The organism is Pseudescherichia vulneris, from assembly GCF_902164725.1.
In the GTDB taxonomy this organism is placed as follows: domain Bacteria; phylum Pseudomonadota; class Gammaproteobacteria; order Enterobacterales; family Enterobacteriaceae; genus Pseudescherichia; species Pseudescherichia vulneris.
In genome coordinates, this window is record NZ_LR607338.1 from 3,289,361 (window position 1) to 3,330,612 (window position 41,252).

The window sequence follows — 41,252 nt, forward strand, 5'->3', positions numbered from 1 at the left end:
TTAAACAAGGAACAATTATCGCCATGTTATTACCCTGGCTAATACTAATTCCCTTTATCGGCGGCTTCCTCTGCTGGCTGACTGAACGCTTTGGCGTGAAGTTGCCGCGTTGGATCGCGCTGGTAACAATGGGGCTGACGCTGGCGCTCTCTCTGCAGCTTTGGATGCAGGGCGGCTATTCGCTTACCCAGGCTACCGGCCTGCCGCAGTGGCAGTCGGAGTACACGCGGCAGTGGATCCCGCGCTTTGGTATCACTATCCACCTGGCGCTGGACGGCCTGTCGCTGCTGATGGTCGTCCTGACCGGCTTCCTCGGCGTGCTGGCGGTGCTCTGCTCATGGCGTGAAATCGAAAAGTACCAGGGTTTCTTCCACCTCAACCTGATGTGGATCCTGGGCGGCGTGATCGGCGTGTTCCTTGCCATCGATATGTTCCTGTTCTTCTTCTTCTGGGAGATGATGCTGGTACCGATGTACTTCCTGATCGCGCTCTGGGGCCACAAGGCCTCCGATGGTAAAACGCGTATCACGGCGGCCACCAAGTTCTTCATCTACACCCAGGCGAGCGGGCTGGTGATGCTGATTGCGATCCTCGGGCTGGTGTTTGTCCACTACAACGCTACCGGCGTCTGGACCTTCAACTACGAGCAGCTGCTGAAAACCCCGATGTCCCACGGCGTGGAATATCTGCTGATGCTGGGCTTCTTCATCGCCTTTGCGGTGAAAATGCCGGTGGTGCCGCTGCACGGCTGGCTGCCGGACGCCCACTCCCAGGCACCGACCGCCGGTTCCGTTGACCTCGCGGGGATCCTGCTGAAAACCGCCGCCTACGGTCTGCTGCGTTTTGCGCTGCCGCTGTTCCCGAACGCCTCTGCGGAGTTCGCGCCGATTGCCATGTGGCTGGGCGTGATCGGTATCTTCTACGGCGCGTGGATGGCGTTTGCCCAGACCGATATCAAACGTCTGATTGCCTACACCTCCGTGTCCCACATGGGCTTCGTGCTGATCGCCATCTATACCGGCAACCAGCTGGCCTACCAGGGCGCGGTGATCCAGATGATTGCCCACGGTCTCTCTGCGGCCGGGATGTTCATCATCTGCGGCCAGCTCTACGAGCGCCTGCACACCCGTGATATGCGCATGATGGGCGGCCTGTGGAGCAAGATTAAGTGGCTGCCTGCGCTGTCGATGTTCTTTGCCGTGGCCACCCTCGGGATGCCAGGTACCGGTAACTTCGTGGGTGAGTTCATGATCCTGTTCGGCAGCTACGGCGTCGTCCCGCTCATCACCGTGATCTCGACCTTTGGTCTGGTGTTCGCCTCGGTCTACTCGCTGGCGATGCTGCATCGCGCCTACTTCGGTAAGGCAAAGAGTGAAATTGCCGCTAAAGAACTGCCAGGGATGTCGCTGCGTGAGCTGTTCATCATCCTGCTGCTGGTGGTACTCCTGGTACTGCTTGGCTTCTATCCGCAGCCGATTCTGGATACCTCGCACTCCGCGATGAGCAATATCCAGCAGTGGTTTGTTAATTCCGTTACTACTACAAGGCCGTAAAGCGCATATGACTCTTACTCCACAACACCTGATCGCGCTGCTACCGCTGCTGATCGTCGGATTGACGGTGGTGGTTGTGATGCTCTCCATTGCGTGGCGACGCAACCACTTCCTCAACGCCACTCTCGCCGTTGTTGGCCTGAACGCCGCGCTGGTCTCGCTCTGGCTGGTGGGCCAGGCGGGAGCAATGGACGTGACGCCGTTAATGCGCGTTGACGGCTTCTCCATGTTCTATACCGGCCTGGTACTGCTGGCGAGCCTTGCGACCTGTACCTTTGCCTATCCGTGGCTGGAAGGGTACAAAGACAACCAGGAAGAGTTCTACCTGCTGGTGCTGATTGCCGCCTTGGGTGGCATTCTGCTGGCTAACGCTAACCATCTGGCCGCGCTGTTCCTCGGCATCGAGCTGATCTCGCTGCCGCTGTTCGGTCTGATTGGCTACGCGTTCCGTCAGAAGCGCTCGCTGGAAGCCAGCATCAAGTACACCATCCTCTCTGCCGCAGCCTCGTCGTTCCTGCTGTTTGGTATGGCGCTGGTGTATGCCAACTCCGGCAACCTGTCGTTCCTGGCTATCGGTAAGAGCCTCGGCGACGGCATGCTGCACGAGCCGCTGCTGCTGATCGGTCTCGGCCTGATGATCGTCGGTCTTGGCTTCAAGCTGTCTCTGGTGCCGTTCCATCTCTGGACGCCGGACGTTTACCAGGGCGCGCCTGCGCCGGTCTCTACCTTCCTGGCGACCGCCAGCAAGATTGCGATCTTTGGCGTGGTGATGCGTCTGTTCCTCTACGCGCCGGTAGGCGATAGCGAAGCGGTACGCGTGGTGCTGGGCATTATTGCCTTCGCCTCGATCATCTTCGGTAACCTGATGGCGCTGAGCCAGACCAACATCAAACGTCTGCTCGGCTACTCCTCTATCTCTCACCTTGGCTATCTGCTGGTGGCGCTGATTGCCCTGCAGAACGGCGAGATGTCGATGGAGACAGTAGGCGTCTATCTGGCGGGCTACCTGTTTAGCAGCCTCGGCGCGTTCGGCGTGGTGAGCCTGATGTCCAGCCCATACCGTGGCCCGGATGCCGACTCGCTCTACTCCTACCGAGGCCTGTTCTGGCACCGTCCGATCCTTTCGGCGGTAATGACGGTGATGATGCTGTCGCTGGCGGGGATCCCGATGACCCTCGGCTTTATCGGTAAGTTCTACGTGCTGGCGGTGGGTGTGAATGCTCACCTGTGGTGGCTGACGGCAGCAGTCGTGGTCGGCTCGGCTATTGGCCTCTATTACTACCTGCGCGTAGCGGTGAGCCTCTATCTCAGCGCGCCGCAGCAGCTTAACCGCGATGCGCCGTCCGACTGGGCTTACAGCGCGGGCGGGATCGTAGTTCTGATCTCTGCTCTGCTGGTGCTGCTGCTGGGTGTCTACCCGCAGCCGCTGATTAGCCTGGTACAGATGGCCCAGCCGCTGATGTAACGCTTTAGAGCAAAATAAAAACCGCCGAAGATTCGGCGGTTTTTTTTTTGGCTATGAAACACAGTTTTGTAGGTCTGATCAGCGCAGCGCCATCATGCGTTAATCTGTTACACCGCCTGCTTGTGGCTAATCAGCGGGCCGTTGGCCTTACTTGAGGCACGATCCAGCACCTCTTTCAGCACCGCTGACAGCTCGGTCACTTCAAACTTGGCGACGTAACCGTCGGCCTGCACCTTGCGAACGTGATCCTCGTTGGCGCTGCCGGAGAGCGAGGAGTGGATCACCACGGGAATATGCTTCAGGCGCGGGTCGGTTTTGATTTTACGCGTCAGGGTAAAGCCATCCATCTCCGGCATCTCCAGATCCGTCAGCACCATAGCGATCTTATCGCTCACCGGTACGCCTTCGCTCTCTGCCTGCTGGGCCAGCAGCTGGATCTTCTCCCACGCATCTTTGCCGGTTACGTGCATCTGGTTGGGGATCTGCATGGTCTCCAGCCCCTTCTCCAGCATCGCTCGCGCGACCCTTGAGTCCTCGGCAACAATAGCCACTGCACCCGGTTTAATATTGAATTTCTGTACGGCGTCATTGTTGGCGTGGAGATCGTGATCGGACGGCACAATGTCATAGAGGATCTGCTCAACGTCCAGCACCAGCGCCAGGTTGTTGGTGTCTTTATCATCGTCAAGGCAGGCGATGCTGGTAATGTAGCGGCCGTTGATCGCCTTTTCCGCCGTGTGCACCTGCTTCCAGTCCAGACGGGTAATGTTCTCCACCGACTCGACGGCAAAGGCCTGCACGCTGCGGGCATACTCGGTGATCAGCAGGATATTCAGACCGGTGCTGGGCTTGCAGCCCGCCACGGCAGGAAGATCGATAACCGGGATCACCTGGTCGCGAATATTGACCATTCCCAGCAGGGGCGATTTCATCCCGGCAGGGCGGGTAAACGCAGGCATGGGCACAATTTCACGCAGCTTAAATACGTTGATGCCATAGAGTTCTGATTTCTGTTCGTGTTGTGACGTACCAAGGCGAAACAGTAACAGCTCGAAGCGGTTGGACAGGGTGAGATTAGCCCTGTCATCAATATCTTTCTGGAAACTATCCATGATGCCCTCAGAGTGAAGTACCTGCGTTTACACAGTTATCGGCACGCGGAGGAAAAAGTGGAGGCGCGATTTACATCAAATCTCTACAACGGCAAAATCCTCTGCCAGCAGGGTGTCAGGAAAGATAGCCTGGCACTCCGCCAGCAGGCGCTGGCCGCCCTCATCATCGTAGCGTGAGCTGATGTGCGTCATCACCAGCCTGCCAACGCCCGCCTCCTGGGCCAGCCGTGCTGCCTGGCGCGTCGAGCTGTGACCCCGGCTATTGGCTTTCTCCTCCATCTCCGCCTCCAGCGTTGTCTCATGCACCATCAGGTCTGCGCCACGGGCCAGCGCCAGCGCGCCGGGGCAGGGGGCGGTATCGCCAAACAGGGCTAGCTTTTTGCCGGGCACGGCGGGGGCGAGAAAATCGTTACCGTCAATGCGCCTGCCATCCTCCAGAGTGACGATCTCTCCGGCTTTCAGACGCTGAAAGAGCGGGCCGGGTTTAACGCCCTGCGCCATCAGCGCGGCAGCGTCGAGCGCGCCGGGCTTGTCGTGCTCCTCAATGCGGTAGCCGTAGCACTCCACCGGGTGGTTAAGCGCAAAGGCGGTGACGCGACGCAGGCCGTCATCCATCACCGGGCCTTCTGCAATTTCCACCACCGTCAACGGATAGTCGGTCCAGGAGCCGCTCAGGCGCAGGGCGGTATCAATAAACTCCCGCAGCCCTTTGGGACCGTAGATTGTCAGCGGGTGGACGTTGCCAGCCATCGAACGGCTGCAAAGCAGGCCTGGTAGGCCAAAGAGATGATCCCCGTGCAGATGGGTAATAAAAATGCGATCCAGCTTGCCGGGATGCCAGGCGGTGCGCTGCATCTGCTGCTGGGTGCCTTCTCCACAGTCAATCAACCACAGCGCGGGCCGTGTCGGGTGGCGTAGATTCAGCAGCGCCGCGCTGACGTTACGCGTGCGCGTGGGGACGCCTGCTGAGGTGCCTAAAAATATCAGTTCCATATGCGCTCTGGGTCGATAAAAGCCTTATTATAGCGAGCAACGCATAAAAAGGAGCGTACCATGATCCGTTGGCAAGACCTGCACCACGCTGAATTAACCGTCTCTGAACTCTACGCTCTGCTGAAGCTGCGCTGCGAAGTTTTTGTGGTTGAGCAGAACTGCGTCTATCTCGACGTTGACGGTGACGACCTGATCGGTGAGAACCGACACCTGCTTGGCTGGCGTGATAACCAGCTGGTGGCGTATGCGAGGATTCTGAAAAGCGAGGATGATTTTGCGCCGGTAGTCATTGGCCGCGTCATTGTTAGCGCCGCGGTACGGGGTGAAAAACTGGGCTATCAGCTGATGGAAAGGGCCGTTGCCAGCTGTAGCAAAAACTGGCCGCAAAGCCCGATATATCTGGGCGCGCAGGCACATCTCCAGGGCTTCTATCGTCACTTTGGCTTTGTCCCGGTGACCGAGGTTTATGACGAGGATGGCATTCCACATGTCGGTATGGCGCGTGAAATCATACCTCACGTTGACCAGGCGTAACCGCAAGTCATTGTCTATAGTTAGCTGACAGGTGCAAAACATGGAGAAACCTAATGTCTAACCAATTTACGAGTACCCGTATCGATGACGACCTGAACCTGCTAAGCGACACGCTGGAAGAAGTGCTACGCTCCTCCGGCGATCCGGCCGACCAGAAATACGTCGAGCTGAAAGCACGCGCCGAGCAGGCTCTGCATGATGTAAAAGACCGCGTTAGCCAGGCATCTGACACGTATTACGTGCGTGCTAAGCAGGTGGCATACCGTGCGGACGATTACGTGCGTGAAAAACCGTGGCAGGGCGTAGGCATCGGTGCCGCCGCTGGCCTGGTGTTAGGGCTGCTGCTGCGTCGCTAATGCTGTAACGCGCTGCCCTACGCGGGCGCTGTCTTAAGGACAGCGCCCGCTGTTTTTTCTCTCTTCTGCACGCCTTATCGATTTACATCAAAAATCCCGCCTCTCCATCTCCGTATACTTGTCCCTATTCTTGATACCGGACAAACTCATGTCAGCAAGCTCATTCAACCGGCGCTGGGCGGAAGTTATCCTCGAAACGCTGGCGCGCCATGGCATCAGACACATTTGCATCGCGCCAGGCTCCCGCTCGACGCCGCTTACCCTGGCGGCTGCGCAAAATAATGCGTTTATTCACCACACCCATTTCGACGAGCGCGGGCTGGGGCATCTGGCGCTCGGGTTGGCGAAGGCAAGCCAGCAGCCGGTAGCCGTGATTGTCACCTCCGGAACGGCGGTAGCGAACCTCTACCCAGCGCTGATTGAGGCCGGGCTGACCGGTGAGAAGCTGATCCTGCTCACCGCCGATCGTCCCCCGGAGCTTATCGACTGCGGCGCAAACCAGGCGATCCGCCAGCCGGGCATGTTTGCCTCGCATCCGGCACAGACTATCGCCCTGCCACGCCCTGCCCAGGAGATCCCGGCCCGCTGGCTGGTCTCTACGCTGGATAACGCCCTTGGAACGCTGCACGGCGGGGCAATACACATCAACTGTCCCTTTGCCGAGCCGCTCTACGGCGAGCTGAATGATACTGGCCTTGAGTGGCAGCGCGCGCTGGGCAGCTGGTGGCAGAGCGATCGCCCCTGGCTGCGAGAGGATATTCGTCGTGAGAGCGAGAAGCAGCGCGACTGGTTCTTCTGGCGACAGAAGCGCGGGGTTGTGGTGGCCGGGCGGATGAGTGCCACCGAGGGCAAACGGGTGGCAGAGTGGGCCCAGATGCTGGGCTGGCCGCTGATTAGCGACGTCCTCTCTCAGACCGGTCAGCCGCTGCCCTGCGCCGATCTGTGGCTGGGCAACGCCAGCGCGGTGAGCGAGCTGGCTCAGGCCCAGATTGTCATCCAGTTGGGTAGTAGCCTGACCGGAAAACGACTCTTGCAGTGGCAGGCAACCTGCACACCGGATGAGTATTGGCTGGTGGATAACATTGCAGGCCGCCTCGATCCTGCGCACCATCGCGGACGGCGGCTGCTATCCGGCGTAGGCGAGTGGCTGGCGCTGCATCCGGCCGAGAAGCGTCATCCGTGGTATACGGCGATCCCCCATCTGGCCGATCGGGCGTGGCAGGCCGCTGCGGCCCGGCGTGAAACCTTTGGCGAAGCGCAGCTGGCGCACCGTCTGGCGGAGTTTCTGCCGGAGCAGGGGCAGCTCTTTCTGGGCAATAGCCTGGTCGTGCGCCTGGTGGATGCCCTTGGGCAGCTGCCTGCGGGCTATCCGGTCTACAGCAATCGCGGAGCCAGCGGCATTGACGGCCTGCTCTCTACCGCCGCTGGCGTGCAGCGCGCCACCGCAAGGCCGACTCTGGCGCTGGTGGGCGATCTCTCTGCGCTCTACGATCTCAACGCACTGGCGCTGCTGCGCCGGGTCTCCGCGCCCTTTGTGCTGATTGTGGTGAACAACAATGGCGGTCAGATCTTCTCCCTGCTGCCGACTCCGCAGGAAGAGCGGGAGCAATTTTACCTTATGCCGCAGAATGTCAACTTTGACCATGCGGCAGCGATGTTCGACCTGGCCTACCATCGCCCTGAAAGCTGGGCCGAGCTGGAGGTAGCGCTGGCCGGAGCATGGCGCGCGCCGCAGGCGACCCTTATCGAGCTGGTGGTCGATCCCCAGAAGGGGGCGCAAACCTTACAGCAGCTCCTCGCCCAGGTCAGCCAGCTATGATCCTGCACGCGGTGGCGAAAGCGGGCGAAGCCGAGCTGCCCTGGCTGGTATTTCTGCACGGTTTCTCAGGCCGTGGCGAGGAGTGGACGGCGGTGGGGGAGCGTCTCTCCCGCCACTCCCAGCTCTATATCGATCTCCCCGGTCATGGTGGTTCTTCGGCTGTCTACGCCCGCGATTTTAATGAGGTATGTTCACAGCTGCACGCTACGCTTATTAGTTACAACATACTTAAATACTGGCTGGTGGGGTACTCCCTCGGCGGCCGCATCGCTATGTACTATAAAGGGATTAGTTGTAGAAGGCAGTCATCCAGGGCTCACCTCTGCCACAGCCCGCGAGGCACGCTGGCTCTCTGATACCCGCTGGGCACAGCGCTTTCGCCATGAACCACTGACCGACGTTTTTAACGACTGGTATCGACAGCCGGTATTTGCCAGCCTGAGCGCTGACCAGCGGCGCGAGCTGGTGGCAATAAGATGCGACAACAGCGGCGAGGCGCTGGCCGCCATGCTCGAAGCCACCTCTCTGGCGGTACAGCCCGATCTGCGTCCGGCGCTGCGCCGGGGCGACTTTCCCTTTTACTACCTGTGTGGCGAATACGACCCCAAATTCCGTGCCCTCGGTGCAGAGCTTGCGGCGTCTTGCCTGTTGATTAACGACGCCGGGCACAACGCCCACCGGGAGAATCCCGGCGGGACGGCGGCCTGCCTGGCGCACATTTTGCGTTACTGATTAAGGAACTCTGATGATCTATCCCGATGAATCCATGCTTTACGCGCCGGTTGAGTGGCAGGACTGCTCCAAAGGCTACAGCGACATTCGCTACCATAAATCCACGGACGGCATCGCCAAAATCACCATTAACCGTCCGCAGGTGCGTAATGCGTTTCGCCCTCTGACGGTGAAAGAGATGCTCCAGGCGCTGGCGGACGCCCGCTACGACGATGCGGTCGGGGTGATTATCCTCACTGGAGAAGGTGAAAAAGCCTTCTGCGCGGGGGGAGACCAGAAGGTGCGCGGTGACTACGGCGGCTATCAGGATGACTCCGGCGTACACCACCTTAACGTGCTCGACTTCCAGCGTCAGATCCGCACCTGCCCGAAACCGGTGGTGGCGATGGTGGCGGGCTACGCCATTGGCGGCGGCCACGTCCTGCATATGATGTGCGATCTGACCGTAGCGGCGGAAAATGCGGTATTCGGCCAGACCGGTCCCAAGGTTGGCTCTTTTGACGGCGGCTGGGGGGCGGCCTATATGGCCCGCATCGTTGGGCAGAAAAAAGCGCGTGAAATCTGGTTCCTTTGCCGTCAGTACGACGCCCAGCAGGCATTGGATATGGGGCTGGTCAACACCGTGGTGCCGGTGGCCGAGCTTGAAAAAGAGACTGTACGCTGGTGTCGGGAGATGCTGCAAAATAGCCCGATGGCCTTGCGCTGTCTGAAGGCGGCGCTCAACGCCGACTGTGACGGCCAGGCGGGTCTGCAGGAGCTGGCGGGCAACGCCACGATGCTCTTCTACATGACCGAAGAGGGGCAGGAGGGGCGCAACGCCTTCAACGAGAAGCGTCAGCCGGACTTTAGCAAATTTAAACGGAACCCGTAATGCGTCAGGCACAGGTTTACCGCTGGCAGATCCCGATGGACGCGGGGGTAGTGCTGCGCGAGCGTCGGCTTAAAACCCGTGAGGGACTCTATCTCTGCCTGCGTGACGGCAGCCGGGAAGGGTGGGGCGAGATTGCTCCGCTGCCGGGCTTCAGCCATGAAACTCGCGATGAGGCGCAGGCCGAGCTAATGGCCTGGGCTGACCGCTGGCTACAGGGTGCAGAGACGCTCCCGGAGATGCCGTCGGTGGCCTTTGGCGTGAGCTGTGCCCTGGCGGAGCTGGCCGGAACCTTACCTGAGGCAGCGGACTATCGCGCCGCGCCGCTCTGCACTGGCGATCCTGACGACCTGATACTTCAGCTTGCTGCCATGCCCGGCGAGAAAGTCGCAAAGGTCAAAGTGGGCCTCTATGAGGCGGTACGTGACGGCATGGTGGTTAATCTCCTGCTGGAAGCGGTGCCCGATCTCCAGCTGCGGCTGGACGCCAATCGCGCCTGGATCCCGCAAAAGGCGCAGCAGTTTGCGAAGTATGTCCATCCGGACTATCGATCACGCATTGCCTTTCTTGAGGAGCCGTGCCGAACCCGTGCCGACTCGTTAGCCTTTGCCCAGGAGACGGGGATCGCCATCGCCTGGGATGAGAGCCTGCGCGACGCTGATTTTGACTTTACCGCCGAGGTGGGCGTAAAAGCAGTAGTGATCAAGCCTACGCTCACCGGCGCGCTGGAGAGGGTACGCGAGCAGGTGCAGGCAGCCCATGCGCTGGGCATGACGGCGGTGATCAGCTCCTCTATCGAGTCAAGCCTCGGTCTGACCCAGCTGGCGCGGATTGCCGCCTGGCTGACGCCGCAGACTATACCGGGCCTCGACACGCTAGGACTGATGCAGGTTCAGCAGGTTCGCCGCTGGCCGGGCAGTACCTTGCCGTGCCTTGATATTGCCGCCTTGGAGCCGTTGCGATGACCTTTGCCGATTGGCCGTGGCGTCACTGGCGCGAGCAGCGGGGTGACGCCGCCGCCGTGCGTTTGAATCATGAAACCCTCAGCTGGCGCATGCTCTGTACGCGTATCGATACCCTGGCGGCAGGCTTTGCCCGGCAACACGTCCAGCCGGGGAATGGGGTGCTGCTGCGCGCCGGTAACTCACCGCAAACGCTGCTGGCCTGGCTGGCGCTGCTCCAGTGCGGCGCACGGGTATTGCACATTAATCCCCAGCTGCCTGAGGCGCTGCTGGCGGTGCTGCTGCCGTCGCTTTCGTTACAACATACTTTGAGCGTTGATAACAACTGGCGCGGCATCGGGCTTCCGACGCTGGCAATGCGTGACGCAGAGGGCGAGGATGCAGCCTGCTGGCAGCCGCAGCGGCTGGTTTCCATGACGCTCACCTCCGGTTCAACCGGCCTGCCCAAGGCGGCGGTACACACCGCTGCCGCGCACCTGGCCAGCGCACATGGCGTGCTGTCTCTGCTGCCTTACGGCTCGGAAAATGATTGGCTGCTCTCCCTGCCGCTGTTTCACGTCTCCGGACAGGGCATTTTATGGCGCTGGCTGCTGGCTGGCGGGCGGCTGACGGTTCGCGATAAGCAGCCGCTGGCCCAGGCGCTGGCAGGCTGTACTCACGCCTCGCTGGTACCGACCCAGCTCTGGCGGCTGCTGGAGGAGAACGCCAGCGTGAACCTGAAAGCGGTTTTGCTGGGCGGCGCGGCTATTCCGGTGGCGCTTACCCAGCGGGCCAGCGCGCGAGGGATCCGTACCTGGTGCGGCTACGGGTTGACAGAGTTCGCCTCCACGGTGTGTGCAAAAACCGCCGACGGTGAGCCGGATGTCGGTCAGCCGCTGCCGGGGCGTGAAGTACGGATCGTCAACGGCGAAGTGTGGCTGCGCGGCGAGAGCATGGCCGCAGGCTACTGGCGGCACGGGGAGCTTATCCCGCTGGTCAATGATGAAGGTTGGTTTGCTACTCGCGATCGCGGCGTGCTGAGCAACGGACGGCTGAGCATACTCGGACGCATGGATAATCTCTTCTTTAGCGGCGGAGAGGGGATCCAGCCGGAGGCGGTGGAGCGGGTAATTGAGGCCCATCCCTGCGTGCAGCAGGCTTTTGTAGTCCCGCTGGCCGACCCCGAATTTGGCCAACGCCCGGTTGCCGTGGTGACGTGCGACAGCGGGTTTGCTATCGACTCGCTGGGGGCGTGGGTCAACGGCAAGCTTGCCCGCTTCCAGCAGCCGGTGCACTGGCTAGCCCTGCCTGAGAGCCTAAACGCAGGGGGGATCAAAATCTCCCGCCGATCGCTGATCGACTGGGTTCAGCAGACGCTGCGCGGCGGATAGCGCTTCCCCTGCGCCGCTAAACCGTGTAAAACACTTTTCGCCCATCTGCTGGCATGAAAGGCTTGTACACTGTGCCGGTTTTGGGCGTTTTACATTTTTTAGTATGGAAAAGGGCAATGGATAAAAGAATTTTGTGGGGAGTGGCCAGCCTGATGCTGGTATCGGCATCGGCCAGCGCGCTGAGCCTTAGCGGTCAGGCAGGGGAACACTACACTAACCTGGCGGCCGGATTTGGCACCGAAACCAGCGGCCTGGCGCTGAGCGGCAACTGGACGCACAGCGATGACGACGGCGACGCTGCCGGTCTGGGGCTGGGTCTTAACCTTCCGCTCGGGCCGCTGCTGGCGACCGTTGGCGGTAAAGGCATTTATACCAATCCGAACGACGGTGACGAAGGCTATGCCGCAGCGGTTGGCGGCGGCCTGCAGTGGCCGATCGGCGACAGCTTCCGCCTGTTTGGTGAGTACTACTACTCTCCGGACTCGCTCTCCAGCGGTATCGACAGCTATCAGGAAGCTAACGCTGGCGCACGCTTGACCATCATGCGTCCGCTGAGCATTGAAGCTGGCTATCGTTATCTGAACCTGGCGGGTAAAGACGGCAACCGCGACAACGCGCTTGCTGATGGCCCCTACGTTGGGGTGAACGCCAGCTTCTAATCCTCCGGCGCGGTACTCTGCCGCGCCTTTTCTCCTGCTGGATCCTGCCGCTATTTGCTTCCCCATGCGTTATAGTACTCCGACAACAGTTAAGGAAGAGTACGGAGATCACGATGATAAACGTGGAAATGCTGTCTACCGGGGATGAAGTCCTGCATGGTCAGATTGTGGATACTAACGCCGCCTGGCTTGCCGATCTGTTTTTCACCGAAGGGTTGCCGCTGACGCGCCGCAATACCGTGGGCGACAGCCTTAACGATCTGGTTGCCATTCTGCGCGAACGCAGCGAGCACGCCGATATCTTAATCGTTAACGGTGGCCTGGGGCCGACCAGCGACGATCTCAGTGCGCTGGCAGCCGCTACCGCAGCGGGCGAAGAACTGGTACTGCATGAAGCGTGGCTCAGCCACATGGAGCGCTTCTTCACCGAGCGCGGGCGCGTGATGGCACCCAGCAACCGCAAGCAGGCGGAGATCCCAGCCAGCGCGGAGCTGATCGATAACCCGGTGGGCACCGCCTGCGGCTTTGCCGTCAAGCTTAACCGCTGCCTGATGTTCTTTACGCCGGGCGTACCCTCTGAATTTAAGGTAATGGTGCAGCAGGAGATCCTGCCGCGTCTGCGGGAGCGCTTTAGCCTGCCGTTGCCGCCAGTCTGCCTGCGCCTGACCACCTTTGGCCGCTCCGAGAGCGATCTGGCCCAGAGCCTGGATCACCTTCAGCTACCGGAAGGGGTGGTGATGGGCTACCGCTCATCCATGCCGATCATCGAGCTGAAGCTGACCGGCCCGGCAGAGCAGCGTGAAGCCATGGAGGCGCTGTGGCCAGAGGTGCAGCGCGTTGCGGGCGAGAGCCTGATCTTTGAAGGCACCCAAGGGCTACCGGCGCTGCTGGCAGAGAAGATGCGTGAGCAGCAGCTGAGCCTGACCGTTAGCGAGCAGTTCACCAGCGGCCTGCTGGCGCTGCAACTCTCCCGTGCGTCTGCTCCGCTGCTGGCGAGCGAGGTACTACCGTTCCAGGCCGACACGCTGGAGCAGACCGCGCGCTGGGCCACTGAGCAGCGCAACCGCCACCTGGCCGGGCTGGCCCTGAGCGTCGGCGGGCTGGACGAGGAGCACATTAACTTTGCCCTCGCTACGCCGCAGGGTACTCACGCGCTGCGAGTGAAATTCAGCACCGGACGCCACGGCGTGGCCATCCGTCAGGAAGTGTGTGCCATGATGGCCCTGAACATACTGCGCCGCTGGCTAAGCGGTAAAGATGTCGCCAGCGATCACGGCTGGGTGAGCGTGGTCGATTCCCTGTTTGTAGCGTGATCCGCTTCTGCCTGTAGCATTCCAGGATGTTCACCGCCTTTGTCGGTGGACATCTTAACACTCCCGTACGTCCCCCTCCTTTATGTTCGTTTTCTTATCATTTAATCCTTTCTAATCTGTTTTTTGATTCATTTCGCTCGATATTGCGATATTATGCGCTTTTTTGCGCTTTTTTGCGCATTTTTGTCATATTTCTGTAACAATCTGTGCGTGGATTCACAGTAACAATTGCCGATATTTCTTAACATCGTCGGCCTCGCTGAAGTGGTGAGGCACGTTAACCCTACACATTTAATACTTGGCCACGGAGGCTACATGCTCAGTATCTTTAAACCAGCGCCACATCAGGCGCGCCTGGGAAAGGCAGAGATTGATCCGCTCTACCGTCGTTTGCGCTGGCAAATCTTTATCGGCATCTTCTTTGGCTACGCGGCGTACTATCTGGTGCGTAAAAACTTCGCCCTCGCGATGCCCTATCTGGTAGAGCAGGGTTTCTCCCGCGGCGATCTCGGATTCGCGCTGTCGGGCATTTCCATTGCCTACGGTTTCTCCAAGTTCATTATGGGCTCGGTATCGGATCGCTCTAATCCACGCGTTTTCCTGCCTGCCGGGCTGATCCTGGCGGCGGCGGTGATGCTGTTCATGGGCTTCGTGCCGTGGGCGACATCGAGCATTGCCGTCATGTTCGTACTGCTCTTCTTATGCGGCTGGTTCCAGGGGATGGGGTGGCCACCGTGTGGTCGCACCATGGTGCACTGGTGGTCGCAGAAAGAGCGCGGCGGCATTGTCTCGGTGTGGAACTGCGCGCATAACGTGGGCGGCGGTATTCCGCCTCTGCTGTTCCTGCTAGGAATGGCCTGGTTCAACGACTGGAAAGCCGCACTCTATATGCCAGCGTTCGGTGCGATTGTGGTGGCAATTATTGCCTTTGCGCTGATGCGTGATACGCCGCAGTCTCAGGGGCTGCCGCCCATTGAAGAGTACAAGAATGACTATCCGGATGATTACAGCGAGCAGCACGAAGAGGAGCTGACCGCTAAACAGATCTTCATGAAGTATGTCCTGCCCAACAGGCTGCTGTGGTACATCGCGATAGCCAACGTCTTTGTCTATCTGCTGCGCTACGGCATCCTCGACTGGTCGCCGACCTACCTGCGTGAGGTGAAACACTTTGCGCTGGATAAATCCTCGTGGGCCTACTTCCTGTATGAATATGCGGGGATCCCGGGCACCCTGCTGTGCGGCTGGATGTCGGATAAGGTGTTCAAAGGCAACCGTGGTGCGACGGGCGTGTTCTTTATGACGCTGGTGACCATTGCTACCGTGGTGTACTGGCTTAACCCGCCGGGCAACCCGGGCGTGGATATGGCCTGCATGATTGTTATCGGCTTCCTCATCTATGGTCCGGTCATGCTGATTGGTCTGCATGCCCTGGAGCTGGCCCCGAAAAAAGCGGCTGGCACCGCAGCGGGCTTTACCGGCCTGTTTGGTTATCTGGGCGGTTCGGTGGCGGCGAGCGCCATCGTGGGCTATACCGTTGACTTCTTCGGCTGGGACGGCGGCTTTATGGTGATGATCGGCGGAAGCGTGCTGGCCGTACTGCTACTGATTGTGGTGATGTTCGGTGAGAGGCGGCACCATACGGAAGTGCTGGCGCGTCGTTAATAAGCAATAAACAGAAAAGGGCCGCAAGGCCCTTTTTTTATGCCCCGGAAACAGGTAAGGTTCACGTAGCATTTACTTCTTATAAATCATGTAAAATCAATACATTATGTTGATGATCCGCGCGACGATCCTGGATGACCCAGTGCGACTCTCTGTTTACCTTTTTTCACTATTTAACGCTAAATATTGCTGTTAACGTCGAATAATAATTTATTTACATGCATCGCGGCGTGTAAAAATAAGCGCCGGGCTGTATGTTGAAAGTATTCACTATCGCCATATAATCGTCCTTATTATCAGTGCGACTTATGAAATAAGGATCGAACGGCACCCTACGGACAGTTTTAAGAGATATGAGTAAAGATACGATGGGATATCGGCTATACGGTTACGTAATAGGCAAAGAAATTCACTTCGAGATTGAAAACCGAAGGCTTTATCGCCTGCCGCAGGGAAGCGCCGATAAATCATTTATCTTTGGCTCGGTATTATTTAACCATACGATGCTGCATCTGTTTGTCTATCTATTACAGCATGGCCGTCATGCGACGGTGCCGCGCGAGGAGCTGCTGCGCGTGGTATGGGAGGAGAACGATCTGGTGCCATCGAGCCAGCGCCTGTGGCAGGTATTAAAAAACCTTAATCGTCGGCTCAGCCTGCTGGGATTACCTGATGACTTCATTGCCAACGTCAGGGGAAGCGGCTATATCATTAACTATGTTGATATTACGCCAATCTATTACAGAGTCAGTGAACTCCAGCGCTGCTCTGAGAAAATAACGGAGAGTTAGCTATTCCGGCGTGAGTGATGTCAACCCGGAAATTTATCCCTGAACATGTGTGTGTTCAGGGATTTTTTATATTTGCCGATCGGCCACTACAGATCGAGTTCAATATCGCCCATGGCGCGACAGCAGCAGGGGAGGATCTCCCCGGCCTGGATAAAGGCCAGCGGCTCGGTGAGCCACTCAACCTGACCAGCAATTAGCCGGGTTCGGCAGGAGCCGCAGTAGCCCTCCCGGCACTGGTACTCTACGTCAACCTTGTGGAACTCTAACGCCGCCAGCAGCGACGGATGTTCATCCTGGCACAGCAGCTGTGCGCCAGTGATGCGCAGCGTCACCGCACCCATTAGAGCTGGAAGTCGCTGAGATCGTCGGTGTTTACTTCCGAATCGATCTGTCCGACCAGATAAGAGCTCACCTCAACCTCCTGCGGCGCTACCTGCACGTTGTCAGAGACCAGCCAGGTATTGATCCATGGGATTGGGTTGGAGCGGGTTTGGAACGGCAGATCCAGACCCACCGCCTGCATACGGATATTGGTGATGTACTCTACGTACTGGCAGAGAATATCTTTGTTCAGGCCGATCATCGAGCCGCCCTGGAAGAGATATTCCGCCCACTCTTTCTCCTGCTGTGCCGCCTGTACGAAGAGATCGTAAGAGGCCTGCTTGCACTCTTCGGCAATCTCCGCCATCTCCGGATCGTCCACGCCGCTACGCAGCAGGTTCAGCATATGCTGGGTGCCGGTCAGGTGCAGGGCCTCATCGCGGGCGATCAGGCGAATGATCTTGGCGTTGCCTTCCATCAGCTCGCGCTCGGCGAAGGCAAAAGAGCAGGCGAAGCTGACGTAGAAGCGGATCGCTTCCAGCGCGTTAACGCTCATCAGGCAGAGATAGAGTTTCTTCTTCAGCTCGCGCAGGTTCACGGTCACGGTTTGACCGTTGACGGTATGCGTACCTTCGCCCAGCAGGTGCCAGTAACTGGTTAGCTGGATCAAATCGTCATAGAAGTGGGAGATACCTTCCGCTCGCTTGAGGATCTGCTCGTTGGTGACGATATCATCAAACACAATCGCCGGATCGTTGACGATGTTACGGATGATATGGGTGTAGGAGCGGGAGTGGATGGTCTCGGAGAATGCCCAGGTTTCGACCCACGTCTCCAGCTCAGGGATAGAGATCAGCGGCAGTAGCGCCACGTTCGGGCTGCGGCCCTGAATGGAGTCTAGCAGCGTCTGATACTTCAGATTGCTGAGGAAGATGTGCTTTTCATGCTCCGGCAGCGCCTGGAAGTCGATGCGGTCACGCGAGACGTCAACCTCTTCCGGACGCCAGAAGAAGGAGAGCTGTTTCTCAATCAGCTTTTCAAAGATGTCATATTTTTGCTGATCGTAGCGGGCGACGTTAACCGACTGGCCGAAAAACATCGGCTCTTTTAGCTGATCGTTCTTCGTCTGTGAAAAGGTGGTGTATGCCATGCGAGTGTTTCCTGTCCTGCTAGTATGCGCCCGGCGGCGCAGAGCTTGCCGGGCCTACAATATCCCGTAGGCCGAGTGAGCGAAGCGTCACCCGGCTAAACGATATTAAATCTTACATGCGCCGCTTTCGCAGCCGTCGTCCTGAATAGAAGGCACCATGTCGTCCTGCGCATCTTCCGCACCGTCACGGGTGTTCTGATAGTACAGGGTCTTGACGCCAAACTTATAGGCAGTGAGCAGATCCTTCAGCAGCTGCTGCATCGGCACTTTGCCAGATGGGAAGCGGGACGGATCGTAGTTGGTGTTCGCAGAGATCGACTGGTCGATAAACTTCTGCATGATGCCCACCAGCTGGAGGTAACCGTCGTTGTTCGGCATCTCCCACAGCAGCTCATAGTTGTTTTTCAGGTGCTCATAGTCCGGCACCACCTGGCGCAGGATCCCGTCTTTCGACGCTTTGATGCTCACGTGGCCGCGCGGCGGCTCAATGCCGTTGGTGGCGTTAGAGATCTGCGATGAGGTCTCAGACGGCATCAGCGCGGAGAGCGTAGAGTTACGCAGGCCGTGGGTCTTGATGGACTGACGCAGCGCTTCCCAGTTGTAGTGCAGCGCTTCGTCGGTAATGGCGTCGAGATCCTTTTTATAGGTATCGATCGGCAGGATACCCTGGGCATAGGTGGTCTCGTTGAACCACGGGCACGCGCCTTGCTCTTGCGCCAGCTCGTTAGAGGCTTTCAGCAGGTAGTACTGAATGGCCTCAAAGGTCTGGTGGGTGAGGTTGTTGGCGCTGCCGTCGGAGTAGCGCTTGCCGTTTTTCGCCAGCCAGTAGGCGTAGTTGATCACGCCAATACCCAGCGTACGACGGCCCATTGCCCCGCGTTTTGCGGCCGGGATCGGGTAGTCCTGATAGTCCAGCAGCGCATCCAGAGCACGTACCGCCAGCACGGCCAGCTCTTCCAGCTCGTCGAGGCTATTGATAGCGCCAAGGTTGAACGCCGACAGCGTACAGAGCGCGATTTCGCCGTTCTCATCGTTGACGTCCATCAGCGGTTTGGTCGGCAGGGCGATCTCCAGGCACAGGTTGGACTGGCGCACTGGCGCAACCGCCGGATCGAACGGGCTGTGGGTGTTGCAGTGGTCAACGTTCTGAATGTAGATACGACCGGTGGAGGCACGCTCCTGCATCATCAGCGAGAAGAGCTCAACGGCCTTCACGCGCTGCTTACGGATGCTCTCGTCCTGCTCATACTGCACGTACAGGCGCTCAAATTCGTCCTGATCGGCAAAGAAGGCGTCGTACAGGCCCGGCACGTCGGACGGGCTGAAGAGGGTAATATCCTGGCCTTTCAGCAGACGGGTGTACATCAGCTTGTTGATCTGTACGCCGTAGTCCATGTGACGAACGCGGTTGCCTTCGACGCCACGGTTGTTTTTCAGTACCAGCAGGCTCTCCACTTCCAGATGCCACATTGGGTAGAAGAGGGTCGCCGCACCGCCGCGCACGCCGCCCTGGGAGCAGGACTTCACCGCGGTCTGGAAGTGCTTGTAGAACGGAATACAGCCGGTGTGGAACGCTTCACCGCCACGGATCGGGCTGCCGAGGGCGCGGATGCGACCGGCGTTGATGCCGATACCGGCGCGCTGGGAGACATACTTCACAATCGCGCTGGAGGTGGCGTTGATGGAGTCCAGGCTGTCGCCGCATTCGATCAGCACGCAGGAGCTGAACTGGCGGGTTGGGGTACGCACGCCGGACATGATCGGCGTCGGCAGCGAGATCTTAAAGGTCGAGACCGCGTCATAGAAACGCTTCACGTAGTCCAGACGGGTATCGCGCGGATAGTTAGAGAACAGGCACGCGGCAACCAGAATATAGAGGAACTGGGCGCTCTCGTAGATTTCGCCGGTCACGCGGTTCTGAACCAGATACTTGCCTTCCAGCTGTTTTACGGCCGCATAGGAGAAGGTCAGGTCGCGGTCGTGCTGGATGAAACCGTCCATCTGCTGGAACTCTTCTTCCGTGTAGTCTTCCAGCAGATGATTATCGTATTTGCCCAGCTCAATCATCTTGCGTACGTGGTCGATCAACACCGGCGGCTCAAACTGGCCGTAGGCTTTTTTACGCAGGTGGAAGATGGCAAGGCGGGCAGCCAGATATTGATAATCCGGCGCGTCGCGGGAGATGAGATCGGCAGCGGCTTTGATAATGGTTTCGTGGATGTCGGACGTTTTAATGCCGTCGTAGAACTGAATGTGGGAACGCAGTTCAACCTGAGAGATCGATACGTTATTCAGCCCTTCTGCCGCCCAATCCAGCACCCGGTGGATTTTATCCAGATTGATGCGTTCAGTACGACCATCACGCTTCGTCACCAGCAGACTCTGATTCATGTACCTGTCCTTAAGAAAAAAAGTATCCCCCGCTTATCCACATTTTCACACTGTGGTTAAACCTGTGGATAAATACTATATGTAGGGGGTGTTTGATAAAAACGTCACAATATGGTGAGTATTCTAGTCTGGATTCTTTTCAGTACAAGAGTTGATTTTGAGGTTAAATTGCGGTTGCGGAAAGGTAATAAACGCTAAGTCCGCGAACGATAAGGGCTACAGGAAAGTCAACGCATGTGAAAAAAAAAAGTGAATGTGATCGAACGCTGAAATCTTCATCGCGGAACTGGCGGAAGTGAATTACGCAGCTTATGAGGCTGCGTAATTGTCATCACATTTTCAGATAACGTTAGCTGTTTTTTGCCTGGGTGTGCAGCATGTAGTTCACGTCAACGCCTGGGGCCAGCTTGAAGCGATCGCTAAGCGGATTGTAGTGCAGGCCAATCATATGCCGCTCCTGCAGCGGGGTAGGGTCGATCCAGCTAATCAGTTCGGCGGGTTTAATAAACTTCTTCACGTCGTGCGTGCCTTTCGGCACCATGCGCAACACGTACTCCGCGCCGACAATCGCCAGCAGCCAGGCTTTACCGCTGCGGTTAAGCGTCGAGAAGAAGACGTGGCCGCCTGGCTTAACGAGGCGGGCGCAGGCGTGCACCACCGACTGCGGATCGGGAACGTGCTCCAGCATCTCCATGCAGGTGACGACGTCATACTGTCCTGCCTGCTTAGCCGCATGCTCCTCTACCGTCTCCTGAACGTAGTCGACATGAATGCCGGACTCCAGGGCGTGCAGGCGAGCGACCTGTAGTGGCTCAAAGCCCATATCGAGGCCGCTGACGTTAGCGCCTTCCCGGGCCATGCTCTCGGCCAGGATGCCGCCGCCGCAGCCGACGTCCAGCACTTTTTTGCCGAACAGGCCGCCGACGCGCTCGGCGATATAGCCCAGGCGCAGGGGGTTGATACGATGCAGCGGTTTAAACTCGCCTTCGGTATCCCACCAGCGTGACGCCACGGCTTCAAATTTGGCGATCTCTTCATAGTCAACGTTTTGAGCCACCGGCGGTTTTTCAGCATTCATGGGCGCTTTTACTCCTTAATCAATCAGTGCATTGAGTATATCAGGAGAGAAGTATCAATAAAGCATTGGCGGGGGTGTTTCCTTTACCGGAATCACGTCGGCTGTGTTATAATTTGCGACCTTTGAATCCGGGATACAGTAGAGGGATAGCGGTTAGATGAGCGACCTTGCGAGAGAAATTACACCGGTTAACATCGAGGAAGAGCTGAAGAGCTCCTATCTGGACTATGCGATGTCGGTCATTGTTGGCCGTGCGCTGCCAGACGTCCGCGATGGCCTGAAACCGGTACACCGTCGCGTACTTTACGCCATGAACGTATTGGGCAATGACTGGAATAAAGCCTACAAAAAATCTGCCCGTGTCGTTGGTGACGTAATCGGTAAATACCATCCCCATGGTGATACGGCGGTGTATGACACCATCGTTCGTATGGCGCAGCCGTTTTCGCTGCGTTATATGCTGGTCGATGGCCAGGGTAACTTCGGCTCGGTAGACGGCGACTCCGCCGCGGCGATGCGTTATACGGAAATCCGTATGTCGAAAATTGCCCACGAGCTGATGGCCGATCTGGAAAAAGAGACGGTCGATTTCGTTGATAACTACGACGGAACCGAACGCATTCCAGACGTCATGCCGACCAAAATCCCGAACCTGCTGGTCAACGGCGCGTCCGGTATCGCGGTAGGGATGGCCACCAACATTCCGCCACACAACCTGACGGAAGTGATCAACGGCTGCCTGGCCTACATTGACGATGAGAACATCAGCGTTGAAGGGCTGATGGAGCACATTCCAGGGCCAGACTTCCCAACGGCGGCGATCATCAACGGTCGTCGCGGTATCGAAGAGGCCTATCGCACCGGACGCGGCAAGATCTACATTCGCGCGCGCGCGGAAGTAGAAGCCGACGCGAAAACCGGTCGTGAAACCATTATCGTGCACGAAATTCCGTACCAGGTGAACAAAGCGCGCCTGATCGAGAAGATTGCCGAGCTGGTGAAAGACAAGCGCGTCGAGGGCATCAGCGCCCTGCGCGACGAGTCCGATAAAGACGGCATGCGCATCGTGATTGAGATCAAACGCGACGCGGTGGGCGAGGTAGTGCTGAACAACCTCTACTCCCAGACGCAGCTGCAGGTCTCCTTCGGTATCAACATGGTTGCGCTGCACCACGGTCAGCCGAAGATCATGAACCTGAAAGATATTCTTTCTGCGTTTGTGCGTCACCGTCGTGAAGTCGTGACCCGTCGGACCATTTTTGAACTGCGTAAAGCCCGCGATCGTGCACATATCCTTGAAGCGTTAGCGGTTGCGCTGGCGAACATCGACCCGATTATCGAGCTGATCCGCCGTGCACCGACTCCGGCCGAAGCGAAAGCTGGGCTGGTAGCGCAGGCGTGGGATCTGGGCAACGTGGCGGCCATGCTGGCAGGCGCTGGCGATGACGCCGCGCGTCCGGAGTGGCTGGATCCCGAGTTTGGCGTGCGTGACGGTAAGTACTACCTGACCGAACAGCAGGCCCAGGCGATCCTCGATCTGCGTCTGCAGAAGCTGACCGGCCTGGAGCACGAGAAGCTCCTCGACGAGTACAAAGAGCTGCTGGCGCAGATCGCCGAGCTGCTGCATATTCTCGGCAGCGCCGATCGTCTGATGGAGGTGATCCGCGAGGAGCTGGAGCTGGTTCGTGACCAGTTTGGCGACGCGCGCCGCACCGAGATCACCGCGAACAGCTCTGATATCAACATTGAAGATCTGATCAACCGTGAAGACGTGGTGGTCACGCTGTCGCATCAGGGCTACGTTAAGTACCAGCCGCTGACCGACTACGAGGCCCAGCGCCGCGGTGGTAAAGGCAAGTCTGCGGCCCGTATTAAAGAAGAGGACTTTATCGATCGTCTGCTGGTGGCCAACACCCACGACACGATCCTCTGCTTCTCCAGCCGGGGTCGTCTCTACTGGATGAAGGTCTACCAGCTGCCGGAAGCAAGCCGTGGTGCGCGCGGTCGTCCGATCGTCAACCTGCTGCCGCTGGAAGCCAACGAGCGTATCACCGCGATCCTGCCGGTGCGCGAGTACGAAGAGGGCGTCAACGTCTTTATGGCCACCGCCAGCGGTACGGTGAAGAAAACGGCACTGACTGAGTTCAGCCGCCCACGTTCTGCCGGTATTATTGCGGTTAACCTGAACGAAGGTGACGAGCTGATTGGCGTGGATCTGACCTCCGGGTCTGATGAAGCGATGCTGTTCTCTGCCGCCGGTAAAGTGGTGCGCTTTAAAGAAGATGCCGTTCGTGCCATGGGTCGTACTGCGACCGGCGTGCGTGGTATCAAGCTTGCGGGTGAAGACAAAGTCGTTTCTTTGATTATTCCTCGTGGTGAAGGTGCGATCCTGACCGTGACCCAGAACGGCTACGGTAAACGTACCGCAGAGACCGAGTACCCAACCAAATCGCGCGGTACTCAGGGCGTTATCTCCATCAAGGTCACCGAGCGCAACGGCTCCGTGGTGGGTGCGGTGCAGGTCACCGACACTGACCAGATCATGATGATCACCGATGCCGGTACGCTGGTGCGTACTCGCGTGTCGGAAGTGAGCGTGGTTGGCCGTAACACCCAGGGCGTGATCCTCATCCGAACCGCGGAAGATGAGAACGTAGTGGGTCTGCAGCGCGTAGCCGAGCCGGTAGATGACGAAGAGCTGGACGCAATCGACGGCACGGTGGCAGAGGGTGATGACGATATCGCCCCGGAAACCGACGCTGACGATGATGCAGCGGACGATAGCGAAGAGTAATTCTGCGCAGTCAGTCTGAGCATTGATGAAAGGGCCGGCAATCCGGCCCTTTTTCTTTGCGGTCTGCCCGTTTTACCGCTACCTTATCGACATCCTTTTTTGACCCTGACGGCGGAGCATCGCCACGTTGAAATACCTCGTCTCTTTTCGTACTACACTCAAGGTTTCACGCTACCTGTTTCGGGCGCTGGCGCTGCTGCTTTGGCTGCTGATTGTCCTCTGCTCGGTGTTCTATATCGTAAACGCCCTGCACCAGAAAGAGTCTGAAATCCGCAAGGAGTTTAACCTCAGCTCCGATCAGGCCCAGCGCTATATTCAGCGCACCTCAGACGTGATGAAAGAGCTTAAGTACATCGCGGAAAATCGCCTGACGGCAGAGAACGGTATTCTGGCCTCTCGCGCCCCGAATACGCAGAACGACGTTCCCGATTTTCAACCGCTGTTTCCAGACTCTGACTGTGCGGCGATGGGCACGGCATGGCGCGGCTCGCTGGAGTCGCTGGCGTGGTTTATGCGCTACTGGCGGGACAACTTCTCCGCTGCCTACGATCTCAACCGGGTATTTTTAATCGGCAGCGCAAATCTTTGCATGGCCGACTTTGGCCTGCGCGACGTGCCGCTGGAGCGGGAAAGCGCCCTGAAAAACCTGCACGAGCGCATCATGAAGTATCGCAATGCTCCGCAGGAAGAGCGTGGCAACAACATCTTCTGGATAAGCCAGGGCGCGCGTCCGGGCATCGGCTACTTCTACGCATTGACGCCGGTCTATCTGGCTAACCGCCTGCAGGCGCTGCTGGGCGTTGAGCAGTCTATCCGCATGGATAACTTCTTTACCCCGGGTACGCTGCCGATAAGCGTGACCATTCTCGATGAGAACGGCCATGCGTTGATCTCTCTGACCGGGCCGGACAACCGCCCGGAGATCGATCCGCGCTGGATGCAGGAGCGCTCCTGGTTTGGCTACACCTCTGGCTTCCGCGATCTGGTGCTGAAGAAGAGCCTGCAACCCTCATCTCTGAGCGTGGTTTACTCGGTGCCGGTGGATCTGGTGCTGGAGCATATCCGCATGCTGATCCTCAACGCGGTGCTGCTTAACGTGCTGGTGGGGATCGCGCTCTTTACCCTGGCCCGAATGTACGAGCGACGCATCTTTATTCCGGCGGAGGTGGACGCCCAGCGCCTTGAAGAGCATGAGCAGTTCAACCGCAAGATTGTGGCCTCCGCGCCGGTGGGGATCTGTATTTTACGTACTCAGGATGGGACAAACATTCTGAGTAACGAGCTGGCGCACAACTACCTCAATATGCTGACCCACGAGGATCGGCAGCGGCTGACGCAAATTATCTGCGGTCAGCAGGTCAACTTTGTTGATGTGCTCACCAGCAACAACACCAACCTACAGATTAGCTTTGTTCACTCGCGCTACCGCAATGAGAACGTGGCGATCTGCGTGCTGGTGGATGTCTCCTCACGCGTAAAAATGGAGGAGTCGCTGCAGGATATGGCCCAGGCGGCAGAGCAGGCGAGCCAGTCTAAATCAATGTTTCTGGCAACGGTTAGCCATGAGCTGCGCACGCCGCTCTACGGCATTATCGGTAACCTCGATCTGCTGCAAACCAAGGCCCTGCCGAAAGGGGTGGATCGTCTGGTCACCGCGATGAACAACTCCTCTAGCCTGCTGCTGAAGATCATCAGTGACATTCTCGACTTCTCAAAAATTGAGTCAGAGCAGCTAAAGATCGAGCCGCGAGAGTTCTCCCCGCGTGAGGTGATGAACCATATTACCGCTAACTACCTGCCGCTGGTGGTACGTAAGCAGCTCGGGCTGTACTGTTTTATCGAGCCGGACGTGCCGGTGATGATGGAGGGCGATCCGATGCGCCTGCAGCAGGTGATCTCCAACCTGCTAAGCAACGCCATCAAATTTACCGATGTGGGTTGCATCGTGCTGCACGTGCAGCGTTCAGGGGAGTATCTCTCTATTCAGGTACGCGATACCGGCGTCGGCATTCCGGCCAAAGAGGTGGTTCGCCTGTTCGATCCCTTCTTCCAGGTGGGAACCGGGGTGCAACGCAACTTCCAGGGCACCGGACTGGGGCTGGCTATCTGTGAAAAGCTGATCAGCATGATGGACGGCGATATCTCCGTAGATACCGAGCCGGGAATGGGAAGCCAGTTTACCGTGCGTATCCCGCTCTATTCCATACAGTCTCCGCAGGCGATTGACGTTGACGGCCTGGCCAACACCCGTTGCTGGCTGGCGATCCGCAACGCCTCCCTGTGCAGCTTTGTAGAGTCGCTGCTGGCACGCAACGGCATCCGCACCGAGCACTACGAAGGGCAGACCCCGGACGCGGACGATACGCTGTTGACCGATGATGCTCTCGACCAGCCCTGGCAGGGCAGGGCGGCGGTGATCTTCTGCCGTCGGCATATCGGCATTCCGCAGGAGCGTAAGCCCGGCGAGTGGACGCACAGCGTGGCGTCACCGCACGAGCTGCTGGCCCTGCTGGCGCGCATCTACAGCGTCAAGGTGGACACCAGCGAAACCGCGCCGGTACTCTCTGCCGAGACGCAGGATGCCCACAATGACGACATGATGATTCTGGTGGTGGACGATCATCCGATCAACCGACGTCTGCTGGCGGATCAGTTGGGTTCCCTGGGCTACCAGTGCAAAACCGCCAATGACGGCGTGGATGCCCTGAACGTGCTCAGTAAAAACCACATCGACATTATTCTCAGCGACGTCAACATGCCGAATATGGATGGCTACCGCCTGACGCAGCGCATTCGCCAGCTGGGGCTGACCCTGCCGGTGGTGGGCGTGACGGCTAACGCACTGGCGGAAGAGAAGCAGCGCTGCCTCGAGTCGGGTATGGATAGCTGCCTGTCGAAACCGGTGACGCTGGACGTATTGCAGCAGACGCTGGCGATCTATGCGGAGCGGGTGAGAAAGACGCGGGGATAAAGCAGAGAGAGTAAGCCGGGCAAGCGCTATGCGCCGCCCGGCTTAACGGTCAGAAAAGATTAATCTTTGTCCGCCGGGCTCAGCGTCACGGAGGAGAGGTAGTTCAGTAGGGCGATATCGTTATCTACACCCAGCTTCATCATCGCTGATTTCTTCTGGCTGCTGATGGTTTTAATACTGCGGTTCAGCTTCTTGGCAATCTCGGTGACGAGGAAACCTTCGGCAAACAGACGCAGCACTTCGCTCTCTTTCGGTGACAGTCGCTTGTCGCCGTAGCCGCCGGCGCTGATCTTCTCCAGCAGGCGAGAGACGCTCTCCGGGGTAAACTTCTTCCCTTTCTGCAGCGAGGCCAGCGCTTTCGGCAGGTCGGCTGGCGCACCCTGTTTCAGGACAATCCCTTCGATATCCAGCTCCAGCACTGCGCTGAGGATGGCCGGGTTGTTGTTCATGGTCAGCACGATCACCGACAGGTTCGGGAAGTGGCGCTTGATGTATTTAATCAGGGTAATGCCGTCGCCATATTTATCACCGGGCATGGAGAGGTCGGTGATCAGGACATGCGCATCCAGTTTTGGCAGGTTATTGATAAGCTGTGTTGAGTCTTCAAATTCACCGACTACATTCACCCACTCGATCTGTTCAAGTGACTTGCGAATACCGAACAGTACAATCGGATGGTCATCGGCAATAATTACGTTCATATTGTTCATGTATAAGGCTACCTTGCTACAGCAAGCTTTTGACGTAGGCGTCAATGTCGCTGATGTATTTTTCTATGCCTGAAACATCTTTCTCTCGAATTAAATGTTCCAGCGTTTCACATAATTGCTTGCCGGGAACCAAATTTAGCATGGCAAACACCCCTTTGAGGCGGTGCGCTGTCTGTGCCAGCGCCGCGAAATCGCTTACAGCCGCTTCAGTATACAACCTCTTAACATCGTCGGGTACTGTATCGACAAACAGGGCATAATATCCGCTGGCATGCAGTTCGGCATTTTCATTTCCGCCCATCGGTGAGGGAGAGACCTCATCCTGCGCCAGCTGTTCTTCGATAAGCTGCAGTATTGCTTCCTGCATGGCAGTACTGATATTAAAGTTCACCCGCAGCTGGCCTGGGCCAATTTTCCGCACGGCGGCCTCATCATCGCTTAAAAGCAAGCCCGAGGCTGTAAGATTAGACGGATTATCCGTCAGGAACAGATCGTATTCTTGACTTAATAGCCTTTCATCAGGCGTGATGCAGCTTGCCCCCCAATTTTCCAGCTGGCGAACCACGATATGGCGAATCTCGTTGGAGGTAATGTCGATCATTGCCACCACGTCGTCCAGCAGCTTCTCTTCAGATTCAACGTCCTGTGCCTGGGCCGCCATCTTCACATGCAGCGTATAGCGGGTGCCTAAGCTTTCGCGTGCTTTAATGTTCAGATGTCCGCCGAGCTTACGCGCCAGCTGATCGCACAGCCAGAAGGTGAGGGCGTTGGCTTTGCCGTAGCGATCGCTCTGGGTATCGTTAAGGAACGGGAAGTGCAGGTTGTCCACCTCGCTGGCCGTGACCCCCTCGCCGGTATCGAGAATACGGAAGGTCAGGCGATCGTCCGCCGACTCGTCGGTATCGACCTCAAGGGTAATTTTGCCGATCTGCGTGGTGGTCACCGCGTACTGGATCAGCATCAGCAGGATACGCCTCAGCGCCTCGCGATCGCCGTGCCGCTCTTCGTTAGCAGGCAGGTTATTATTGATCAGCAGCTGCAGGCCTTTACGCTTGATGGTCGGCAGCACCTGGGGCACCACTTCATCAATCAGATCCTGAATCGAGAACTGGGTCAGCGTTCCTTTCCAGCTGTCGGTCTCCAGCATGTTTGCCAGTTGAATATCCTCTACCAGCTGCACCAGCGTCTGGGCATGCTGCGCCAGATGATGGCTCTCATCGCTGTCGATGGCCGCGGCTTCTCCGGCAAGCGTCTGCATCGGCAGGCGGAGCGCATCGCCGATATGATGCATAAACGCCGAGCGGCCCTGCTGGTTTTTCTCATACAGACGCTGAGCCTGCTTGAGCTTTTTATTCACCAGTACCTCACGGTCCTGATCGCGAATAATAAAGATCTGCGTTCTCGGCACCACCTGACTGCGGAACTGGCGGATCTCATACAGCTCGTTGTTGACCGTTGCCTGGATCACGCCCTGGTGCTGATCCGCCATGCTGGTGATGTTTTGCAGGTTCAAATGCGGCAGCAGGTGATCGGCAATCTTGTTGCTAATCACCGTCCGGTTGGCCTCCTGGTCGTGCACCAGCAGCCCCAGCGGCAGCACGGAGACAATCTCTTCGTTCAGCGCGCGCAGCAGGCGCAGCTCGTTATTGGCACCCGGCGAGGACTGACCGTCAAGCTGGCGGCCCGGCTGATGGCGGAAGGTGGTAAAGCCAAACAGCGCCAGCGCCAGCAGGCCAACGTTGAGCAGCAGCGGCAGAACGATATTCTGTAGCGTCTCCAGCAGCAGGGTGCCGAAAGGCACCTGCCACACCAGGCGCATATCCGTCGAGTTCAGCGAGGAGGAGATCTCAATCTTCGCCCCGCTAAAGTTGATCGAGACGCTGTCCGCCGTCTCTTTGTCCGAGGTACGCAGGGGAGCAGGGCCGTTGTCCGCTTCGAGGCGGAAGCTGTCCATCGGCATGCCGGGAGGAATGAGGTCGTTAATCGGCAGATCGAACGCTACCACCGTCGCCAGATGGCCGGGCTGGTTAAAGGTGGTACGCAGGGTAAAGTAGTAGCCGTTTTGCCAGCTCAGGCTGCGTAGCGGAGAGAAGCTCTCCCGCTCGTCGAGGGCATTAGCCTGCTGCAGCATCTCTGCCCGGCGAGAGTCGACGATATTGTCGATGGTCGACTCCTTGAAGCCCGAAGAGAGATCCTTCAGCGGCAGGGTCGACACCAGGATCATGCTGTTATCCTGGCCGTTAAGATAGTACATCGACCAGGGCACGGTCTCCGCGCCCCACAGCGTATCGAGATAGGTCGAGATGCGCTGCGTCATCTCAAGGGTAGAGCTGTCGTGTGAGCCAAAGATCAGCGCTTCGGTTTTACGCCGCGGCTTCTCAAGGTAGTAGACGTCCTGCTTTAAACGTGTTTCCTGGAGACCGTCTGCGGGGGCAGCAGGCGCGGCTGCGATATTGTCGTAGATCTGCCACGTCGCATAGCGCCAGGTATCGACCCGCTTATGCATCGCATGGGTGATGTCGACGATTTGATAGCTCTTATCCTTCAACCATGCATTGACGGCGCTTTGCACCATGACGCCCAGGGTGACCAACAGAACAATAATCAGTAATAGAAAAAAACGGGTAATGTTGCCTGGTATCAGGGAAAACTTGCCAGGGATCATGCTGTCGGATCGACTCATCAGTGTGTCATCAGGCTGGTAAAAGTTAAGCTACTGGGTGGCGTACAGCAGGCAGTATAAAGGGTAATGCATGAATTTCCAGACTCTCTTCACCTCGGAAGCGGAACAAAACGCCAAAAACGCTATTTCAGCGTAGCGAAACGGCAAACCTGTACAGGCTTTAAGCGATGGTATAAATATTCAACGAGAAGTGCGGGGAAATTGCACGAAATAACAAGATATTGTCGCCGCTTAACCTACAGCACATTTTGTTTACTTACCGTGATCATTAGTTAATAGTCGTTATGATTTCGGCACGGTAGCACATAATTGCACAGGCAACGTAAAGAAAGGTAAAAAAAAGCCGAATGCAGAGCATTCGGCGAGAATTGGGGTAAACGGACATTCAGAGTCGAATGACGGTAATAAATAAAAGTTAATGATGATAGCGAGAGTTATTTTAGTAGCCCATCCACGATTTGTTTTGTCTTTCAGTGCTATGCTTTAAAAAACTTATAACCTATTAATTTTTAAATAAAAATATTAATTTTTGATTATTAGTGCGATATTTTTTAGCCATTGGTGCTGAAAAAAGTTCCCCAAAATTTACAAAATGAAACACCTATCACCTTCTCTGAAACATATTAAAAGTTTTAGTAGCATTTTCTTGTTGGATTATTCTGTATTTTTTAGGAGAATGGCTGAGCCGACTGATTTGACGCTCAATCAGTAAGCAGTGGCAACTATAAAAAGCATATAAATGAGGGTTAATAACATGAAAGTTAAAGTACTGTCCCTCCTGGTACCAGCTCTGCTGGTAGCAGGCGCAGCGAATGCGGCTGAAATTTACAACAAAGACGGCAACAAATTAGACCTCTACGGTAAAGTTGATGGCCTGCACTATTTCTCTGATGACGACGGTAGCGATGGCGACCAGACCTACATGCGTCTCGGCTTCAAAGGCGAAACCCAGGTTAACGACCAGATCACCGGCTACGGCCAGTGGGAATACCAGGTGCAGGGCAACACCGCGGAAAGCGAAAACCAGTCCTGGACCCGTCTGGCGTTTGCCGGTCTGAAATTCGGCGATGCGGGCTCTTTCGACTACGGTCGTAACTACGGCGTTACCTATGACGTTACTGCCTGGACCGACGTTCTGCCTGAGTTCGGCGGCGACACCTACGGTGCCGACAACTTCCTGCAGTCCCGCGCGAACGGCGTGGCAACCTACCGCAGCACCGACTTCTTCGGCCTGGTTGACGGCCTGAACTTTGCTCTGCAATACCAGGGCAAAAACGGCAGCGCCAGCGGCGAAAACGACACCGGTCGTAGCACCCTGCGCCAGAACGGCGACGGTTACGGCGGCTCTCTGACCTATGATATGGGCGAAGGCTTCAGCGTGGGTGGTGCCATCACTACCTCTAAGCGTACGGCTGACCAGAACGCTATCGGCGTTTACGGCAGCGGCGACCGCGCTACCGTTTACACCGGCGGCCTGAAATATGACGCGAACAACCTCTACCTGGCAGCACAGTACTCCCAGACCTACAATGCAACCCGTTTTGGTACTTCGGCCTGCGTCCGTCCATCGCTTACCTGAAGTCTGAAGGCAAAGACGTAGACAACGGTTTCGTTAACTACGGCGACCAGGATCTGCTGGAGTACGTCGACGTTGGCGCGACTTACTACTTCAACAAAAACATGTCTACCTACGTTGACTACAAAATCAACCTGCTGGATGACAACGACTTCACCCGCCAGGCGGGTGTTAGCACCGATGATATCGTAGCGCTGGGTCTGGTTTACCAGTTCTAAGTCGTTACATACATACGTGCATGAAGGGGCCGCGCTGGCCCCTTTTTTTATCGATTCTTTTCTGGATAGACACACTTTTGGTGTACGCTTGCGCGCATTGCGTAAGGGAATCATTGCTATGGATACCACTCTTTTTCGCGCCGCCCTGCTGGCGCTTACCCTGATCCTCACCGGCTGCGATCCGACGCCGCCCGCGCCACAGCCTGGCGCTACCGTTACCGTGCTGGAAGGCAAAACCATGGGCACCTCCTGGCGCGTCAGCGTTGTGGATATGGATAAAGCCGAGACCGATACACTACGGGAAAAAATCACCGCCCAGCTCAACGCTGATGACATGCTGCTCTCGACCTGGAAGAGCGACTCGGCCCTGAGCCGCTTTAACGCCTCCACCAGCACCACGCCGTGGCCGGTTGACGCCGCGATGGCGGATATTGTTACCCTTGCGCTGCGTATTGGCATCAAAACCGACAGCGCCATGGACATCACCATTGGTCCGCTGGTTAACCTGTGGGGCTTTGGCCCGGATAAACAGCCCACCACCACGCCGACGCCAGCGCAGATTGAGGCGGCAAAAATGCGCGTGGGCCTGCAACACCTGGCGGTCTCTTATCTGGCGGGGCAGCAGTTTTTGCAGAAGGATATCCCCGACCTCTATGTCGATCTCTCCACGGTCGGCGAGGGCTACGCAGCCGATCACCTGGCGCGGCTGATGGAGCAGGAGGGGATCCCCCGCTATCTGGTGTCGGTAGGCGGCGCGCTGGTGAGCCGGGGTATGAACGGTGAAGGCAAACCCTGGCGAGTGGCGATCCAGAAGCCGACCGACCGCGAGAACGCGGTGCAGGCGGTGGTAGACATCAATGGACACGGCATTAGTACCTCCGGCAGCTACCGCAACTACTATGAGCTGGACGGTAAACGCCTGTCACACGTTATCGATCCGCATACCGGGCATCCTATCGATCATAACCTGGTGTCGGTGACGGTGATCGCCCCGACGGCGCTGGAGGCCGATACGTGGGATACCGGCCTGATGGTGCTGGGCCCGCAGAAGGCCCGCGAGGTGGCGATGCGTGAGGGGCTGGCGATCTATATGATCACCAAAGAGGGCGATACCTTTACCCCCTGGATGTCGCCCCAGTTTGCCGCCTTTTTGCAGAGTAAATAGAATTAAAGCGCAAGATTTCAGGTGAAGGCAGCACCAGCCCAGGGCATAGTCAGGCTAAGATAAATAGAGGAGCCTGCTATGAGCGTAACAACCTTTATTGAAGACGAGCACCGCTGGCAGGCGGTGCTTGAACGGCGAACTGATGCAGATGAACGTTTCGTCTTTGCCGTCATGACCACCGGCATCTTTTGCCGCCCCTCATGTCGGGCGCGCCACGCCCTGCGCGAAAACGTGCGCTTCTTTCCCGATGCACAGGCGGCGCAGCAGGCAGGGTTTCGTCCCTGCAAACGCTGCCAGCCTGACAGACCCGCAGACAAGCACAGCCTGGCGCAAAAAATCACCGCCGCCTGCGGTCTGCTGGAGCAGGAGACGCCAATAACCCTGGAGATGCTCGCGCAGCGGGTGGGCCTTAGCCCGTACCATCTTCACCGCCAGTTTAAAGCCGTTACCGGCATGACGCCCAAAGCCTGGCAACAGGCCGCTCGGGCGAAGCGCCTGCGTAGCGCGCTGCCCCACAGCGCCACCATTACCGACGCGGTGCTGGCCGCCGGCTTCCCGGACAGCGGCAGCTACTACCGCAAGGCGGATGCGTCGCTGGGTATGACGGCCCGCCAGTATCGTCAGGGCGGGGAGGGGACGGCGATCCGCTACGCGTTAACGAATTCTACGCTGGGCCGCTGCCTGGTGGCCGAGAGCGAGCGCGGCATCTGCGCGATTCTGCTGGCCGACTGCGACTCGCTGCTCACCGCCGAGCTGCACACGATGTTCCCGCAGGCTCAGCTTATGCAGGACGACGCTGAATTTAGTACCCGCGTTGCCGAGGTGGTGACGACGATTGAAAATCCCGCCCGCCCGCTGGCCCTGCCGCTGGATCTGCGCGGCACCGCTTTTCAGATGCAGGTCTGGCAGGCGCTGCAGGCGATCCCGCTCGGGGAGACCGTCAGCTATCGCGCTGTCGCCAGCGCCATCGGTAAACCGCAGGCGATCCGCGCCGTGGCCAGCGCCTGTGCGGCCAATCGCCTGGCGATCGTGATCCCCTGCCATCGCGTGGTACGCGGGGATGGCATGCTCTCCGGCTACCGCTGGGGAGTGACGCGCAAGGCACAGCTGCTGGCGCGCGAGTCGTTAAAAGAGGAGTCATAATGCTCGATCTGTTTGCCGATGCCGAACCCTGGCAGGAGCCGCTCGCACCAGGGGCGACCATCCTCCGTCGCTTTGCCCTTGCCGACGCCGAGACGCTGCTGGCCGACATCAACGCGGTCGCCAGCCAGTCGCCGTTTCGCCAGATGGTCACTCCCGGCGGCTATACCATGTCGGTGGCGATGACCAACTGTGGCCGCCTGGGCTGGACGACCGACGCGCGTGGCTACCGCTATGCCTCTGGCGATCCGCTCACTGGCCAGCCGTGGCCTGCTATGCCCTCCACCTTTGCCGCGCTGTGTCAGCACGCGTCGACGGCGGCAGGCTACAGCGATTTTCAGCCGGACGCCTGCCTCATCAACCGCTACCTGCCGGGAGCCAAGCTCTCTCTGCATCAGGATAAAGACGAGCCGGATCTGCAAGCGCCCATCGTTTCGGTCTCGCTGGGCCTGCCTGCTGTTTTCCAGTTCGGCGGCAACCGACGCAGCGATCCGCTCAAGCGCCTGCTGCTGGAGCATGGCGACGTGGTGGTGTGGGGCGGTCCGTCCCGGCTCTTCTATCACGGCATACAGCCGCTTAAGCCAGGCCAGCATCCCGCGACCGGGGAATGCCGCTATAACTTAACCTTTCGCCGGGCAGGTAATTAAGAATATAAATCAGAATTATTCTTGATTCGGAGCAGCAGCAGTTTACACTGCGGGCTGATTTTTCTTGCCGGATCGCTCTCATGGAACTTCTTCTTCTTGTCTGGCGGCAGTACCGCTGGCCTTTTATTGCCGTCATCCTGTTGACCCTGCTCAGCGCGGCGCTTGGCATCGGCCTCATTGCCTTTATCAACGCGCGGCTCATCGAGAACGTGGATATCTCCCTGACGGTGCTTCCGGAGTTTCTCGGCCTGCTGCTGCTGCTGATGGCGGTGACCCTCGGCTCGCAGCTGGCGCTGACCGCGCTCGGCCATCACTTTGTTTACCGCCTGCGAGGCGAGTTCATTAAGCGCATCCTCGACACCCAGGTGGAGCGCGTGGAGCAGTTAGGCAACGCCGCGCTGCTGGCAGCATTGACCAGCGACGTGCGTAACATCACCATCGCCTTTGTGCGTCTGCCGGAGCTGGTGCAGGGGATCATCCTCACCGCCGGATCGGCTGCCTACCTGGGCTGGCTCTCTGGCAAAATGCTGCTGGTCACCGCCCTGTGGATGGCGATCACCATCTGGGGCGGCTTTGTGCTGGTGTCGCGGGTCTATAAGCATTTAGCGAGACTGCGTGAAACTGAAGACAAATTGCACCATGACTATCAGACGGTGCTGGAGGGGCGTAAAGAGCTGACCCTCAACCGCGAGCGTGCCGAGGCGATCTTTAACAACGCTTACCTGCCGGATGCCCGCGAGTATCGCCACCATATTATTCGTGCCGACACCTTCCACCTCAGCGCGGTTAACTGGTCAAACATCATGATGCTGGGGGCGATTGGCCTGGTGTTCTGGATGGCTAACGGCCTTGGCTGGGCGGATACCAACGTCGCAGCAACCTTCTCCCTGACCGTGCTGTTCCTGCGTACGCCACTGCTTTCGGCTGTAGGTGCGCTGCCGACCCTGCTCAGCGCCCAGGTGGCGTTCAATAAGCTTAAGCAGTTCTCACTTGCCCCCTATCACCCTGAGTTTCCGCGTCCGACCGCCTTTACCGGCTGGCAGACTCTGGAGCTGCGCGACGTTACCTTTACCTACCAGGAGGGCGCTTTCTCCGTTGGGCCGATTAATCTGACCCTGAAGCGCGGCGAGCTGGTGTTCCTGATCGGCGGCAACGGCAGCGGGAAATCAACCCTGGCAATGCTGCTGACCGGTCTCTATCAACCGGTGTCGGGCACCATTCTGATCGACGGCCAGCCGCTGGCTGCCGGGCGTGAAGAGGACTACCGCAAGCTCTTCTCGGCGGTGTTTACCGACGTCTGGCTGTTTGATCAGCTGATTGGCCCGCAAGGGAAGCAGGCGGATCCGGCTATCGTCGACAGATGGCTGGCACAGCTGAAGATGACCCACAAGCTGGAGCTGGATAACGGCAAGATCCTCAACCTCAAGCTGTCGAAGGGGCAGAAGAAGCGCGTAGCCCTGCTGCTGGCGCTGGCGGAGGAGCGGGATATTATTCTGCTGGATGAGTGGGCCGCCGATCAGGACCCGCACTTCCGCCGCGAGTTTTACCAGACGATCCTGCCGCTGATGCAGGCCGAAGGGAAAACCATTTTTGCTATTAGTCACGACGACCACTACTTTATACATGCCGACCGTCTGCTGGAGATGCGCAGCGGCGTGCTCTCAGAGCTGACAGGAGAAGAACGGGCGCTCGCTTCCCGCGACGCCGTTTCACGCACCGCATAAGGATAAAGGAAAGGAGTCGTTAATGTCCGCCACCCCTAAAAATAGCGCCCGCCTCCGCGACGAGGAGCGGGCGCGCCTCATCTGGCTGCTGAATACCAACAGCGCCATCACCTCTCAGATCCTCGGCAAGCTGACCCTGGTCGAGCAGTTCGACGGCAGCGCGCTAAACGACGATATTGCCGAGGTCGGCGTGCTGGTGGCTCATCTTCCCGCCCCGGACCTGGCGGATACCCTGGAGGCGCTGCCCACCGAAGAGCGCCGGGCGCTGTGGCGTCTGGTTGACGATCTCAAACGCGGCGACATCCTGCTGGAGGCCTCGGACAGCGTGCGTGAGGATCTGATCGCAGAGATGAGCGACAAGGCGCTGCTGGAGGCGCTGCGCGGGCTGGATATCGACGAGCAGATCTATCTGGTTAAGCGCCTGCCGCGTAACCTGACCGGGCGGCTGGTGGCCTCGCTGCCGCCGGACGATCGCGCCCGCGTGCACCAGGTGATGAGCTACGAGCAGAACAGCGTGGGTGCGCTGATGGAGTTTGAGGTGATCACCGTCCGTCCGGATGTCACCCTGGAGACGGTGCAGCGCTATCTGCATCGCCTCGGCAGCATGCCGCAGAACACCGATAAGCTGTTTGTGACCGATCGTGATGCGCTGCTGCTGGGCGAGCTGCCGCTGCAAACCATCCTGCTCAATGATACCCAGACGCGGGTTAGCGAGGTGATGGAGGCCGATCCCGTGACCTTCTCACCCCATGACGATGCCGAGAAGACCGCTCGCACCTTTGAGCGTGACAACCTGGTGAGTGCGCCAGTGGTCAACCCCGACGGCAAGCTGCTGGGACGCGTGACCATCGATGAGATCGTTAACGTGGTGTATGAGGAGAGCGATAACGACATGCGGCTGATGGGCGGTCTCAGCCCGGAGGAGGATGTTTTTGCCCCGGTCGGCAAAGCGGTCAAGAACCGTTGGGCGTGGCTGGCAATCAACCTTTGCACCGCCTTTATCGCCTCGCGGGTAATCGATGGCTTCGAGCATACCATCTCCCAGCTGGTGGCCCTGGCCTCGCTGATGCCTATCGTCGCCGGGATCGGCGGCAATACCGGCAACCAGACCATCACCATGATCGTACGCGCGCTGGCGCTACAGAATATTCAGCCGGGGAACTACCGTTTTCTTATCTTCCGCGAACTGGGCGTGGCGCTGATCAACGGCCTGGTGTGGGGCGGGATTATGGGCGGCGTGACCTGGTGGCTCTATGGCGATATGGCCCTCGGCGGGGTGATGACCCTGGCGATGGTGCTAAACCTGCTGCTGGCCGCCACCATGGGAGTGCTGATCCCGATGATCATGGTACGGCTGGGGCGCGACCCGGCGGTCGGCTCCAGCGTGATGATCACCGCCCTAACGGACACGGGCGGCTTCTTTATTTTTCTGGGTCTGGCGACGATTTTTCTGCTGTAGCGCGTTTTTTACGGCTAAAGACCGGTGGCAGCAGGAACATCAGCGCCACGCCGGCAACGACGCCAATCGCCAGGTTACCAGTAGTGACGGTGGCAATCACCGTCACCAGCATTACCAGCGTCTCGGCTACCGGAGCGCGTTTGAGCTGCGCAGGCTGAATGCTGTGCCAGTTGAAGGTCTTCACTGCCACAATCACCATGATCCCGGCCAGCACCGCCATTGGGATCTTCGCCATCACGTTGCTCAGCGCGGTGACCAGCAGCAGCAACACCAGCCCCGCCGCGACGGTCGAGACGCGGCTGCGGCCTTTACCCATCTCAACGTTGACAATGGTCTGGCCAATCATCGCGCAGCCTGCAATCCCACCGAAAAAGCCCGCCAGAATGTTAGCAATGCCAAGACCCGCGCTCTCCCGGCCCTTGTTTGACGGCGTTTCGGTGAGATCGTCCACCAGCTTTGCCGTCAGCAGCGACTCCATCAGGCCGACAAAGGCGATGCTCAGCGCGCAGGGCCAGATGATGCTCAGCGTGGTCAGGTTGAACGGCACCAGCCACTGGGTCAGGCCGGGCAGGCCACCCTGCATCGGGCCTTCATCGCCCACCACCGGTAGGATCTGCCCGGAGAAGACGGTAAACAGGGTCAGCACCACGATGGCGACCAGCGGGGAGGGGATGCTCTTCAGCACTTTCGGCAGCCAGAGCACAATCAGGATCGTCAGGACAAACAGCCCGAGGATCAGCGGCTCGCGGGTCCAGAAGTGGGGCACCTGCGCAAAGAAGATCAGGATCCCGAGGGCGTTAACAAAGCCGGTCATGACCGTGTGCGGAATAAAGCGCATCAGGCGCGCCATCCCCGTCACGCCAAAGACGATCTGGATCACCCCCGCCAGCAGGACAGCGGGCAGGATGTACTCCACGCCATGCTGGTGCACCATCGGGCCGATCACCAGCGCCACGGAGCCTGCGGCAGCCGTAACCATCGCCGGGCGGCCCCCAAGGAAGGACATCCCGAGGCAGAGCACCACGGAGGCGATTAGGCTCACGGTCGGGTCAACGCCCGCGATCACCGAGAAGGAGATCACTTCCGGGATCAGCGCCAGGGCGGTCATCACCCCTGCCAGAGTTTCACGCATCAGCAGGGACGGGGAGCGCAGCACCGTGGCAACGCTTCCCGCTTGTACAGGAGTTAAAGCTTTTTGGGCATCAGGCATAGAATTTCACAGAGTCGAAGCGAACGGAAAGTGTGCAGTGTAGCAAAGCGAAGAATAGTAGCGGGGCAGCGCAGGAGATACCAGTTTTTTTGTCATAGCCGTTATAAAAATCTAACTTTTTGTTAACATCTATCAACTTGCTGTGTACTATCTCAACAATATTTAAATTCTCGGATGAGGGTGGTAGGTTAGTTGTCCGGGTAATTTCACTCCAATAAATTCCAATAAAGCAGTACTAATTGTAGGGCATTATCATTATGAAAAAAATGCGTGCCGTGCTCTCTTCTGTGGCTACGGGTAGTCGCGCTGCCTCACGGACAGGGAAGGCCACTGCGGCGAAGAAGCGAGAAACTGATGTACTCCTCCTGGGTGGCGGCATTATGAGCGCTACGCTGGGAACCTATCTGCAGGCGCTGGAACCAACGTGGTCGATGACCATGATTGAACGCCTGGATGAAGTCGCAAAGGAGAGCTCCGAGGGCTGGAATAATGCCGGCACCGGGCACGCTGCATTAATGGAACTGAACTATACGCCACGAAAGGCCGACGGTAGCGTAAGCATCGAGAAGGCCATCGAAATTAACGAGGCGTTTCACCTCTCCCGCCAGTTCTGGGCTCACCAGGTGAAAGCGGGCGTGCTGAACAATCCCCGCTCCTTTATTAACACCGTGCCACACATGAGCTTTGTGTGGGGGGAAGAGAACGTCAACTTCCTGCGCGCCCGCTACGCTGCGCTTCAGCAGAGCAACCTCTTCAGCGGCATTCGCTACAGTGAAGACCACGCACAGATCACGCGCTGGGCCCCGCTGGTAATGGAGGGGCGTGACGCGAAGCAGAGGATTGCCGCCACCCGTGCCGAGTTGGGGACGGACGTCAACTTCGGCGAGATCGCTCGTCAGCTGGTGGCCTCCCTGCAGAAAAGCGACAGCTTCTCCCTTAACCTCAGCACCGAGGTACGCGCCATCAAGCGCAACGCCGATGGCCGCTGGGCGGTGACCGTTGCCGATGTCAATCATCCCCGCAGCACGCGCACCATCGTGGCGAAGTTTGTTTTTATCGGCGCGGGCGGCGCGGCGCTGAAACTGTTACAAGAGTCGGGCATCCCAGAAGCACGAGATTTCGCTGGCTTCCCGGTGGGCGGCCAGTTCCTGGTATCGGACAATCCAGAGGTGGTGAATCGCCATCTGGCGAAGGTCTATGGCCAGGCATCGGTTGGCGCGCCGCCGATGTCGGTTCCGCATATCGATACCCGCATCCTAAACGGCAAGCGCGTGCTGCTGTTCGGACCGTTTGCTACCTTCTCCACCAAGTTCCTCAAGAACGGCTCTCTGTGGGATCTGCCGCGTTCAACCACGCCGTCTAACCTGATGCCGATGGTGAAGGTGGGCTTGACCAACTTCAGCCTGGTGAAGTATCTGGTAGGGCAGGTGCTTCAGAGCGACGACGCGCGCTTTGCCGCCCTGCGGGAGTACTATCCGCAGGCGAAGAAAGAGGAGTGGCGTCTGTGGCAGGCGGGCCAGCGAGTGCAGATCATCAAGCGCGATCCGCTCCTGGGCGGGGTGCTGCGCCTCGGCACCGAAGTGGTAAGTGACCAGCAGGGCACCATTGCCGCACTGCTTGGCGCATCGCCGGGGGCCTCTACCGCCGCACCGATCATGCTGGAGCTGATGAAGAAAGTGTTTACAGCGCAGTTCGCCTCACCTGAGTGGCAGGCGAAGCTGAAGGAGATGATCCCAAGCTTTGGCACGCAGCTGAATGGCAACGTGGAGGCCACCCAGCGCGTCTTGCAGCAGACCAGTGAAGTGCTGGGCCTGACATATGAG

Annotated in this window: 29 protein-coding genes and 2 pseudogenes; 22 read left to right on the plus strand and 9 right to left on the minus strand. The window is 58.2% G+C overall.

Annotated elements, in window-relative coordinates:
• The first annotated feature begins 23 nt into the window (after positions 1 to 23).
• Positions 24 to 1,553, plus strand: coding sequence for an NADH-quinone oxidoreductase subunit M (gene nuoM, locus FN633_RS13730; protein ID WP_154058077.1), 1,530 nt, complete (start codon positions 24 to 26; stop codon positions 1,551 to 1,553).
• A 7-nt stretch (positions 1,554 to 1,560) separates the two neighbouring features.
• Positions 1,561 to 3,018 (plus strand): NADH-quinone oxidoreductase subunit NuoN, encoded by a 1,458-nt coding sequence (gene nuoN / locus FN633_RS13735; RefSeq protein ID WP_154058078.1) that lies wholly within the window; start codon positions 1,561 to 1,563, stop codon positions 3,016 to 3,018.
• A gap of 107 nt (positions 3,019 to 3,125) precedes the next feature.
• On the opposite strand, the gene FN633_RS13740 is transcribed toward nuoN, so the two are convergent.
• Positions 3,126 to 4,130, minus strand: coding sequence for a chemotaxis protein (locus FN633_RS13740; RefSeq protein WP_154058079.1), 1,005 nt, complete (start codon positions 4,128 to 4,130; stop codon positions 3,126 to 3,128).
• A 75-nt stretch (positions 4,131 to 4,205) separates the two neighbouring features.
• Positions 4,206 to 5,123 carry a ribonuclease Z gene (rnz, locus tag FN633_RS13745; protein WP_154058080.1) on the minus strand — a complete coding sequence of 306 codons (918 nt, stop codon included), beginning with the start codon at positions 5,121 to 5,123 and terminating at the stop codon, positions 4,206 to 4,208.
• 60 nt (positions 5,124 to 5,183) lie between these two features.
• Between rnz and FN633_RS13750 the strand changes: the two genes are divergently transcribed.
• The 11 genes and pseudogenes from FN633_RS13750 (at position 5,184) to FN633_RS13800 (ending at position 16,192) form a co-directional block, all read left to right on the plus strand.
• Positions 5,184 to 5,657 (plus strand): GNAT family N-acetyltransferase, encoded by a 474-nt coding sequence (locus tag FN633_RS13750; protein ID WP_154058081.1) that lies wholly within the window; start codon positions 5,184 to 5,186, stop codon positions 5,655 to 5,657.
• A 53-nt stretch (positions 5,658 to 5,710) separates the two neighbouring features.
• Positions 5,711 to 6,013: a stress response protein ElaB gene (gene elaB / locus FN633_RS13755; protein ID WP_042389595.1), complete on the plus strand. Its 303-nt coding sequence runs from the start codon at positions 5,711 to 5,713 to the stop codon at positions 6,011 to 6,013.
• A gap of 148 nt (positions 6,014 to 6,161) precedes the next feature.
• The gene (gene menD, locus FN633_RS13760; protein ID WP_154058082.1) at positions 6,162 to 7,832 is read left to right on the plus strand and encodes a 2-succinyl-5-enolpyruvyl-6-hydroxy-3-cyclohexene-1-carboxylic-acid synthase; all 1,671 of its coding nucleotides are present in this window, start codon (positions 6,162 to 6,164) and stop codon (positions 7,830 to 7,832) included.
• A pseudogene (gene menH / locus FN633_RS13765) lies at positions 7,829 to 8,564 on the plus strand (2-succinyl-6-hydroxy-2,4-cyclohexadiene-1-carboxylate synthase). The gene menD and the pseudogene menH overlap by 4 nt, the downstream one beginning before the upstream one ends.
• A gap of 13 nt (positions 8,565 to 8,577) precedes the next feature.
• A complete protein-coding gene (gene menB / locus FN633_RS13770; protein WP_154058083.1) occupies positions 8,578 to 9,435 on the plus strand; it encodes a 1,4-dihydroxy-2-naphthoyl-CoA synthase in 858 nt (285 codons plus the stop codon).
• The gene (menC, locus tag FN633_RS13775; RefSeq protein WP_154058084.1) at positions 9,435 to 10,397 is read left to right on the plus strand and encodes an o-succinylbenzoate synthase; all 963 of its coding nucleotides are present in this window, start codon (positions 9,435 to 9,437) and stop codon (positions 10,395 to 10,397) included. Before menB ends, menC begins: the two co-directional genes overlap by 1 nt.
• Complete coding sequence (gene menE / locus FN633_RS13780) at positions 10,394 to 11,764, plus strand: o-succinylbenzoate--CoA ligase (RefSeq protein ID WP_154058085.1); 1,371 nt, start codon at positions 10,394 to 10,396, stop codon at positions 11,762 to 11,764. Before menC ends, menE begins: the two co-directional genes overlap by 4 nt.
• 116 nt (positions 11,765 to 11,880) lie before the next feature.
• The gene (locus FN633_RS13785; protein WP_154058086.1) at positions 11,881 to 12,423 is read left to right on the plus strand and encodes a YfaZ family outer membrane protein; all 543 of its coding nucleotides are present in this window, start codon (positions 11,881 to 11,883) and stop codon (positions 12,421 to 12,423) included.
• 113 nt (positions 12,424 to 12,536) lie between these two features.
• The gene (locus FN633_RS13790) at positions 12,537 to 13,736 is read left to right on the plus strand and encodes a nicotinamide mononucleotide deamidase-related protein YfaY (RefSeq protein WP_154058087.1); all 1,200 of its coding nucleotides are present in this window, start codon (positions 12,537 to 12,539) and stop codon (positions 13,734 to 13,736) included.
• 315 nt (positions 13,737 to 14,051) lie between these two features.
• Entirely contained in the window at positions 14,052 to 15,401 is a 1,350-nt protein-coding gene (gene glpT / locus FN633_RS13795) for a glycerol-3-phosphate transporter (RefSeq protein ID WP_154058088.1), read from the plus strand.
• Between the two features lie 353 nt (positions 15,402 to 15,754).
• Positions 15,755 to 16,192, plus strand: coding sequence for a winged helix-turn-helix domain-containing protein (locus FN633_RS13800; protein WP_341805713.1), 438 nt, complete (start codon positions 15,755 to 15,757; stop codon positions 16,190 to 16,192).
• An 86-nt stretch (positions 16,193 to 16,278) separates the two neighbouring features.
• Here FN633_RS13800 and yfaE read toward each other — a convergent pair whose 3' ends face one another.
• From yfaE to ubiG, 4 genes are all read right to left on the minus strand, one after another.
• A complete protein-coding gene (gene yfaE, locus FN633_RS13805) occupies positions 16,279 to 16,533 on the minus strand; it encodes a class I ribonucleotide reductase maintenance protein YfaE (protein ID WP_042389614.1) in 255 nt (84 codons plus the stop codon).
• Positions 16,533 to 17,663 carry a class Ia ribonucleoside-diphosphate reductase subunit beta gene (nrdB, locus tag FN633_RS13810; RefSeq protein ID WP_042389616.1) on the minus strand — a complete coding sequence of 377 codons (1,131 nt, stop codon included), beginning with the start codon at positions 17,661 to 17,663 and terminating at the stop codon, positions 16,533 to 16,535. Before nrdB ends, yfaE begins: the two co-directional genes overlap by 1 nt.
• 105 nt (positions 17,664 to 17,768) lie before the next feature.
• A complete protein-coding gene (gene nrdA / locus FN633_RS13815) occupies positions 17,769 to 20,054 on the minus strand; it encodes a class 1a ribonucleoside-diphosphate reductase subunit alpha (protein WP_154058089.1) in 2,286 nt (761 codons plus the stop codon).
• A 349-nt stretch (positions 20,055 to 20,403) separates the two neighbouring features.
• Positions 20,404 to 21,132 carry a bifunctional 2-polyprenyl-6-hydroxyphenol methylase/3-demethylubiquinol 3-O-methyltransferase UbiG gene (ubiG, locus tag FN633_RS13820; protein WP_154058090.1) on the minus strand — a complete coding sequence of 243 codons (729 nt, stop codon included), beginning with the start codon at positions 21,130 to 21,132 and terminating at the stop codon, positions 20,404 to 20,406.
• A 157-nt stretch (positions 21,133 to 21,289) separates the two neighbouring features.
• Between ubiG and gyrA the strand changes: the two genes are divergently transcribed.
• Together gyrA and rcsC are read left to right on the plus strand one after the other, a co-directional pair.
• The gene (gyrA, locus tag FN633_RS13825) at positions 21,290 to 23,926 is read left to right on the plus strand and encodes a DNA topoisomerase (ATP-hydrolyzing) subunit A (protein ID WP_154058091.1); all 2,637 of its coding nucleotides are present in this window, start codon (positions 21,290 to 21,292) and stop codon (positions 23,924 to 23,926) included.
• A 127-nt stretch (positions 23,927 to 24,053) separates the two neighbouring features.
• Positions 24,054 to 26,897: a two-component system sensor histidine kinase RcsC gene (gene rcsC, locus FN633_RS13830; RefSeq protein WP_154058092.1), complete on the plus strand. Its 2,844-nt coding sequence runs from the start codon at positions 24,054 to 24,056 to the stop codon at positions 26,895 to 26,897.
• Between the two features lie 59 nt (positions 26,898 to 26,956).
• Here rcsC and rcsB read toward each other — a convergent pair whose 3' ends face one another.
• Positions 26,957 to 27,607: a response regulator transcription factor RcsB gene (rcsB, locus tag FN633_RS13835; protein WP_042389626.1), complete on the minus strand. Its 651-nt coding sequence runs from the start codon at positions 27,605 to 27,607 to the stop codon at positions 26,957 to 26,959.
• A gap of 16 nt (positions 27,608 to 27,623) precedes the next feature.
• Positions 27,624 to 30,290 carry a phosphotransferase RcsD gene (rcsD, locus tag FN633_RS13840; protein ID WP_154058093.1) on the minus strand — a complete coding sequence of 889 codons (2,667 nt, stop codon included), beginning with the start codon at positions 30,288 to 30,290 and terminating at the stop codon, positions 27,624 to 27,626.
• A gap of 754 nt (positions 30,291 to 31,044) precedes the next feature.
• Here rcsD and ompC point away from each other — a divergent pair.
• The 6 genes and pseudogenes from ompC (at position 31,045) to mgtE (ending at position 38,219) form a co-directional block, all read left to right on the plus strand.
• Positions 31,045 to 32,084: pseudogene (ompC, locus tag FN633_RS13845) on the plus strand (porin OmpC).
• A gap of 118 nt (positions 32,085 to 32,202) precedes the next feature.
• Positions 32,203 to 33,249 carry an FAD:protein FMN transferase ApbE gene (apbE, locus tag FN633_RS13850; protein WP_154058094.1) on the plus strand — a complete coding sequence of 349 codons (1,047 nt, stop codon included), beginning with the start codon at positions 32,203 to 32,205 and terminating at the stop codon, positions 33,247 to 33,249.
• 78 nt (positions 33,250 to 33,327) lie between these two features.
• Positions 33,328 to 34,392, plus strand: a complete 1,065-nt coding sequence (ada, locus tag FN633_RS13855) for a bifunctional DNA-binding transcriptional regulator/O6-methylguanine-DNA methyltransferase Ada (protein ID WP_154058095.1) — start codon at positions 33,328 to 33,330, stop codon at positions 34,390 to 34,392.
• Positions 34,392 to 35,036 carry a DNA oxidative demethylase AlkB gene (alkB, locus tag FN633_RS13860; protein WP_154058096.1) on the plus strand — a complete coding sequence of 215 codons (645 nt, stop codon included), beginning with the start codon at positions 34,392 to 34,394 and terminating at the stop codon, positions 35,034 to 35,036. Before ada ends, alkB begins: the two co-directional genes overlap by 1 nt.
• A gap of 80 nt (positions 35,037 to 35,116) precedes the next feature.
• On the plus strand, positions 35,117 to 36,760 hold the full coding sequence (locus FN633_RS13865; protein ID WP_154058097.1) for a multidrug ABC transporter permease/ATP-binding protein: 1,644 nt from the start codon (positions 35,117 to 35,119) through the stop codon (positions 36,758 to 36,760).
• Between the two features lie 22 nt (positions 36,761 to 36,782).
• Positions 36,783 to 38,219: a magnesium transporter gene (gene mgtE / locus FN633_RS13870; RefSeq protein WP_154058098.1), complete on the plus strand. Its 1,437-nt coding sequence runs from the start codon at positions 36,783 to 36,785 to the stop codon at positions 38,217 to 38,219.
• On the opposite strand, the gene FN633_RS13875 is transcribed toward mgtE, so the two are convergent.
• Entirely contained in the window at positions 38,182 to 39,429 is a 1,248-nt protein-coding gene (locus FN633_RS13875; RefSeq protein ID WP_154058099.1) for a SulP family inorganic anion transporter, read from the minus strand. The genes mgtE and FN633_RS13875 overlap by 38 nt on opposite strands.
• A 257-nt stretch (positions 39,430 to 39,686) precedes the next feature.
• On the opposite strand from FN633_RS13875, the gene mqo reads away from it, so the two are divergent.
• A partial coding sequence (gene mqo, locus FN633_RS13880; protein ID WP_154058944.1) for a malate dehydrogenase (quinone) occupies positions 39,687 to 41,252 on the plus strand: 1,566 nt, incomplete at its 3' end.

What these genes read in the sequence shown, in the direction of transcription:
- rcsD (WP_154058093.1), bottom strand. Translation starts at nt 30,290, where the DNA reads ATGAGTCGATCCGACAGCATGATCCCTGGCAAGTTTTCCCTGATACCA.
- FN633_RS13865 (WP_154058097.1), top strand. Translation starts at nt 35,117, where the DNA reads ATGGAACTTCTTCTTCTTGTCTGGCGGCAGTACCGCTGGCCTTTTATT.
- apbE (WP_154058094.1), top strand. Translation starts at nt 32,203, where the DNA reads ATGGATACCACTCTTTTTCGCGCCGCCCTGCTGGCGCTTACCCTGATC.
- rnz (WP_154058080.1), bottom strand. Translation starts at nt 5,123, where the DNA reads ATGGAACTGATATTTTTAGGCACCTCAGCAGGCGTCCCCACGCGCACG.
- mgtE (WP_154058098.1), top strand. Translation starts at nt 36,783, where the DNA reads ATGTCCGCCACCCCTAAAAATAGCGCCCGCCTCCGCGACGAGGAGCGG.
- ada (WP_154058095.1), top strand. Translation starts at nt 33,328, where the DNA reads ATGAGCGTAACAACCTTTATTGAAGACGAGCACCGCTGGCAGGCGGTG.
- ubiG (WP_154058090.1), bottom strand. Translation starts at nt 21,132, where the DNA reads ATGAATGCTGAAAAACCGCCGGTGGCTCAAAACGTTGACTATGAAGAG.
- menC (WP_154058084.1), top strand. Translation starts at nt 9,435, where the DNA reads ATGCGTCAGGCACAGGTTTACCGCTGGCAGATCCCGATGGACGCGGGG.
- nrdA (WP_154058089.1), bottom strand. Translation starts at nt 20,054, where the DNA reads ATGAATCAGAGTCTGCTGGTGACGAAGCGTGATGGTCGTACTGAACGC.
- FN633_RS13875 (WP_154058099.1), bottom strand. Translation starts at nt 39,429, where the DNA reads ATGCCTGATGCCCAAAAAGCTTTAACTCCTGTACAAGCGGGAAGCGTT.
- nrdB (WP_042389616.1), bottom strand. Translation starts at nt 17,663, where the DNA reads ATGGCATACACCACCTTTTCACAGACGAAGAACGATCAGCTAAAAGAG.
- rcsB (WP_042389626.1), bottom strand. Translation starts at nt 27,607, where the DNA reads ATGAACAATATGAACGTAATTATTGCCGATGACCATCCGATTGTACTG.
- menD (WP_154058082.1), top strand. Translation starts at nt 6,162, where the DNA reads ATGTCAGCAAGCTCATTCAACCGGCGCTGGGCGGAAGTTATCCTCGAA.
- alkB (WP_154058096.1), top strand. Translation starts at nt 34,392, where the DNA reads ATGCTCGATCTGTTTGCCGATGCCGAACCCTGGCAGGAGCCGCTCGCA.
- elaB (WP_042389595.1), top strand. Translation starts at nt 5,711, where the DNA reads ATGTCTAACCAATTTACGAGTACCCGTATCGATGACGACCTGAACCTG.
- FN633_RS13740 (WP_154058079.1), bottom strand. Translation starts at nt 4,130, where the DNA reads ATGGATAGTTTCCAGAAAGATATTGATGACAGGGCTAATCTCACCCTG.
- FN633_RS13750 (WP_154058081.1), top strand. Translation starts at nt 5,184, where the DNA reads ATGATCCGTTGGCAAGACCTGCACCACGCTGAATTAACCGTCTCTGAA.
- yfaE (WP_042389614.1), bottom strand. Translation starts at nt 16,533, where the DNA reads ATGGGTGCGGTGACGCTGCGCATCACTGGCGCACAGCTGCTGTGCCAG.
- nuoN (WP_154058078.1), top strand. Translation starts at nt 1,561, where the DNA reads ATGACTCTTACTCCACAACACCTGATCGCGCTGCTACCGCTGCTGATC.
- FN633_RS13785 (WP_154058086.1), top strand. Translation starts at nt 11,881, where the DNA reads ATGGATAAAAGAATTTTGTGGGGAGTGGCCAGCCTGATGCTGGTATCG.
- gyrA (WP_154058091.1), top strand. Translation starts at nt 21,290, where the DNA reads ATGAGCGACCTTGCGAGAGAAATTACACCGGTTAACATCGAGGAAGAG.
- FN633_RS13790 (WP_154058087.1), top strand. Translation starts at nt 12,537, where the DNA reads ATGATAAACGTGGAAATGCTGTCTACCGGGGATGAAGTCCTGCATGGT.
- glpT (WP_154058088.1), top strand. Translation starts at nt 14,052, where the DNA reads ATGCTCAGTATCTTTAAACCAGCGCCACATCAGGCGCGCCTGGGAAAG.
- nuoM (WP_154058077.1), top strand. Translation starts at nt 24, where the DNA reads ATGTTATTACCCTGGCTAATACTAATTCCCTTTATCGGCGGCTTCCTC.
- FN633_RS13800 (WP_341805713.1), top strand. Translation starts at nt 15,755, where the DNA reads ATGAGTAAAGATACGATGGGATATCGGCTATACGGTTACGTAATAGGC.
- menE (WP_154058085.1), top strand. Translation starts at nt 10,394, where the DNA reads ATGACCTTTGCCGATTGGCCGTGGCGTCACTGGCGCGAGCAGCGGGGT.
- menB (WP_154058083.1), top strand. Translation starts at nt 8,578, where the DNA reads ATGATCTATCCCGATGAATCCATGCTTTACGCGCCGGTTGAGTGGCAG.